The organism is Acidobacteriota bacterium (assembly GCA_018268895.1).
In the GTDB taxonomy this organism is placed as follows: Bacteria; Acidobacteriota; Terriglobia; order Terriglobales; family Acidobacteriaceae; genus Edaphobacter.
Map to the genome: position 1 here is coordinate 461,372 of JAFDVP010000012.1, position 57,671 is coordinate 519,042.

45 protein-coding genes and 1 tRNA gene (2 of these 46 running past the window's edge) are annotated in these 57,671 nt (G+C 55.2%); 9 read left to right on the top strand and 37 right to left on the bottom strand.

All coding sequences use genetic code 11. The features are described 5' to 3' along the window. Positions 1-606, bottom strand: the 5' end (the start) of a protein-coding gene (locus JSS95_15480; protein MBS1801213.1) for an Ig-like domain repeat protein. 6,732 nt of this gene lie to the left of the window's left edge; the window shows 606 of its 7,338 coding nt (coding positions 1-606); its start codon is at positions 604-606; its stop codon lies beyond the left edge, outside the window. Positions 607-913: 307 nt separating this feature from the next. Between JSS95_15480 and JSS95_15485 the strand changes: the two genes are divergently transcribed. Continuing rightward, positions 914-2,077 (top strand): phosphatidylinositol-specific phospholipase C1-like protein, encoded by a 1,164-nt coding sequence (locus JSS95_15485; GenBank protein ID MBS1801214.1) that lies wholly within the window; start codon positions 914-916, stop codon positions 2,075-2,077. A 972-nt stretch (positions 2,078-3,049) separates the two neighbouring features. On the opposite strand, the gene JSS95_15490 is transcribed toward JSS95_15485, so the two are convergent. From JSS95_15490 to JSS95_15535, 10 genes are all read right to left on the bottom strand, one after another. Then, positions 3,050-3,673, bottom strand: a complete 624-nt coding sequence (locus JSS95_15490) for a hypothetical protein (protein MBS1801215.1) — start codon at positions 3,671-3,673, stop codon at positions 3,050-3,052. Between the two features lie 236 nt (positions 3,674-3,909). Further along, on the bottom strand, positions 3,910-4,314 hold the full coding sequence (locus JSS95_15495; GenBank protein ID MBS1801216.1) for a hypothetical protein: 405 nt from the start codon (positions 4,312-4,314) through the stop codon (positions 3,910-3,912). Between the two features lie 17 nt (positions 4,315-4,331). Next, a complete protein-coding gene (locus JSS95_15500) occupies positions 4,332-4,841 on the bottom strand; it encodes an EamA family transporter (GenBank protein ID MBS1801217.1) in 510 nt (169 codons plus the stop codon). Beyond that, a complete protein-coding gene (locus tag JSS95_15505) occupies positions 4,822-5,559 on the bottom strand; it encodes a PIG-L family deacetylase (protein MBS1801218.1) in 738 nt (245 codons plus the stop codon). The genes JSS95_15500 and JSS95_15505 overlap by 20 nt, the downstream gene beginning before the upstream one ends. A gap of 18 nt (positions 5,560-5,577) precedes the next feature. Beyond that, on the bottom strand, positions 5,578-7,047 hold the full coding sequence (locus JSS95_15510) for a hypothetical protein (protein ID MBS1801219.1): 1,470 nt from the start codon (positions 7,045-7,047) through the stop codon (positions 5,578-5,580). Then, entirely contained in the window at positions 7,044-7,442 is a 399-nt protein-coding gene (locus tag JSS95_15515; GenBank protein MBS1801220.1) for a hypothetical protein, read from the bottom strand. Before JSS95_15515 ends, JSS95_15510 begins: the two co-directional genes overlap by 4 nt. 2 nt (positions 7,443-7,444) lie before the next feature. Next, positions 7,445-8,650: an aminopeptidase P family protein gene (locus JSS95_15520; GenBank protein ID MBS1801221.1), complete on the bottom strand. Its 1,206-nt coding sequence runs from the start codon at positions 8,648-8,650 to the stop codon at positions 7,445-7,447. Next, positions 8,616-9,491: a DUF2334 domain-containing protein gene (locus tag JSS95_15525; GenBank protein ID MBS1801222.1), complete on the bottom strand. Its 876-nt coding sequence runs from the start codon at positions 9,489-9,491 to the stop codon at positions 8,616-8,618. Before JSS95_15525 ends, JSS95_15520 begins: the two co-directional genes overlap by 35 nt. Before the next feature lie 89 nt (positions 9,492-9,580). Then, complete coding sequence (locus JSS95_15530) at positions 9,581-12,790, bottom strand: TonB-dependent receptor (GenBank protein ID MBS1801223.1); 3,210 nt, start codon at positions 12,788-12,790, stop codon at positions 9,581-9,583. A gap of 96 nt (positions 12,791-12,886) precedes the next feature. Then, complete coding sequence (locus JSS95_15535; GenBank protein MBS1801224.1) at positions 12,887-14,428, bottom strand: hypothetical protein; 1,542 nt, start codon at positions 14,426-14,428, stop codon at positions 12,887-12,889. A gap of 315 nt (positions 14,429-14,743) precedes the next feature. Between JSS95_15535 and JSS95_15540 the strand changes: the two genes are divergently transcribed. Together JSS95_15540 and JSS95_15545 are read left to right on the top strand one after the other, a co-directional pair. Next, on the top strand, positions 14,744-15,868 hold the full coding sequence (locus JSS95_15540) for a substrate-binding domain-containing protein (protein ID MBS1801225.1): 1,125 nt from the start codon (positions 14,744-14,746) through the stop codon (positions 15,866-15,868). A 613-nt stretch (positions 15,869-16,481) separates the two neighbouring features. After that, the gene (locus tag JSS95_15545) at positions 16,482-17,648 is read left to right on the top strand and encodes a Fic family protein (protein MBS1801226.1); all 1,167 of its coding nucleotides are present in this window, start codon (positions 16,482-16,484) and stop codon (positions 17,646-17,648) included. Positions 17,649-17,666: 18 nt separating this feature from the next. Here the strand turns inward: JSS95_15545 and JSS95_15550 are convergent, their stop codons facing one another. The 4 genes from JSS95_15550 to JSS95_15565 are packed head-to-tail and all read right to left on the bottom strand — an operon-like array spanning position 17,667 to position 22,253. Beyond that, entirely contained in the window at positions 17,667-19,418 is a 1,752-nt protein-coding gene (locus JSS95_15550; protein MBS1801227.1) for a DEAD/DEAH box helicase, read from the bottom strand. Positions 19,419-19,425: 7 nt separating this feature from the next. Further along, entirely contained in the window at positions 19,426-20,637 is a 1,212-nt protein-coding gene (locus tag JSS95_15555) for a hypothetical protein (protein ID MBS1801228.1), read from the bottom strand. 27 nt (positions 20,638-20,664) lie between these two features. Further along, on the bottom strand, positions 20,665-21,486 hold the full coding sequence (locus JSS95_15560) for a sigma-70 family RNA polymerase sigma factor (GenBank protein ID MBS1801229.1): 822 nt from the start codon (positions 21,484-21,486) through the stop codon (positions 20,665-20,667). 8 nt (positions 21,487-21,494) lie between these two features. Further along, positions 21,495-22,253: an endonuclease III gene (locus JSS95_15565; protein ID MBS1801230.1), complete on the bottom strand. Its 759-nt coding sequence runs from the start codon at positions 22,251-22,253 to the stop codon at positions 21,495-21,497. 142 nt (positions 22,254-22,395) lie between these two features. On the opposite strand from JSS95_15565, the gene JSS95_15570 reads away from it, so the two are divergent. Beyond that, positions 22,396-23,769, top strand: a complete 1,374-nt coding sequence (locus tag JSS95_15570) for a DNA cytosine methyltransferase (GenBank protein MBS1801231.1) — start codon at positions 22,396-22,398, stop codon at positions 23,767-23,769. Positions 23,770-24,333: 564 nt separating this feature from the next. Here JSS95_15570 and JSS95_15575 read toward each other — a convergent pair. The 5 genes from JSS95_15575 to JSS95_15595 all read right to left on the bottom strand — a co-directional run bounded on the left by JSS95_15575 (position 24,334) and on the right by JSS95_15595 (position 32,683). Beyond that, positions 24,334-24,681, bottom strand: a complete 348-nt coding sequence (locus JSS95_15575) for a hypothetical protein (GenBank protein MBS1801232.1) — start codon at positions 24,679-24,681, stop codon at positions 24,334-24,336. A 103-nt stretch (positions 24,682-24,784) separates the two neighbouring features. Beyond that, a complete protein-coding gene (locus JSS95_15580) occupies positions 24,785-30,136 on the bottom strand; it encodes an Ig-like domain-containing protein (protein ID MBS1801233.1) in 5,352 nt (1,783 codons plus the stop codon). 87 nt (positions 30,137-30,223) lie between these two features. Then, positions 30,224-31,318: a hypothetical protein gene (locus JSS95_15585; protein MBS1801234.1), complete on the bottom strand. Its 1,095-nt coding sequence runs from the start codon at positions 31,316-31,318 to the stop codon at positions 30,224-30,226. Then, complete coding sequence (locus JSS95_15590) at positions 31,315-32,307, bottom strand: ABC transporter permease (protein MBS1801235.1); 993 nt, start codon at positions 32,305-32,307, stop codon at positions 31,315-31,317. The genes JSS95_15585 and JSS95_15590 overlap by 4 nt, the downstream gene beginning before the upstream one ends. Before the next feature lie 25 nt (positions 32,308-32,332). After that, a complete protein-coding gene (locus tag JSS95_15595; GenBank protein ID MBS1801236.1) occupies positions 32,333-32,683 on the bottom strand; it encodes a PadR family transcriptional regulator in 351 nt (116 codons plus the stop codon). Between the two features lie 280 nt (positions 32,684-32,963). On the opposite strand from JSS95_15595, the gene JSS95_15600 reads away from it, so the two are divergent. After that, positions 32,964-33,467 (top strand): ATP-binding protein, encoded by a 504-nt coding sequence (locus JSS95_15600; GenBank protein ID MBS1801237.1) that lies wholly within the window; start codon positions 32,964-32,966, stop codon positions 33,465-33,467. 116 nt (positions 33,468-33,583) lie between these two features. Here JSS95_15600 and JSS95_15605 read toward each other — a convergent pair whose 3' ends face one another. The 4 genes from JSS95_15605 to JSS95_15620 all read right to left on the bottom strand — a co-directional run bounded on the left by JSS95_15605 (position 33,584) and on the right by JSS95_15620 (position 38,811). After that, positions 33,584-36,223, bottom strand: coding sequence for an ABC transporter permease (locus tag JSS95_15605; GenBank protein MBS1801238.1), 2,640 nt, complete (start codon positions 36,221-36,223; stop codon positions 33,584-33,586). A 1-nt stretch (position 36,224) separates the two neighbouring features. Beyond that, positions 36,225-36,593, bottom strand: a complete 369-nt coding sequence (locus tag JSS95_15610; GenBank protein MBS1801239.1) for a PadR family transcriptional regulator — start codon at positions 36,591-36,593, stop codon at positions 36,225-36,227. Between the two features lie 243 nt (positions 36,594-36,836). Next, positions 36,837-37,598 (bottom strand): DNA methylase, encoded by a 762-nt coding sequence (locus JSS95_15615; GenBank protein ID MBS1801240.1) that lies wholly within the window; start codon positions 37,596-37,598, stop codon positions 36,837-36,839. Positions 37,599-37,908: 310 nt separating this feature from the next. Continuing rightward, positions 37,909-38,811: a LysR family transcriptional regulator gene (locus tag JSS95_15620; protein ID MBS1801241.1), complete on the bottom strand. Its 903-nt coding sequence runs from the start codon at positions 38,809-38,811 to the stop codon at positions 37,909-37,911. 294 nt (positions 38,812-39,105) lie between these two features. On the opposite strand from JSS95_15620, the gene JSS95_15625 reads away from it, so the two are divergent. Then, positions 39,106-39,321 carry a helix-turn-helix domain-containing protein gene (locus JSS95_15625; protein MBS1801242.1) on the top strand — a complete coding sequence of 72 codons (216 nt, stop codon included), beginning with the start codon at positions 39,106-39,108 and terminating at the stop codon, positions 39,319-39,321. Between the two features lie 13 nt (positions 39,322-39,334). After that, positions 39,335-40,354: a tyrosine-type recombinase/integrase gene (locus JSS95_15630; GenBank protein ID MBS1801243.1), complete on the top strand. Its 1,020-nt coding sequence runs from the start codon at positions 39,335-39,337 to the stop codon at positions 40,352-40,354. A gap of 225 nt (positions 40,355-40,579) precedes the next feature. Here the strand turns inward: JSS95_15630 and JSS95_15635 are convergent. The 7 genes from JSS95_15635 to JSS95_15665 all read right to left on the bottom strand — a co-directional run bounded on the left by JSS95_15635 (position 40,580) and on the right by JSS95_15665 (position 49,031). After that, positions 40,580-40,656, bottom strand: a tRNA-Pro gene (locus JSS95_15635). A 71-nt stretch (positions 40,657-40,727) separates the two neighbouring features. Further along, positions 40,728-41,000: an oxidative damage protection protein gene (locus tag JSS95_15640; GenBank protein MBS1801244.1), complete on the bottom strand. Its 273-nt coding sequence runs from the start codon at positions 40,998-41,000 to the stop codon at positions 40,728-40,730. A 95-nt stretch (positions 41,001-41,095) separates the two neighbouring features. After that, positions 41,096-41,233 (bottom strand): hypothetical protein, encoded by a 138-nt coding sequence (locus JSS95_15645; protein MBS1801245.1) that lies wholly within the window; start codon positions 41,231-41,233, stop codon positions 41,096-41,098. A 446-nt stretch (positions 41,234-41,679) separates the two neighbouring features. Next, positions 41,680-42,810 carry a hypothetical protein gene (locus tag JSS95_15650; GenBank protein MBS1801246.1) on the bottom strand — a complete coding sequence of 377 codons (1,131 nt, stop codon included), beginning with the start codon at positions 42,808-42,810 and terminating at the stop codon, positions 41,680-41,682. A 124-nt stretch (positions 42,811-42,934) separates the two neighbouring features. Further along, positions 42,935-45,100: an N-acetylmuramoyl-L-alanine amidase gene (locus JSS95_15655; GenBank protein MBS1801247.1), complete on the bottom strand. Its 2,166-nt coding sequence runs from the start codon at positions 45,098-45,100 to the stop codon at positions 42,935-42,937. A gap of 219 nt (positions 45,101-45,319) precedes the next feature. Beyond that, complete coding sequence (gene alaS / locus JSS95_15660; GenBank protein MBS1801248.1) at positions 45,320-47,998, bottom strand: alanine--tRNA ligase; 2,679 nt, start codon at positions 47,996-47,998, stop codon at positions 45,320-45,322. A gap of 115 nt (positions 47,999-48,113) precedes the next feature. Further along, complete coding sequence (locus tag JSS95_15665; protein MBS1801249.1) at positions 48,114-49,031, bottom strand: hypothetical protein; 918 nt, start codon at positions 49,029-49,031, stop codon at positions 48,114-48,116. A 69-nt stretch (positions 49,032-49,100) separates the two neighbouring features. Here JSS95_15665 and JSS95_15670 point away from each other — a divergent pair, with 69 nt between their 5' ends. Continuing rightward, on the top strand, positions 49,101-49,292 hold the full coding sequence (locus JSS95_15670) for a hypothetical protein (GenBank protein ID MBS1801250.1): 192 nt from the start codon (positions 49,101-49,103) through the stop codon (positions 49,290-49,292). A gap of 8 nt (positions 49,293-49,300) precedes the next feature. On the opposite strand, the gene JSS95_15675 is transcribed toward JSS95_15670, so the two are convergent. From JSS95_15675 to JSS95_15685, 3 genes are all read right to left on the bottom strand, one after another. Then, positions 49,301-49,858 (bottom strand): RecX family transcriptional regulator, encoded by a 558-nt coding sequence (locus JSS95_15675; GenBank protein MBS1801251.1) that lies wholly within the window; start codon positions 49,856-49,858, stop codon positions 49,301-49,303. Then, entirely contained in the window at positions 49,858-52,098 is a 2,241-nt protein-coding gene (locus JSS95_15680) for a S9 family peptidase (GenBank protein ID MBS1801252.1), read from the bottom strand. Before JSS95_15680 ends, JSS95_15675 begins: the two co-directional genes overlap by 1 nt. An 85-nt stretch (positions 52,099-52,183) precedes the next feature. Beyond that, positions 52,184-53,578, bottom strand: coding sequence for a HAMP domain-containing histidine kinase (locus JSS95_15685; GenBank protein MBS1801253.1), 1,395 nt, complete (start codon positions 53,576-53,578; stop codon positions 52,184-52,186). A gap of 110 nt (positions 53,579-53,688) precedes the next feature. On the opposite strand from JSS95_15685, the gene JSS95_15690 reads away from it, so the two are divergent. Further along, positions 53,689-54,606, top strand: a complete 918-nt coding sequence (locus tag JSS95_15690; GenBank protein MBS1801254.1) for a hypothetical protein — start codon at positions 53,689-53,691, stop codon at positions 54,604-54,606. Between the two features lie 68 nt (positions 54,607-54,674). Here JSS95_15690 and JSS95_15695 read toward each other — a convergent pair whose 3' ends face one another. The 3 genes from JSS95_15695 to JSS95_15705 form a co-directional block, all read right to left on the bottom strand. After that, positions 54,675-54,938 carry a hypothetical protein gene (locus JSS95_15695; GenBank protein ID MBS1801255.1) on the bottom strand — a complete coding sequence of 88 codons (264 nt, stop codon included), beginning with the start codon at positions 54,936-54,938 and terminating at the stop codon, positions 54,675-54,677. Between the two features lie 35 nt (positions 54,939-54,973). Next, a complete protein-coding gene (locus tag JSS95_15700) occupies positions 54,974-55,894 on the bottom strand; it encodes a hypothetical protein (GenBank protein ID MBS1801256.1) in 921 nt (306 codons plus the stop codon). 215 nt (positions 55,895-56,109) lie between these two features. Continuing rightward, positions 56,110-57,671, bottom strand: the 3' portion of a protein-coding gene (locus JSS95_15705) for a PD40 domain-containing protein (protein MBS1801257.1). Its footprint extends 1,501 nt past the window's final position; 1,562 of the gene's 3,063 nt are visible here — the last part of the coding sequence; the start codon falls outside the window, past its right edge — the gene reads right to left on this strand; it ends in the stop codon at positions 56,110-56,112.

Genomic DNA, 57,671 nt, shown 5'->3' on the forward strand with positions numbered 1-57,671 from the left:
AGGCGAGCCCAGGTTCTGCGTTCCAAGGATATTGTTGCCAACGCTTGCATCAAGAAACTGCACGGAGCCACTTGGCCCGGGAGAAGTGATTGCGCCCACGCCGGTCACAGTTGACGCCAGCGTGTAGTTGCCCACCGCACCAGACGACGCAAGCGCTGTGCTCGAACCGTAAGTTCCCTGCACGGCATAGCTCACCGTGTTCGACGTGCTGGACGCATACGTTGCATTGGCGCGATAGACAGCCTTGTAACTGTGGGTGCCCAATGCGCCGCTACCGATCTTGACCACCGCCGTCGCGGATGACGCCGTAAGCTGCACCTTTGCAAGTAGCGCTGAATTATTTTCGCAGTACGTAGCACTGGCATCGCAGAACATGACCAGTCCCGCGGTGACTGGAGATCCTCCCGAGGTGACCGTCGCCGTCAAAGTAATCGGCGTCTTGTATGGCACGCTGGTCGACGAGATAGCCAGAGTTGTCGTCGTAGACGCGGCATACGCCGCTACTCCGCTGAATATCGAAAGCAGCGCAAGAATCGCAAAAAAGCGAAGTTTGCAAGAGACAGGCAGAGATACAATTCGGGTCCTGGAACTTGTAGGGGAGGTCATGCGGGTTCCTTGGGGGCACGAGGTAACGAATACTTAGTGACGCGTGTTTAAGCTACTGTTCCCTTAATGGCCACAGGTATTACCCGAAAGTTGCAACGCAAATTGGCGTCAAATAAGGAGTTTGGAAGCAAAGATGAAAACCCGCATCTCCGGTGCGTCCGCAGCATGCTCCTGTAACAAGAACAAATAAGAATGGCAATCCAAATGCATCGCTGGGAAGACTTGCCATTCAACAGGATGACGATCGCAGAGCAATCTGGCTTGACCGTATTGAGGTATCGTTGACTGAACGATATCTTTTTTTGAGGTGAATGGCGTGCGTTGGATTGCGGCAGCCTGTGTCTCGGTAGTTTCCATCTCGGTGTTCGCGCAGAACCAGAAAGCGCAGGACAACATCGTCCACCTGAACCAGGTTCAGGTCATTGGAACCCACAATAGCTACAACATGGGCTTTGCCCCGAGCGAAGCAAAGTATTTTTCGGAGCACTATGCGAAGGCCTATCACGGCCTCGAGTACCATCACCAGACATTGACCGAGCAGTTGAACGCGGGTGCCCGGCAGTTGGAACTCGACATCGTGCAAGACCCACAGGGCGGCCGGTTCGCTCACCCCAGGATCGTTGAACTGACAAAGCAGGAGGGTCTGCCTGCGGACACTGACTTCGATCCGCAACATGCCATGATGAAGCCCGGCTTCAAGACGCTGCATCTTGGCGACCTGAATGAACGCAGCAGTTGTCCTCTGTTTGTAGATTGCCTTCGTGAGATACGCCGATGGTCGAAGGCACACAAGCGCCACGTACCGCTGTTCCTTCTGATCGAAGACAAACAGGGACGTGTGAGCCAGTTGCCCGATGCAGTGACAGCAGAGCCGTGGACCGCCGCTACCTGGGACGCGATGGATACTGAGATACGCTCCGTCTTCAAAGAGAACGAGATGATTACGCCTGACCAGGTGCGTGGAGGCTATCCCTCGCTTGAGGCAGCAGTACTCGCTGGCGCATGGCCGACCCTTTCGAAAGCACGCGGCAAGGTTGTCTTTCTGCTCTATAACCGCAAGTCAGCTCCCGGTTACCTTGCCGGACACGCGATGATGAAAGGCCGTGCGCTCTTCGTGAATGGGCGCCCCGGTGAACCCGAAGCTGCATTTGTCGAACAGGACGCCGGCAAACCAGACGAGATCAGCGCATTGGTGAAGAAAGGCTACCTTGTGCGATCGCGCTCGGATTACAACACCGACCAGGGAAGAAATAACGACACGACGCGACGCGACGAGCTGCTCTCCAGCGGAGCGCAGATGATCAGCACTGACTTTCCTGTCAGCGAGCCCGCTCCATGGACCGGATATACCGTCGGCATCCCAGGCGGCTTGGCGGCAAGGTGCAATCCCGTGAATGCTCCCGCGACCTGCAACAATTCACTGATGGAAGGCACAACCACGAAAGAGCCATCACCCTCTCACAAGCCATAGCCGTCCAGGGGAGACAAGGCTTCCAGGCTGAATGGCAGGCGGCTGCATCGGTAAGAAGGATGGATGTTTGTCGCAAGCGTTGCGCCATGTCATATTCGGAACTCCTGCCATCGGGCGGGTGGCCCATACATCAACCCAGCCGATACCTCGGGTACCCCATTCATGCGGGTTGATCGCATAAGTGGTCTTTCGCGCGGAAGCGCGAACCGATAGAATCCCTTCAACGATGAGGTCGGCCGCCGGCAATATGATGAGCGATGGCCTGACGCACACCTACGTCTACTGACCTGCTCCCCGGCCAGTTCATTTCGAAGAACTGAACCAGTTCATCGCGTCTTTTTGCCAACTCGAAATTGGATATGCTCTTCGGTTTCTCTCTTCTGAACCGGCTTTCGAACTCGCAAATAAGGCCTATTTACTGTACGTTTCGCAGAATTCCACCGAAAAGGCCAAATTGCTCAGAATGCTGTTTTCGAACTGCTTCGTAGACGCCGTAAGTGTAACGCCCGCCTACAGAAAACCGTTCGATATCATCTTCAAAAGGGCAAAATCTGAAGAATGGTCGGGACGACTAGATTCGAACTAGCGACCTCACCCACCCCAATCCTCTAAAATACGCAATTTCAGCAACTTAGGTGCACTAAACAAAGCGCTAAAGAGCGGAGAAGAGCCCGACGAAACGCTTATTGGACCCGCAAATGGACCCACGTTTACGGTTCGCATCAACGCGACACGGACGGCAAAGCGTGGGGAAACTCGGATTCAACACTCCACACGAAAATACAAGGCCCTGAATCACCTTGGGATTTTTGAGCCTCTGGGCTTGCTCATGTTCTGAATCTCAAATACGACTACTGAAGTATACGTCTTGTCCCGTACTTCCTTTTGTAGCGAATATACGCTCTGAAAGGATGGCGCGGGCGGCTGCCGTTGCAAACGGGTCCCAACGTCACCAGGACCTCGATACGGGTATTACTCATAGAGCCGCTGTGTGTCAGCTATTATCTGGCGATAGGGAGCCAGTAGCCCTGGCTTCTTGATCGTTTCCCATAATTTCAAGGCATTTGTCGCGGACTGTCTGGCTTCACTCGTCATCCCAGCTCGGTATTGCGTAAGACCGAGTGTTGACCAGGCTCTGGCAAGGTCCAGCGTCTGCACTTCCGTGTGCGGAGTCTGGTTGGCAAACTGTTCCGCTTCGTTTAGCCCGTGGTTTGCGAGGTCCAACGCTGGTGCCGTGTTGCCACTTGATGCTTCAAGGACCGCTAGACTCTGTTCGCTGGCGAGATACTGACTAAGAATTGACGCATTCCGCGCATCAAGAAAGGGCTGGATCACGATGATTGATCTCTGGTAAGCCGCCGCCGCCCTGTCGCGATGTCCCAGCGCCTCCAGACGATGGCCCTGATATTCGAGAACAAGGGAGGCCTGACCTGCGGTGTCGGAAGATTTTGGATTGGACTTCAAAATGGGGTCGAGCAGACCAAACGATTCCTCCAGCAGAGACAGCGATTCCGTAATTCCATTTGGATCAGGATCAACCGTACCGAGCCGGCTGAGGCTCATCGCCAGGTCATCGATGTCTCCCTGAGTCCACACATTGGATTACGTCTCATACAAGCTGACTATCTCCTCACTTTACTGCCAACAGCGTCAACAGCCGCCAGAACAACTTCAGCGCGAAAACAGGAATCGTCATACACTTCGGTCCGAAGTGATATAGCGAGATCCTGAAAGTGGCATCTCTATCTAGAGAGCTGGTCGATCAAGCTGCCGCAAGGTCACCCACCCAATGCGTCCTATTCCTGCGCTGCGATTCCTAGAACAGTAGATGCTCAACTCGGCAGTGCGAGAAGAATCAGAGATGCAAGACCGCTTGCGATTCCGATACCAAGAAGAAGGCTCAGCCGCTCACGAAACACAAATACACCTACCATTACCACTAAAATCAGGCCACCTCCAACCGCAACAGGAAAAACCACGTAGCCTGGAATTCCCCCCGACATGGCAAGAGCCATACCCGTCTGTCCAAGAACGCTACAAAGTGCCATCAAAATGCCGATGCCAAGTTCCCTTACCGTAGGCTTACCCAAGTGGCGTACAGCAACCGCGAGAGCCAGGATCGAACCAGCCATATACCATATCAATAAATATTTTGTTTCTAGATTCCCAAAGCCCGCACCGGCCAAAACACGAAGCCCATAAGCTCCGAGGCCATTAGTAACAAATGCCACTGCCATGCAACGCTGATACATATTTATGCCTCCGGCATTTGGGCAATGGCAATAACCTCGCCGCTCGCTTCCTCTCGCGCTCTTTCCCGCCAAAGAATAACAAGCGCCGCGACAGCCAACAGCAACCCAACCGCCCGTCGTCTCGTGATTGCTTCGCGGTAGACCACAATCGATAACACAGTGGGGACGGCCATTGAGAGATTAATAACGAGCCAGCTTGTTGATATTTTTCCGTACCGGACTCCACGCTGAAAGCTCAAGATGGCCAGAGAGGCAAGAAGACCGCATGTTGCGGCAGTAACCCATGCGATACGGGGGATATCCAGCACGCCTGCAGCTCCGAAGCGCCAGAAGGAGAGTACGCTCATTACCACAACGCCACCAAGAAAGATAAATAAATTGATGGCCTCTGGCCGGCATCGCCTATGATCCGCCACCTTGTGCAAAACACCGATCATGCCGAGGCTCGCTACGGCCAGAAAAAGAAATCCATAGGGCATTATCATTACCTTTTTAAAGAAGCTCGATGTCATGTACAGCTCGGGGGAGGAAATCGGATCTCTTCAATGCTTCCGCATATCTAACGCCAATTAGACTTCCGTAATACCGAGCTCGCGTTTCAAGTTGCTCAGTTAGCGATCCCATCGTTGAGCCATAGTTTCGACGGGAAGATTTTTCATCCTCTGATTTCGCCTCGACGATATCCGAACTCGATTGGAAGCATCGCCATGCCGCCATCTTCGCCTCAAAAGTTGAGGAAATATCGACGATATCGCTTGGCTCTGAGAGCGATTGGATTACCTCGAAATGGTAAAGAGACCTTGCGAACCATGGCGGTCCTAAATCGGCACTACAACTCCAAGCCGCCTGCCACCATGAGTCGCAGCTCAAGCGCGCCATTGCCCGATGTTGAAAATATTCATTCCAGGAGTGACCAAAGACAATATCCGGTTCGTATTTGCGGATACTTTCAATGCAAAGCCGGTATGTCTCTCGGTTCTCCTGAACTGCGTAATCTGGATAGTGGAAACATTCAAACGACTTCACTCCGAGGATCTTGTGAGCTGCGACAGCTTGAGCCGTGATACGCTCCGCCGCCGTTTCTTTGTCGGCAATATCCGCAAAGTCCTCATCACTATGACCGAAACAAACGACATTTACATCGCATCCCGCATTCGCCATTTTGCGCAATATTCCGCCGAGGGCGATGACACTATCATCGAGATGCGCGCCAAGAACAAGTGCTTTCAATCGAATATCCTCTTTTCGTTACAGAACGAACGATCCAATCTGCAGGACCGATGCTAATTTTTGTAATTCGCGCCGGACGTCGCCGTGAGCGACAACCACATGGTGAGTGACACCACGACGCTGTAGCTCCACTAAGTATTCCTTCACTGGCCGCTCAACCTTGACCAGAGCATGTATCTCTTGGCAAGGAAGGCATGGGTAATCCAGCGCTTCGCCTCCAGAGATTAACATTTGCCATCCTTTCGGCGTATCCAGCATATGGGCCATTGTTACTATTCCCGGACTCATAATGAATTCCATATTGATACCCGCCCCCTGGAAGCCCCATTCTTCCGGGGCGCTGGTTAGCGTTATGCGGTCATCGGAACCCGCGAGCGCAGGTGAGGCCATGCCATGTCCAACAAGCAAGAGCGCGTTGTGAGCAGCATCGTACTGGCCCCATTCGGCCGCCAGCGGTGGATTCCCTGTAAGCCAGTACAGAATGTGCATCATCGTAAGACCAATAATGTCTCCTTCCGACCCAACGAGGTGCTTCCCTTTTTCGAGCATCATACAGGCGCCGAGTCGGGTCGGCGCTCCAGTAGCTTTTTCGATGTGATGCTGCCCTAGCACACACAACGAATCTAGGCGCAAATGTTCAACCAAGCGCTCCATGGCGATCGCCAGCCGTACGGATCTGTACCAATCCTCTTCTTTTGGTCCCTGCTGGCGGAAGCGCCGAACTAGAGTCTTTGCAACCTCCATTGTGTCTTCGTCCTGCACGCCTTCCCACTGCTGAAGAAGATGTGCAAGCTCAACCGTGATGACATTGGGCCCAAGGAAGCCTCGCACTCTGGTCCGGTCATTTTCCAGATCGTACATTCCCCGAAACACATGGCCAACAACACCAATATTTAATTTCTTTAAACGCGCGGCGACGAGATGCACACGAGCTATCCCAGCAATCTCTTCAAACGGACGTTCTTCGGCAAGCGAACCCACCACAATGTCGTATTCTCGCCCCATCTTCGTAAACGTTGCTGAAAGCTGAGCAGTGCCGATCATTGCGCTGTTGCGCATGAGATATTCGTAATTGTCCTGGGGGGTGATGTTCTCTTCCACTTGCGTCGTAAACATCACTACAGGAACATGCGGGATATAGTCGATCGCTTGGAGCGCCATATAGTCGGGCACGTAGGTGCCATCGACAACGATAAGCATCCCGATGTCGGCTTCGGCGAAGGCGCGGCCCGCTCGGTCCGCGCTATCGAGCGTGTCCACTACCCCGGGGTAGATGAGATCCACGTCCTTCCCAAGCCTTTTCGCAATACGTTCCAAGTCATTTTCGACGTCTTGCCTAAATTCCAGAGAGAACATTCGCCAATACTCGAAATAAGCGCATGCCAAAAGCCCCACTTTTAGCTTTTCAGAAATGTTTGGCCTGTTCGACAATATATCTCCGAACTCGGAGCCAATTCCCGCTTCGAACGACACGGTCACATCACTCATTTGTTTGCCTCGTTATTTTCGCTACTAGTGCAAAATCCGGCGCAACTGTAGTACGCCATGTTGATCTGCGTGGTATCCAACCTTCCGAACTGGGCCACAACGTCCACATCCGACCGAAGACGCAGAGAGTATTGCGTTAGGGAAGGAATTTTTAGACCACCAATATCGCCAGGATGATCGAGCCTCAAAGCCCGTACACGCTCCGCGCCGACAATCACCTCGATGCCTTTTACTGGATCTTTGTTTTCAAAATAGAAATCAAGTAAGACCGTCGCCGCAGCAGCATTGGGATTCAAAATCATTAGAGCTTCGTGCGCTTCCATGGGCCCAGAGCCGATTTTCTCGGGGAGATATCCATCAACGAAGTACCAAATCTTTGCGCCGTGCTTTGTCATGGCTAAACTCCAGCAGCGCAGGCGGCGCGAATAGAGGGTGTTAGGGATTCCCAACCAGATTCGGTAATCACAAATCCCTCTTCAATTCGATTAGAGCCCTCCGGGTGTCCGAAGAGACTGATGTCGGAGTTCACGCACATCCCGACGCGTAGCGGATATGTCGCCTTTTCATCCGGATAAGGCGATTCGGCCTCCGCCAAACCAATACCATGCATGGGAGGATACAGATCGTATCGTTCCAGCTTGTGCTTTTGAAATACGCTTTTTACCGCGCGGACCATCTCTCCGGATATCACTCCATTCTTGAGGTAACTCACTTGTATGGTGGAAGCTTCGAATAGTGCACTCAAGAAGCGCTTCTGTGCATCGGTGGCGACACCGGCAACAAAGGGATACTCAACCGTTGCGATGTATCCCTCATACTGAACCGCAAACGCCGCCATCACCATGTCTCCGTCTTGGATGATCTTGCGAGTGGGGCGCCCGATGATTGTGTTTGTCCGCTGGCCGCTACCGAACACGGTAAACGGGATGCTTTCTGCTCCAGCCGCGCGCGCCACGCCTTCTGCCGCACCGGTCGCCTCCAGCTCGCTCTTTCCGGGTACTGCCGATGCCACTAATGCTTCGTATCCGAGGCAGGCGATTCGCCCTGCTTCCCGTAGGCAGGCAATCTCGTTGGCGCTCTTCACCACCCGTAGGTCCCTGAGGATTGAATCTGCTTCGACTATCACGAGTCCTGGAAGCGCATTTTGTACACGATCCAAGATTGGTCCTGGCATATCGAACTTGCCAACGACGCCCAGCCTCTGTCCCCCACGAAGAACGTCGCCAATGATTTGCCGCAAAGAAGAAAACGTGGCTAACGGATACTCAATTTCTTCTGGCACAGAAACGCAGGCAAATTCCTTAATATTTCTGAGGTCGGTCCACGGGCACATCTCTCTGGCGTAGCACTCTCCTTCGGGTGCACCCGCAAAAATGGGCTTCCCCGTCTTGGGAATAAAACAGGCGCCACGCTCAAATATCGGCCAAAAATTGGAAACGTAACGGAGGTTCTCTCTACGGTACTCATCTCCGTAGACCATCAGACCGTCGAGCTTCTGCATGTCGAAAGCTGCTTGTATACGCGAAATGCGGTCTTCGAATTCGGTTTTGGGTATCGTAATCATGTTCTCAGGCGAGCTCCTTTTCATCGAAAAGTACTTCATAGGTTTCATCTAGATTGAGTAACCGAAGTTCGTCGCCTACAGCAGATGTCGCTTCGTGCGCATATGCGATGAGTTGGCGATAGAAGTCGAAGCCACATCCGTCCTCGCACTGGTTTAGCGGAGAAACATGCGCGAGCGTCACAAATGGTATGCCGGCGCGTAGGCACGAATCGAAATCATGTTGCGCCAGTGCCATCGTTGCTTCGAAATCTGTTCGCCGGAGATACCATGTGTATTCGGTAGTCAGCGGGAGCGATCTTATTCCGCTTGAATGCTGAGACCGGTCGAAATCGACACGCGAGATCGGTCGCGGAGCGAGTGGCTTTCCTTGAAGGAGGTCCCACCCCCCTTCCTGTAAATACATCGAACTATCGTAGGAAAACCCTTCTGCGCTCAGCGCAGTAAAGAGATTCTCACACGTCGAAAGGCAAGGAGCTCGAAAACCTCCTATCTTGCGCTCCATCGCATCTTCCAGGATTTGACGTCCTTGGCAAAGCCTTTCCCGAAGCTTGGGAACCGCAAGACCCTCTTCAATCGCTGCTTGTTCTTTCGCCAATCGTTCCCGCGACGCCGATTCGTGAGGCAAGTCCAAAATCATCCGCGGAGGAATACCTGTCTCGAAACGATCATGTTCAAGGCCATGCTGCCCCAGTGCATGTCCCAACGCTACAGCTTGTTTCAAAAGGTCTAGATACCCGGATCTCTCTTGCAGCCGAATCCCTTCTGCACGAGGCACCACAAAGAAAGTTGATCGGATGCCCTCTGATTTAAAGAAACGCAGTAAGGCATGCATGTCCTCTTCAGTGGAGTAGCCTTTGAGGCAAACGTCGTCGACAGTCAAGCAAAATATCATCGTCTCTGTGGTCCGTTCATTTGAATCTGCCATCCGCTGACACGCTAATAAACGCGATAAGGGCGGCCTTTTTATGCTCAGAATAGAAACTTCATCGCAAACTGAATCTGGCGTGCTGTGCCGGCGCTCTGAATTCGCCCGAATGCCGGTGAAACGAGCGTCGGCACTGGATTTGAGAAGTTCGCGTGATTGAATGTATTGAAGAACTCTGTGCGGAATTGAAGGCGTGTGTCTTCCCAGACCCGAATCTCTTTGAAGAGGCCGGAATCCAGATTTACTAAACCTGGTCCCACTAAGACATTCCTGCCAAAATTCCCATATTGACCCGCTGAATTTGCAACAAATGCGCTCGTATTGAAGTACTGAGCAATCATCTGTTCCTGGGATCTTCCAGAAGAAAGAACCGGATTCCCTACAAGATTAGGACGGTCCGAATTGACTGCGGTCAGCGAGTAGTCACGCCCGCTGACTACATTGAATGGCATTCCGCTCTGTGCGCCGAAGATTCCTGACAGGCGCCAGCCCCCGATAATATTGCGCCCAAAGAACCCACCACTGTGCCACGTGGGTAGGTCCCATAAACCAGAGATAGCCAAGACATGTTTTCGTTGAAAATCAGACAGACCACGACTTCCGCGGAAATTGAATGGGTCTTGAATCGTCGATGCCGTATAAGGTTGGCCCGACTGTATATCGATCGAGCGAGCCCAGGTATAGGAAACATCGATCAAATAAGATTTTGAAAGGCGCTTCTTCAGACTCAATGCGAGAGCATTGTAGGAGCTTGTTCCCGCATCTTTGAAATAGGTAACACCCGATATCTTTCCACCCCCAAACAGCCTGCGTTGATTTGCATTGGCCAGCGTAGCTCCGGGTTGGTAGACTGCTGGATTCGCTTGATAGACCAAGGGGAGATGCCGACCCGCGCTACCGATGTAGTTGATTTCCACAGAAAAATCCCTGATCAGCTGCCTTTGCAGTGACACGCTAAATTGCTGGAGGTTGGGATTGGGCATGTATTGATCGGCTCCCCAACCCGTGACGGGAAGCAAGAATTGCGCCTGTCCAGTCACGGGATTATATTGAGCGGCTGGATTACCAGGAACTACAGTGAACCCGAGCCCTCCAGTCCCAAATGGATTTGAGAATGATGGAACAGTCGTCAATGTGAATGATTCAAGGAACGGCTGATTCAAGCTCAGATATTGAGAGTATCCATTGATAAGAACTTCGGTGAAGATACCGTAGCCGAGGCGAAGGCTCGTGTTGCCGTCACCGAAAACATCCCATGCGATACCGAATCGAGGGTTAAAATTCCGATACTGTGGATTGAAGATCCCTTTCGGGATCCCAGGGTCCCCAGCAAAAGCCATTCCAGCTGGCGCATTCGGGAAACGAGTCGATTGAAAACCCGGAATGAACGTGGCAGAATTCCCATCGACTTGCTCCGTTGGTTGCTCATAGTGATAGCGAAGGCCCAAATTGAGCGTGATCCGTTTAGACACCCTGTAGTCGTTCTGAGCGAAAAAACCAACCCAATAGGTGCGGTGATTCTCCTGTTCGTCGTAGAGCAATAACGAGCTCGGCCGCCCCAGCATAAAATCCGCCATGGCATTGCCTGTGAACTGCCCGTTGAATGCGAATCGTCCGTTATCGAAGGAAGCTCGATCAGGTCCGAAGCGGACTCGGTCATAGTTACCTCCAAGCTTCCATGTACTCTTTCCGCTGATCCAAGTGAGCGTATCTGAGAAATCTTCTGTTGCATCCTGCCGTAAAGGATCGCCTGCGGTTCCGGGTGTCAGATTGACTCTGCCAGTAATATTGACGGCCGGAGGGTAGGGATGAGTATAGGTGTCAGGCAGATTTACCCCGGCATCCTTTGGATTATTGAACGGCATATTTGCATTTGTCTGAACCTCAAATTTTCTGTTCCAGGCGAATGACGCCATGTTCAGAAGATTTGGCGTAAATGTGTGGATGTCCCACACGTTGAGATTCTGAAACCGCAATGAATAGTTGGTTTGACCGAACGGAAGATTGCCGTTGGGCGTATTCGATGTGCCGCGGCTATACCAATATCGTCCACTAAGTTGATTATTCCCTGTGAGATTGTGGTCTACCTTAAGCGCGAATTGCTTGCCATTGTTTATGCTGGGGCTCAGGCTGGTGTAGCCGCCCCCGGCAGAATTCGCAGCAGCCATGATGGATAAATATTTGACTGCCGCCGGATCAAAACGCGAACTGGGAATCCTTCCATTGGGAAAGCGCTGACCTGTAGCTGGATCAACTGGCACACCACCGACAGATTGTGAAAAATCACCATTCTTTTCCGCATCCGTTGGCGGGATCGCTGCGTTATTCAAGACGGAGTTATGGATAGCCGTCCCCTGGTAACCGAAGAAGAAAAACGTCTTGCTGCGAATAATAGGGCCGCCTATGGTGCCCCCGAATTGATTCTGGATGAGGAACGGTGTTTTTGGCGCGAAGTAATTCCTCGCCGTTAGTGCATTGTCACGATGGAATTCGAAAAGGCTGCCGTGGAACGAATTGGTACCCGATTTAGTCACAACCTGAACGGTTGCCGCGGCTGCAAGTCCCTTCTCAGCGTCATAGGCATTCGTAATAACCTTCATCTCGTCCAAAAAGTCAGGTGGAGGAAGCGGGTTTCCTTGTCCATACTGGACCGAGTTATAGCGGGTATTGTCATAGATGAAATTGTTCGCGCTCTGTTGTCCGCCTGCCACTTGGACAACTACGTTGTAACTGGTGGGTGACACTCCGGGATCGGTTACGATAACTCCGGGAATCAAGGAAAGCAGCGCTGTAGGGCTTCGGCCACTTAATGGCATCTCCACCATCCGTTCAGAATCGATGGTCTCTCCAATCGAAGCCTGACGCGTATCGACCGCTGGAGCCTGACTGGCAACCGTCACCGTTTCGGAAACATTCCCAACGGAAAGGGGAATATCCACTCGCACGTTAGCCTGTACCGAAACGGCAACGTTCGTACGAATGGCTACCTTGAAACCTGCTGCCTCTGCCCGAATGGAGTAGGAACCAGGGGGCAGAAGTGTAAACAGATATGCTCCTGTTTCATCAGTGGTTGTCGTTCGTGCTTGCCCGGTCGACGTCTCGACAACCTGTACGGAGCAATGGCCAACGACTGCACCACTAGCGTCAGTCACATTCCCAACGATGGAAGCAGTCGTTTGCGCGAAAGTCACGCTAGCGCAACATAGAGCAACCACCGCGACGCTGAGAGACTTTAGGGCTTTCAATGGCAACATAACCATCCTCCTGGGTTATCTGGGTATGAGAGATTACTGGCGCAGAACTGCGTCCGAATGCGGTCTTGTACTTTTAATCGTGAACCTGTGCTGCGATCAGAGGGGGCGCTGTCCCCGCAAAATGACTAAAGATCGCCCCTTCAACTTCCACACTTTGCTTGGTGCACTCGTCGAGTCATACGCCGAAAAATAAGTGTCAGCGGTCTCGATCGTCGCTTCTTCTGTGCCATAATTTGCCAGAACGAGATAGGTCTCGAGGTTTACAAATGTCGAGGCGACTACGTTGGGTTGCAATGGCTTTACAAAGAGATCGGAATCACCAATATCGATATAAGCCCACGTTCCCTCTTGTACGAGAGGAAGGTAACGAGCAAGCCAGTGAGCGTGAGTTGCTCGAGCGTTCGGGTTTGGCGGGAATGCATCCCATGGGCCATATACGAATGGTCCGTTGGGATGTGCGCGATAGTAGTCCCATACTTCGTGATACTCGCGACGTAATTTATCTTTCTCTTCCGGCATGTACTCGACACCGGGGATGAATCCACGTTCGCCCGTCATGGGCCGCCCGGCAAGGAGAAGCGGGAACTGCATATAAGGGATCGTTTGCAGGTACATCTCATCCTGGTTATCCACTTTGCCGTTGCGGAAATCAAAACACGGCACCACGTAGGGCGGGTAGTACTTTGTGTCCTGTCGAGTCTTATCGAGGCTTCCGACTCCTTCGCCAACCCAAAGATAGTCATATAGCTGCGCATCAAACATCGGGCGATTGTTCCGATCAGCATGTAGCTTGTAGATACCGCCGCGACGTTTTACCTCGGAATAGATCAACGACACCATGTCCTCAAGCGCCGCGTCGTGATCCTTACTTTCATGAAACGCTAAGACCTCATCCTTGGTGGGCGGTAAAGGATTGTTGTAGAGCGGAATGTAACCCCAATCGTTAAACAATCCATCTGCACCATAGTCGTCCAGCACCTGCAACGTGCGCGGCAGAATATACGCACGCCAACCGGCGCTAGCTGGCGAACAGCGAATGAGCTTCCAATGATTGCCTTTTACTACTGGTCGCTTCCCTGGCCCGCCCCGAACCCATTCCTCGCGGAGATCCGGATCCCCCTCTTGCATGTAGCCGGTTGAAGCATAGAGAATGACTTTCATTCCCCTCTTATGAGCCATATTGATGAATCGCCGCAGACCGGCGGGGTTCACCGCAGTGAACTTGTCTCCTCCAAATAACCGAAGCAGGTCATTCCAGTCCTCCATCAGCTGGATGAGACGTATACCGCCAGCATGCAGGCGATCGAGCTCTGCTTCGTCATACTCGTCCGGATTGTACGGCGTGCGCGACGGATACTCGCCGATGTTGTAAGAGACCTGCCCGGGTATGTAGTTGGTGATAAGGTGCTTCTTCCCGCACTTCCGAATGCGACTCTCACAAGCGGCAATGTTCTCCAAGCGACGGCGATGATCGTCTGCCGAGAATGAGCGCATGATGGTACCAGCGCCTAGGTCAGCTAAAGTGCTCGGCACCCCTTGTGCCGCCATCTGATTAGCCCCTTGTGCCGTGATCCGGTTAGGCGCGGCGGCGGCAATGCTATATAGGGCTGCGGAACCCAAGAAATCGCGGCGGTTCATCCGTAGACTCTTTTGCATCAAACCTTACCCTCTCGCTTCCGTCTAGAAGACGTTCTCGCGTCTTATAGATCGCTTCTTTCTATGTCTCTGCTAAGTCTTTGAAAGAAACTATCGACGATGTTCTCTAGGGTCAAGCACCGTATGAATCACTAAATAAATTTCATTTGATGAAATATACAGTAAAGATCAAATACTGTGAGATTGTCCCGCTAATTCAATAAGATATTGCTTTTTACAAGCAAATTTACCTCGCCTTATTATGAGGAACTTATTTGAAAGTATTACAATTGCTGAAATTATTTCAGGAGTAACGAAATGGCTGAATCCCAGTCGGGGCGCTACATGGTGAGATCCATCGTTCGGGCCGCAGAAATCCTAACGGCTTTCGAAACACCGGGTGAGGTGTTGCATCTGCGTGATTTTGTCACCAGAACAGGTTTGGATAGAGCTACGGCGTTTCGCCTATTGCATACTCTGAGCGCTTGTGGATTTCTGGAGAAGCAGGGAACGAATCGATATGGGGCGCCAATTCAACTCCGCAAGCGCATGAAATACAGAATCGGATTTGCAAGCGGCGGAGACCAATCTCTTTTTAATAAAGAAATTACGCAAGGGTTAATGAAGGCAGCCGAAGACTACAACGTCGATATTGTTGTCGCCGACAATCGATTTAGTCGCAAACACGCTTTGCGCGCGATCGAAAGCCTCGTGAAAGAACGTGTCGACCTCATTATTGAATATCAGACTGACTATAGCGTCGCTCCGATTGTTGCTCAGAAGTGTGCAGCCGCAAACATTCCTTTGATTGCAGTTGAGGTGCCTCATCCAGGGGCGATGTATTTTGGCGCCAACAATTATGAAGCGGGACTAATTGGAGGCCGTCATCTTGCTGCTTGGGCTAGGGTGCGTTGGAAGGGAAACGTGGACGAAATTATCCTGATGGAACAGCACCGAGCCGGTCCGTTACCACAGGCGCGTCTAGCTGGGTCACTGGCAGGGCTGGCTGAATCGCTACCACAGAGCCAACATTGCCCCGTTGTCCATCTTGATGGCGACGACGATTTAGGACGAAGCTTGTCAGTTGTCCGTCGGCATTTACGGTATACAAAATCAAAACGCATCTTGGTTTTCGCGCTCGGCGATATGGGCGCGCTCGGCGCGCTACAGGCTTTCGAAGAAGCGGGTCGACTGGAGTGCTGCGCGATCATGGGACAGAATGCGGCACCCGAGGCGAGAAGAGAATTGCGTCGGCCAGGAACTCGTCTCATTGGTTCAGTTGCTTACTTTCCCGAGAAGTACGGCCCGGCTTTGCTAAGAATCGCGTTGGATCTGCTGACAGATAAAAAGCTTCCGCCAGCAATCTTCATCAAACATTCTCTTATCACCCCACAGAATGTCGACCGATTCTACCCAAATGATGGGCTTTTGGGTTACGCCTAAACCTCTAGTGCATCTCGTGCCGGCCCACTAGGTACTCTCCAAGTCCTCTGCCTGTCTCACCGTCTCGCGTATTTCAAAAAAATTGCGCAAACACAACAAGAATCCTGGAGCAGGGCCCTATTCGTCCAGTCAAACCTGTGACCCAGGAAGCTCTGAAGGATTCGACTGGGTACAGTTCTAGCATCTCTTGACCGAAGTCGGAACGAATTCTGATGGCGTGTATGCCGTTACGTATACAGCGTAGCGACAGTGAATCAGCAGCAAAGGCCCTGCCTCCCTTGCAAAGAGCGGCAGCGCGGAGTAACAGGCAGAGAAGTGCAACAGCGGTCCAGGGCATTTTCGGCATTCTAGTTCCACAGACACCGTAAGCCTCACATTGGTTCCCGTTTCTTCGGGTTGACCGACCGGAAGGTGAGATTGCCCGCAAACCTAACGAGTTGATAATCACCCCCCGACAACGATTAGTGCCAATTGTCGGCAATGCGGAACTTTGGGGAGGGCGGCGTCAACGAGCGCGTAATCGCCGATACACTCATCGAGCTTCCTTTCATAGCTCGTCTTGCTATGAAAGGAAGATGCTTTATGCTTTAATAGCAGACGAGGCAATTAAAGCATGCCCAAAGACGAAAAACCCGGTAGTCGCAGCCACTATGTGACTTCCACCCTCTCCGGTGAGAGGATCCGGGCCTTCGTCCCGCCACCTCTACCGCCCAGTCCGAAGGCGCTTGATATTGCCTCGCTTCAGACTATCCTCGCTGAAGCGAATCAGGCGATCGGTCGACTCGACGGCATGACCTCTGCTCTCCCCGACCCCAGGCTCTTTCTCTACTCCTATGTTCGTAAAGAGGCTGTGCTCTCCTCTCAGATTGAAGGGACACAATCCTCACTTTCAGACCTTTTACTTTATGAGAACGCAGAGACGCCAGGGGTTCCGCTCGACGATGTGCAGGAAGTCTCGAACTACGTGGCCGCCCTGAATCACGGCCTCAAGCGGCTGCGCGATGGCTTTCCTCTCTCCCTCCGCCTCATACGGGAGATCCACGAAGTCCTGCTGTCGAACGGACGTGGCAGTCATGCTCAGCCGGGACAGTTCAGGAAGAGCCAGAATTGGATCGGAGGCAGTCGGCCCGGTAACGCGGCATATGTACCGCCGCCGCCGGAGTATGTGCTGGACTGTATGGGACAACTTGAAACCTTCGTCCATCAAGAGGGTCCATCCCTTCCCTTGTTGGTAAGAGCCGGCCTTGTCCATGCACAGTTCGAATCAATCCATCCGTTTCTCGACGGTAACGGCAGGGTTGGAAGACTGCTCATCACCTTTATGCTCTGTGCCGAAGAGGTGCTGCGAGAGCCTGTCCTTTACCTCAGCCTTTTCTTTAAAAAGCATCGCCGTTTGTACTACGACCGCCTCAATGGAACGCGAGGAAGCGAAGGGTGGACGGAATGGCTCGACTTCTTTCTGCAGGGCGTGCGGGATACCGCGAATCAGGCGGCACGGATGGCCGACAGCATCGACAGACTCTTCCGCAAGGATAAAGAAAAGATCGAGCTGTTTGGACGGGGTGCTGCTTCTGCTCTATTGATCTATCGATATGCTCAGGCCAACCCGCTCTTCTCGATCAAGAACGCTGCCCGCGAAACGAAGGTGAGTTTCCCGACCGCTTCCTCCGCAGTGGCTCGCATGACAGAAGCTGGCATTCTGCGGGAGTCCAGTGGCAAACGAAGAGACCGTCTGTTTCTTTATGAAGGCTACTTGGACATCCTCAACCGGGATACGTAGTTCAGGCATTAGTGAAGTCTAGTTCACTAATGCCTGCTCGCTAAACTTGGCCAATCCCTCCATCAGCTCGCGTAGAAAGACCTCACGTCTAGGCACTTCAGAAGGAAGGTCGCCAAATAAGTCAGCGGCTTGCTGTTCTTTCTTCAAAAGACGCTCATACTCGTCCTCTTCAATGGTTCCGTCGCTCAGTAGGAGATAGTAGTCAACCTCATTTTGCTGCCCACGACGATGTATCCGGTCAAGGCTCTGCAAGTAGTGAGCGGCCTGGGGCGAGAACGATTCATAGATTGCGACATGAGACCGTGTCAGAGTCAGTCCGGCACCAGCCGCCGCTGGGTTCGCTACGAACAACATTGTTGTATCGTCAGTTTGGAACTGCGTCACAGCCTGCGCACGGGCGTGAGGATCAGCAACAGACCCGTCGATCCTGACGGGGTTGTATTGGGCGTACCGCTTGAAGATCACATCGAGAGACCGCCTGAAGAACGACCAGACAATAACCTTCTCGAGATGCCCCCCAATGAACTTGCGGAGCATCTCGTCCATTGCCAAGAGCTTTGAAGGGGTTTCAATATGGGTCGTATCAACTTGGTCAGGGCAACTGCATATCTGTAGGAGGCGTGTCCGGCGAGCCATGAAGGACGCCGCGCGCGCGTTAAACTCATGCTCCGTCGTTTGCTCTACTTCTGCGACTAAGGAGCTCAGTTTGTCCTTATATAGGCGGGCTTGAGCCTGAGCCAGGGGAACTTGGACACGATGGAAGGACTTCGAGGGCAGGTTAGGCAGGATCTCCACTTTCAGTCTGCGGAGGTACACCCCTTTATTCTCAATCGTCCTTTTCACGACCCGACGTAGTTCAGAAGTGTCTTCGGGGAGAGCCACGCCATCGAACGTAACACCTGCGTCAGCAATATCGAACTGGTGGATGACATCAGAGGCGGCGTTCGGTGCCGGCGTCCCGCAGAGCATCCAGCACCTGTCACAGAGGTTGCGGAGCCGCCGGATAGCGGCAGACCGCTTCGCATCCCGGTTCTTCACGAAGAAACTCTCGTCTACGATCAGTACCACTCTGCCGAGTTTACGGTTGATCAGAGATGTAAGAGTATCTTCAAGTGCTTGTGCCGTCTCATAGTTCGTGACGTAGACGTCGCTCGCTTCGATGAGCCTAGTGTACTTGTCTTCTCTAGACCCGCTGACCACGTTCACACTGTAAGCAGTGCCGGTGAACCGCCGGAAGTCCTTATCCCATTCACCGAGCATGTTCTTTGGAGCAAAGATGAGCAGAGTGCTTGCGGCGTTCATCTTCTTCAGCCTGTCGAATGCATGTATCCCCATCACAGTCTTTCCAGACCCCTGTTCATCAAAGAGACAGATGCCATGCACTACTGGATCGGTCATTGCTGCCACGGCGATCCGCTGGTGGAGATCCAGCTTCTCCCGGAGGTCATACTGTCCAAGCTCTCGGTCGGCTTCGCCAGGTTGCTGGAGACGCAGGACGCGTGCCCGCGCCTTGGGCGCGTCAGCAAAGTTACGCCCTAAAGTATCTGCATACCGCGCAGCTACGTCTGTCCATTCAAAGTCCCTCGACATAGGTCTTGCGCGCAGCGCTAGAGCAGTGGTCTTGCTCAACACCAATGCACCGGCATCCACACGGAAGGAAGCGACGGGGTCTATCGTCCGCAGCGAATCGATAGCTCCCCGGCGTTCTACCGAAGTCTTCGTCCGGCTCACGAAGTTGCCGCAATCGGGGTCAACGTCAATCAGGATCATGTTTGGCCTACTTGCGCACCGCTTGAGCCATCCTGGCTACAATCCCGGCAATTGACTGAAGGTCCTGCACGGCTTCAGGGTCGAGGTCTGCGATCTCCTCGGCGCTAAGGCTATCTAGGAAGCGTTTGAACGCTACGACGCGGTCGTTGTTGGCCATTGCCTTCCGAGCAATACCTGCAACATTAATCCAGTCGATAGAGTCTTTGACCGCCTTGGGACCATCGCCGGTTACGAAGATGTCACGAGCCCGCCGATCCGCAGAGATCGCGGGGATCTTGCGTACTTGGACGAAACTCGCAAAGTCTCCGTCATACAGCCTCTCGAACACCTTGGCTCGCAGCTCAGGGTCGCTGTTCAGAGTGTTGACCACTTGAGTCTTAGTAAGCTCGTCGAAATATTCAAAGTGCCTCTGCGCGCTCCACTTGATGGCGAAGTCGTCCTTCGCGGCCTTGCCGGTCTCTTCATCGACTTCAGAGTGGTGGTCATGGAACTCCTGGATGAAGTCCATCATCTTCAGGAAGCGTTCAACCTGTCCCTTCGATATCCCGAACTCGTCAACGAGTCGAGCGATTGCCTGCTGCTTGGAAAGGCGCTCACTCTTCAGCTCCTGGTACTTCCCGTAGACTCGCGTGGCTTTGATGTAGTTCGGCCAGGGCAAGCGACAGTCGTCGACAAAATTCTCTTCAACAAGGACGGCATCGAGGTCGTCCTTGCCGCAGAGAGGGCTGAGCACATAGGACGGCAGCGACTTGACCATATCGAGAGTCGCACGGTCGTTGGACTTCTCTGCTTCCCTGAGCTTCATCAGAGAGGCAAAGTAGCGACGGTTACCGTCCAGGAGGATGCCCTCAGCCGTGATCACGATCTTCTGGCGGACACCGTTCTTGACTATGCTCTCCCCAAGAGGCTTCAAGTCGAACTCGGAGTTAGGGTCATGCATCATCCACTGGAGGATGTCTTCGTTCGTGGGCAGCGTCTCCCCGTGGTCACGCTTCCATTTCTCGACGAAGAGGTCAATGCGCACATTACCTACCCAGCCGACAACGTCCTTGGTCTGTACGTACCCGTTCCACACTTCCACCTTGCGGCGGTGGAAGTACCGCACTTCGTAGCGCGGTGCCTGCCAAGGTTCTTGACCCTCCCAGACCAGGATTGGGGGTGGTGAGGCCTTGAACTCGGTTGCGGTACTTGTAGTCGTTGCTGCTGTCCCGTTCTGCATCTCTCTCCGCCTTTCGTATCCTTGCTTCTACTTCTTAGGAGCAGGTAACCCCACAGGTCTCCACCTGGGAGCATCAGACACATTGAACCCAGTTTCTTTCAGTAACTTACACACCGTCTTCCCGGCCCGTGCGAGTGTCATCTGGAAGTTCTTTTCGGTCATGCCGATCTCTTCCGCAAGCTCTCTTTGGGTACAGGAACGTCCTCGATCGGCATAGAGCAGCAGGACTTGGCGCTGACGCGCTGGTAGCCGGTCGACCGCCGCGGTCAGTCCAAGGTTCTGCGCTGAGGAGGAGATGGGATCGGATGATACCTTATCCTCATCGAGCTCAGCGTGGAGCACTATGCCGATGACCGCTTCATCGCTCTCCTCGGTAGACTTCTTTCTGTTACGGTCTTCAGTTTCCGTTGTCGCGCTACCGTCTTCGACCACTCCTATTAAGAGAGGTCGGGAGTTCTCAAGGGGGTCTACCTCGCGCCTTCCCCAATCACGCGAGGCGAGGTTCTGCACGGTGGTTACGAGGTAACCGACTAGGTCGTCTGGGATAGAACGTGTCCTGCGGATCGTCTGCATCGCGGCTACGACGGCGCCGTGCGCTAGCTCGACTTCGGTGGAGTGCTTCCTGTGCCAGTCAGCTGCGCTGATGCTCCTCACTCGATCCAAGAGTTCAGGATAGGCAAGATTTAAAGCGAGTTCGAGTTCGGCATGGAACGGGTCGAGGCCGTCCTCTCCGTCGCGCTCCACGGACGCGGCTGAGGTCTCGTCTTCATACAGAGGAGCTGACCCATATGCGGCCTCGCACGAGTTATCGTCTCCTAATGCACCGTGCTCCTCGCCGTATCCGCCCACGTCCACTCCTACCTTGCAGGAGCATCGCACCCCACAAGGCGCCTTTCCTGATAGAAGTTGCAAACTTGGGTCAAGGGACAGGCACCACACTTGGGAGCCAGAGCGCGGCACAGTTCGCGCCCATGTGAGATAGCGTTGACGTGGAACCCATATCGGAGCCTCGGAGCTATTACGGTCTCAAGTTGCTCATGGGCCATGTCTCGGCGCGTCTCCGCAGGGATGAGACCTAACCTCATCGCCACTCGCCAGACGTGGGTGTCGACTGGTAGCACAGGCCGTTTCAACGAATACATCAAAACGCATTTGGCAGTCTTCGTCTGCACGCCGGGGAGAGAAGTGAGATAGGTCTCGGCTCGACGGGTTGACCACCTCGTAATGGGTTCGAGCGTGACCTCGTGGAAGTCTTCATACACCCTATCCAGTATCGCTTTGATACGGGGGGCCTTCTGATTACTTAACCCTGCATCCTTAATCAGCGACCGCAACCTGCGTAGCTGCATCCTCCGCACGTCTTCCCATTCGGGAGCGCGCTCCTTGAGGCGGTCATAAACGCGTTCAAAACTCGGTGATGTCGTCATCTGGGACAGCAAGATGAAGACCAGTTCGTCGAGCGGGTCAGACTTGTTGTTGTGGTGGGGCGAACCATACGTTTCATGGAGGATCGCTGCAATACGGGCCGCTTTGAGACGCAGGAGCTTCAGTTCGGGAAGGTCGCTTCCGCCCTTTGCGCTGAACCTCACTTGATCCTGTAAGCCGCTCTGCTCCATCACTCTTAAAGTGTAGCGATGGCACCATATCGCCACAACATTTCTAGCAACGGTAACGAGCGCGAGTCGTGCTCCGAGAGCTCTGGCTCCATGCTTTACCGTCAGACTGGACCTCTCTTAAGACTCTAGCTAGAATGAATCTATGAAGAGGGTAAGGAAAGTTAAGAGCACAGAGAACCCAGGAAAGAACGCCATTTCCCTCTTCTCGGGAGCAATGGGCCTCGACCTGGGTTTAAGATCTGCCGGCTTCAGTATCAGGTCGGTGCTCGAAGTAAATAAGGCGGCCATCGATACGATCCATCTGAATGCACCTCGCCTTCCAGAACTGTCCGATGATGCCATCCTTCACAAGTCAGTGTCCGATATAACTGCTGGGGAGATACTAGAAGCCGCGGGCCTACGGCGTGAAGAAGTAACTCTAATGTCGGCAGGCCCTTGCTGTCAGTCCTTCAGCACTGCAGGCAAACGCGGTTCCATGTCCGACCCGCGCGGTGGACTCTTCTATGAGTTCTGCCGACTACTCCAGGAGATCCGGCCTCGGTTCTTCGTAATGGAGAACGTGCGGGGTGTCCTTTCAGCAGCGGTCAAACACCGTACTCTGAACGAGCGCGGGCCTGGGCATAAACCCCTAACGCAGGAAGAGACGTTTGGGTCAGCGCTTAAGCTGATTTTGCAGGAGCTAAAGTCTCTCGACTACTACGTCACATTCGGGATTCTGAACTCGGCAGATTTCGGAGTGCCTCAAAAGCGCTGGCGCGTTTTTTTTATTGGTAGCCGAGACGGAGAAAATATCTCCCTTCCCAAACCAACGCACACTGCACCAGAAGTAGCTGCGGAATTGGGCCTTGAGCCTTGGGTGACACTCCGACAGACGATCGAGCATGTGGAGTCGTATCGCTGGAACCCTTTTGCAGAAAGCAGGCTGAAGCTACTTAAGAAGCTGAAGGCAGGTGAGAACTGGCGAGACCTCCCGGAACGCCTACACAGGGAAGCCCTTGGCGCCGCCCTAGATTCTTGGGGAGGGCGGAGTGGCTTCTGCCGCCGCCTTGCCTGGGATGAGCCAGCTCCAACATTGACAACAGCGCCAGATGGGAGAGCGACCACTCTCTGTCACCCAACCGAAGACCGACCACTATCTCTTGAAGAGTACGCAGTCTTGCAGCAATTCCCCTCTTGGTGGAAGTTTTCTGGCAGCACTTCGCAGCAATATACCCAGATCGGTAATGCTGTCCCACTAGGTTTTGGAGAAGCCATAGGTAGCAGCCTCTTAGCAACGATGGAACGAACAAGGATCAAGGGGCTTCCCGCAGATCACAATGAACGAGCAGGGAAAATTATTTGCGCAGATAAAATAGTCGAGCGGGCCGTTCTAAACAAGAAGAAGACGCAACTTCATCCGCCACACCTTCGCAAGAACTCCGATCTCGACGCTGCGAAAAAGTGGCTATCAAGGGCTGGGACAGAACAGGGAGAGATCAGAACCACTCGCAAGAGGCTGCCTACGAACTCTCGGTAGCAACTTTTCGTGCGGTGCATCCAGCTTGCGTTCCATGCGGTGGAAGGCCGCCCGAGTTCCCAAATCGCCAAAGCACTTACTGAGAAATCGGATCGACTCTCAGAAGATCAACTTCTTCCCTAAGAACGAAACGAGAGCGGTTATTTACATTTGGAGCCTTCGGTTAACAGGCGGCCAAGAGTCACTGGAGTAGCTGTGTTTTCTTGGAGTTACTTGGAGCCGAATGCGCCCTTTGGAGCGCGTTCGGCTCCAACTGTGTCCTATTCTGTGTCTAACTTTCTCGACTCATACCGTGCGATTCTAATCGCTACTTTCAGTTGATCCAGATTCACCGGGCGGGTCATTAGCTCATTAGCCGTCCAAATCGTCTTCGCAAATGGACGAATCGGTGGGGCCAGGTCAAGGTCACTTCCGCTCCTCCATGGATCTGAAATCATGTTCGCTGACGTACTGATACAGGGGAGCAGGTCACTCCCAATTGGAGCTCATGTCCTATCCGCGCTCCCCAAAGCTGCCATTTGTCAGGTGATGCTCGGAACTGCCCATCCAAACAGATATCCCAGACTAGTGTAAAGAACCTATGATCAGCCACCCTGCACTCAGAATGCCACTAGAGATAAACACAGCGCGGTAGAGGGGACGCCGATTCTTTAAACCGGATAACACGGTGATGCAAATGGAAAGACATACCATCGGCACACTCATTCTCCATACGGAAAGCTGGGTAAGTCTTTCTGAGGAAAGTATGGTGGCAACAAAAAGCAAAGCGCTGGCAGAGTTGAGATACAGCACAACTCGGGCCAGACGGCCTGAGTTATGCGACGGATCATGATGCAAAATCCACCACGCTCTTGCGGTAAAGATAATAGGGGCCATCGCTACCAAAGCCGAACCCGCCACAAACGAATCCATCGTGTCGCCTCAGGGTGTTATTCTGCGATCATAAAATCACTTCCTATAAATATGGATACTTGTGCAAAGCCTTTGTGAGCGAAGAATGGCTCCTTAGCATTTGTTAGAACCAGAATGGCGTCGGCCTACGCCCGTAATAAGGTTTAGGAGGCATGTTGGGGTTCACAGCATCGGCACCGGCTCCTGAGAGATAGTCTCTGGTTGCATCTATGGCGTCCTGATGCCAATAAGCGTCGGGACCTTGGTGAGCCATATTACGTGAATTACCGTACCAAGGGCGATAATCATGAGAGCCGGAGTATGAATCTTGAACGGCATGTAATCCGCGCGCAAAATCCCACAGGCCGTTCTTTCTGCCTGCCATAGATCTTACAAAGTCGGCAGTACCGTCATGAGCCTCCTTTGGCGTCTGAACTGGACCGTCAGGGAGATATCCGCTCATTCCATGCTGATTTGCATCAACAGCTGAAGTATCTTGAGTTCCATTGAAATCGACGGCAGCAACCATGAGTCCGAGCGTTGCGGAATCTAACATTCCTAGTTCCGCCGATCTCGCGCCTTGGTACGTTTCGTATACATGGACTATGGAGTTTGACGTACCTAGAGGATCTGTGTAGTTCAATGGATTGTTGCTCGTGTAAGCATACAGATTGATGCCGCCAGCAATTCCGATGGGATCTTCTGAGAGAAATCTACCCGTCGCGGGACTATAATATCTGGAGCGGTAATAGTAGAGACCGGCAGTGTCGATCTCACGCCCGGTGTAAGCAAAACTGTTCGTAGTGGATGCGCCCGATACCGTCGTGTTGCCAAACGGTTCATAGCTGTACTGAGTCTGGACAGTTCCGTTTGTATCGGTCAGCGCCACGGTACTACCTAGCGCATCAGTTAATAAAGTTGACGTCCCAGACGAATCGGTTCGAGTGAAGATTTCGTCAACCCCTCCAGTTAACAGATTCGCAGTAGGTGAGCCGGCACTAAGTTCCTGTACCGGATTCGCTCCGTCGTACAGGATATTTGTGCTCGCCACTCCAGATATGGTTTTGGTGATTCGCCGGCCGAAGGGATCGTAAGCGTATGTAGCTGCGCCTCCAGAATCGATCGAAACAAGGTGATTGCGAGCATCCCACGAATACGTGTGCAATCCGTCGTTGGTCAGATTTCCATTCACGTCGTATGTAAGAGGCATCGACCTTGATTGTGTTAGCTGGTTGGCGGCATTGTAGACGTTCCCAGTCATGGCCTGCGGCAAGACGGTTCGTGCAAAGCTGCCGGTGACTGAACTCTCGCGGCCGGCACCATCGTAGCTATACTGCAAATCACCTATAGGCAGAGACGCTTTGCTATACGTAAGACTGGTGAGCTGCGATGCAGCGTCGTATGCATAGGTAGCGAGAACCCCATTGGGCTGCAGCATGCTTGTCCTTCGGCCAACGGAATCATAGCCTAGCTGAACGTTCACTGTACCCTGAGTGATCTGAGTCAACCGATTGCCAGTGTCGTAAGAGTAAGAGATCTGGGGTTGTCCGGTGACTGTCATAGTCAGGCGTCTTCCTATGGCGTCGGTGGTGTAGCTTATGGAACCTTGCGGTGAGGTAACGGACGCTACGTGATCGAGATTATCGTAGCCGACCGTCATCGTGCCTGCTATTGAGTCGGATGCTTGCGTCAGCCGATTGCCTGCATCCCACGTATATGTGATTGTGCTCTCAAAGGCAGGCCCGGCTTGTGTGCCGAAGCCAACAAAGGTTAAACGGTCGAGGCCGTCGTATTGGTAAGATGTTATCTTTCCGCGCCGATCCGTATAACGAATTAGATTCCCATTTGGATCGTAGATTGAAGAATCTGGATTCCCCAACGGATCGGTCTTCGTCTGAAGACGGTCCATGTTGTCGAAGATAAACGTTGTGGGATTGGCCGTGTTTCGCGCGTCGGTTACGCTTGTCGTATTTCCGTTCGGATCGTATCCAAAGGCTGTCGAGCCAGCAGATGGATCGACGATTTGCATAATTTGGTTAAGGGAATCAAAAGTCGTTTGGACACTTTGGCCAAGAGGATTAGTAATAGAAGCAACTCTGCCCGCTTCATCCACAAAGTAAGACATGGCTCGTTGAAGAGGATCGGTGATTCCACTCAGATCGCCGCCCAAATACGCCATTTGTGTAGTGTTCCCAGCAGCGTCCGTTGCAGATACCAGTTGGCCAGCGGGGTTGTACGATAGCGAACTGCTCGAACCATCTGCATTCGTAATCCCAATGAGATTACCGGTGGCGTCGTGCTGGAATGCGACGGTACGCCCAACAGCATCTGTTACAGAGGCTAACTGATTGAATTGCGACTCATATACGAACGAGGTTGTCGTTGCATTCGGGGTTCCACTCAAGTGCGTAACACTTGTTGTGTTGCCCATCGAGTCGTACGTGTAGCTCGTCGTCCGGTTGAGACCATCTGTGATTCCCAATAAAAGCCCTGTTCCTGCCTGAACGTTGTAGGTGACAGCCTGCTGCTCCGGCTTCCCGGATGCACGAATTTCCGAGCTCATGAATCCATCCGCATTAAAGAAGACCTTGCGAACATTGCCTCGTGGATCGGTTACATCGGTCTCGCTGGCAGTTAATCCTTGTTTGACATAGGTAGTATCGATTCCCCCGCTGTTCAACACATACTTGAATAAGTAGGTAGAGCCATCGACCATGACTTGTTTCGACACCATATTATGAGTGTCATAGTAGTTCGTTATATAGGTGATATTCCTGGGGTCCTTGATGGTTGTCATGTTATTGTTGGTGTCGTAGCCAAAGGTAGTCGTCCCACTGTTAGCATCTTTTACTGTGCTGAGCCGACCATTCGTGTCGTATGTGTAGAACACGGTACGGCCGGCGTTATCGGACGCCTGTGTGACCCGGTTCGAGGGATCGTAGGTGTACTGAATCCATCTTCCGTTCGGCGATGTAATACGGGTCAGATTGTTGTTCGGGTCCCGAGTGAATGTCAGGGCGTTTCCATTCCGGTCAGTTGTACCGATCAACGCCGCCTGCAAAAAGTTTGTTGCCCCGCTGCTCTCGGGGAAAAACATTTTTGATCCATTCTTCATGCTGAGTGTCCAGCCGGTTCCATTCCAAACGATCTGGGAGCCGTAGTATGGCGTCGAAGCAACGAGGCATTTGAGTACTGCGTCGGTCCAACTGGTCCCGGGCGAAACGCGGTCGTAGTGAATGCGCCCTCCGTCCGGTTGAATAAGATCCATATACGTATAGGCGCTACCATCACCGATAAGATAGATGTCATAGTTTGACATCGTTCCGATACCAAATGCATGTGAAACAGGGTCCATCTGGCGATATGTACGCGTCAGCTGGATTGGAATAATATCGGGCAAGGCGAGGTCCGTCTTGCTGTACACGAACAGTCCCGTTTCCAAATTGACTGGATCGCCTGCGACGCAAGTAGCTGGCGGCCCAGTACACCCAGGAGGCGGACCTAACGGAGGGCCGGGGGGTCCACCAACCATAGCCCCTGTGAATTCATAAATGACGACACCCGGGTTGGGAACGACCTGCTTCGCGTCGGCCGTCACGAATCCTTGGCCGTATACATACCAGCCTTTTGAGTCCGCATCGTAATTCCAAAAATTGAATGATGACTGCGGTGGCTGGTTGTATGTGTTTGGGTAAAATAAGCGCGCACCTTGCGTTCCACCTGGTTCGTCATATCCCTCTAGGTAAGCGCCTCCCGGCTGGATTGTGAAGTAGATAGGCACTCTGACACCCTTTGGTAACGGGAATGGTGGCTGATTGACTGGGATTGGAGTGATTCCAATTTTCGTAACAAGTTTGTCGTTTCGATCATGAATGACCGCTCCCGCCGGTAAATGGAGTTCGAGCCCTGGCAGAAGTGCGTTGGTAACGATCATCTCTCGATCGGTTGGAGAGGGGAGAGTCACCTCGTCCGTGGTATCCAGCGCCGTCATCCAAATGGTGTAATCGAGGACATTCGTCTTCTTTGCCACGATGTCGACGCCGTCCTCATATATCCCGTAGGTCAAATCCCTGTTTTGCGCTGTCGAACCATCAATCCACATCACATGGTGACCGCTCGGAACGTCGGTTAGCAAGAAGCGTCCGGTCCGGTCCGTGCGTGTAACACGGTCTCCGATTTGTAGTGTTGTGTTGAGCAGCGGCTCGCCGTTGAGCTGTAACACTTGGCCGGAAACAGCAGTTACTCCTTTGTGCGCCTGCAATGGAGGCAACTTTCGTGCAGGAGAGTTGAACGGATCAGCCGGAGCTGGCGGTGCACCGCTGGGGGCTGCGGGGGATTGTGCGCCACCCTCTGTCGTGAAGCGAATAGTCGTATCTGAAAGCTGCGTTCCAGAAGTATCCGTCGCGCCTTGAATAGCCAAGACGTATTCGCTCCCGGCAAGCAACTCCTGTGATGGAGTAACAAAGGCGAGCATTCCAGCCTCGGCAGGAATAACCGATACAGGGACATTTCCCTTCGGTCCGCGGAGCGTAACGGTTTTATCCGTGATACTTGTGACTGCTAGTTGTCTTGAGAACCTCAAATCGACGACAACGGATAGAGGGACATCTTGTGCTCCATCCAAGGGAATGGATTCTGAGATGGATGGGATTGCCGTATCACTATCAACGGGTTTGTTCTGCAGAATCTGAGTCAGTTGAAGCGTTGGATAGATGATCTCCCCCGTCGTCAGCTGCTTACCTTCAGCATCAATTCCTCCCCACAAAAGAACTGAACCGTCGGACCGTAACGATCCAGTGTGCGCCTGCCTCGCAATCCGCAACTTAAAAGAGGCGGGCTGACCAAGAGAGATCCGATAATCCCAAACCTCCAATGTATCCGTCGATTTGCCAGATTTTGAAATGCCTCCAGCGATCAGTACCCGGCCATCCGTGATCAGAGTTGCGGTATGAAACGCGCGAGGGGTAAGACCGGCTGTGTTGACGGCCTGAAAAGTGAGGGTCGCTGGGTCGAATATTTCACCGTCCTGCAGCACTTGCCCATCTGATCCGATACCACCGAAGATGAGAACAGCACCGTTGGGTAAAACCGTCGCGGTGTGGCCGTACCGCGCCTCTACGAGACCATTTGAGAGCTGCCTGGATGTGTCGGCTGCGAGGTCCCTGATAAAGACTGCCGTGGTTGGATGATTCCCAACCTGACCGCCAATAGAAAGTAGATTGCCATTAGGCAGCAGAGTGAATGTATTGCCCGCTATCTTTTCGTCTTTCGCGTTGGTTGCAGAAACTGCCGTGCCAACAGATGAGTATGAAGCATTTTTAAAATAAGCCCGTTCCAGCACCCTCGTAGAGGGCCGATCAAACCCACGAGTTGTACGTTGAGCAGCCACGCGGGGAACACTGCACTGGCCAAGAAGGATAGTGGCAACAGCGATACGCCAACCAGTCGATATTAGTTTCTCAACACTTACGCTCATAGGTCGCTCTCAATCGTTGGAACATTGGCTTCGTTTAGTCTGTGATACTGATACTCTCCGACTACCTTTGCTGTCGGGCTCAATAAGCTAGTGATACGTTGCTGTCACTCCACCAACTCCATTGCCGGGATCAATCAGCACCGAGTACGTTCCCGTACTGGGCAGCGTCATATTGCCAGTGTCGAGATTGCCTGCACCACAACTTAGTGGGTTAGACAACGTACTGCCGTCCGGGTTCAGGATCGTGTATCGCACGCACGTGTTGTACGACCCACTGGTAAAGGCGAGATCGATGACTTGGCTAGCTGTCCCACTGAATGTGAGATCGAAGATTTGCCCAGCCAACGTACTGCTCACCGTGAGAGGTGTGTTGTATTGAAGGGCCTGATTGATCCTTTGCGTAAGCGTTGCCGTTACTCCACCGACTCCGTTGCCGGGATCGAGCAAGACTGAGTAGGTTCCAGTACTTGGTAGTGTCAAATTACCTGTCGATAAATTACCTGAGCCGCAACTTAGCGGGTTAGATAATGTACTGCCGTCCGGGTTCAGGATCGTATATCGCACGCACGTGTTGTACGTGCCATTGGTAAAGGCGAGATCGATGACCTGACTTGCTGTTCCGCTGAAAGTGAGATTGAAGATTTGCCCAGCCAACGTACTGTTCACCGAAACAGGAGTATTCAGCTGTAGTGTTTGGTTACTACGTTGGGTCAGCATTGCTGTTGCCCCGCCCACCCCGTTGCCCGGATCAATCAGCACGGAGTACGTCCCCGTACTCGGCAGTGTCAGATTGCCTGTCGATAAATTACCTGAGCCGCAACTTAGCGGGTTAGATAATGTACTTCCATCCGGGTTCAGGATCGTATATCGCACGCACGTGTTGTACGAACCATTGGTGAAGGCAAGGTCGATAACCTGGCTTGCTGTTCCGCTGAACGTGAGATCGAAGATTTGTCCAGCCAACGTACTGCTCACCGAAAGCGGCGTATTGAATTGCAGCGTCTGGTTTATCTCCTGCGTTAGGGTTGCTGTTACTCCACCAACTCCGTTGCCAGGGTCGAGCCACACCGAGTATGTCCCGGTGCCAGGCAGCGTCAGATTGCCTGTCGATAAATTGCCTGAGCCGCAACTTAGCGGGTTAGACAATGTGCTGCCGTTAGGGTTCAGGATCGTGTATCTCACGCAGGTGTTGTACGTGCCATTAGTGAAGGCAAGATCGACGATCTGGCCAGCAGTTCCACTGAAGGAGAGATTGAAGATTTGCCCAGTCGCAGTACTGCTGACCGAAAGCGGTGTCCAATGACCCACCGCCCCTGACTTCCGCGCTTGTCCAGGTTGCTCGATCCTTCAATCTGTTGCTGATTCACGAGAGGTGCCCAAAACGCTGGCGTATAAAACGCTTCGGTGCCGCGAAACCCCGGCGGCGCGACCCCAAGAATCGTGTAGGCAAACTTGTTCAGTCGAACAGTACGGCCCACCACACCTGTGTCTCCCTGGAAATGGCTCTGCCAAAAGGCATAACTGAACACAATGTAAGGAGCGCTGTTCGGCCCATTCTCATCTGTACCGTGGAAGAAGCGACCTAAATAAGGATGAACTCCCAATACATCAAAGTAATTGCCGCTTGCCGTGTACAACCAGACCGGAGATGGGTTTCCATCCGTATCCAGACCAGCCGTTGATATTTCGTAAGCTATGAGACCGTCGAAGCTCCGATTGCGGTCACGCAAATCGACGTAATCGGGATACGACATCCCGGGAGAATGGCCCTTGCCAACCTCAATCTGGTAGAGGTTTTGCCCGTCCGAAACGTTCAGCGGACGCAGCACTAGCCCATTCAGCAGGCTAAAGACAACTGCATTCGCACCTATACACAATGTCAATGTCAGTATGGCCGTCAGCGTAAATCCGGGGGATTTACCCAAATGCCGTAGTGCAAATCGCACATCAGCAACAATGCTCTCCACGGTTGGCCACTGCCACACTTCGCGGCTGCGCTCTTCCAGTACTGTCCGGTTACCGAAAGCTCGACGGGCTTTTTTCTCGGCTTCCTCGCGGCTCATGCCTTCGCCCATCAACTGCTCCGCGTGCTCTTCCACGTGAAGACGAATTTCCTCGGAGAGTTCCTCGTAAAGCTTGCCGCGACGAAATATATCTGGTATCCAGCTCATTTGGGAACTCCTCTTGATTGGTCCGTCAGTTCGCTGTGCCCTTGCTCGTATCAAGGACCAGTGCAATGCCTGCGAACATGCGTTCGAAACTGGAGATCTGTTGTTCCAGATGGCGCAGACCTGAAGCCGTGATCTGGTAGGTTCGCACTCGGCGATTGTTTGAGGAGATGCCCCACTCCGCCTTTACCAGCTTTGCCTTGAGCAGCCTCTGCAGCGCCGGATAGAGCGAACCTTCTTCCACCTGAAGCAGATTCTTGGATCGTTGCTGAATGTGTTGGACCAGCGCATATCCGTGGGCTGGCTGGCGGCGAAGCGACTCGAGAATCATCATTTCGAGTGCACCAGGAAATAGATCGCGAGAAGTCGTTTCTGTCATAGGCTTGTTTGCTACAGGCATAGAGTGAACAAGTATAGTCTTTTTCTCAACAAGAAATTCGGTCGAACCCTTTCCGGGGGTGAGGTTTTGAGGTCAACTGGCGAGAACAGCCGCCACAGTCATCGAAATCGGCAGAGGCCGATTCGTCATCAATGAGTGCATTGGCGATTTGGCACTCGTTGACGGAACGCGTTTCACAGGACTTAGAGGGCGAGTTCTGCCGATAGCTCCTGTAAACTTTCATTGGTACGTGCCTGTTTTCGCACAAAGGAGTAGTCGAGTGGCAACGATTTATTGCGTGTGCGGCCCAGTTGCATCCGGTAAGAGCACTTATTCGACAACTCTCGCCAAACAGAACGGTGCAATTGTTTTCTCCATAGACAAGTGGATGAACACGCTCTTCGGTAAGGATATCCCCGTAGGTTCAGGTCCAAGCGACTTTGCATGGTTTTCAGAACGCGTTGACGGTTGTGAGGAACAATCCTGGCAGATTGTCGAGCAACTGTTGCGGCGTGACGTGAACGTGGTACTTGACTGGGGCTTTATCCGCCGGGAGCGTCGTAATAAGGTCAATCAGAGAGCCGCCGCTAGTGACTACAAGGTCGAGTGGCACGTTCTTGAGAGCGACAAAGAGGTCAGGCGAGAACGCTTGGAAGGACGGAACGAAAACGGTGGCGCAACTTTCGCCTTTCAAGTGACACCAGCTATGTTCGATTTCGCGGAACGCCTCTACGAACCACCGCAGAAGGATGAGCTTCCCTCCGCGATCCGTTCCCAATCGTGAGCTGAGCACGGCCTGCGGTTCAGTACCGATATCTCGGCTTCTGTTTACTAATCCCATCGCGATGAGTGACTCGGCGATTTACCAACAACTGGCAAGAGAATGGATGGATTTGCCCATTATTCAGTTCGCAAGGCCTGCATTGGGTCGACGCGCGTGGCGCGTAGCGCGGGAAACCAGGCGGCGGCCAGCGACACGGCTGCCAGGAGGAATGCGGAGACTGCGAAGACGAACATGTTGAGTCCGCGCAGAGGAAGCGGAGACCCGGACTGAAATCGCGCTAGTGCCAACATCGCGGGTTCTGCGAGTGCAGTTCCACAGAGAAGTCCGAAGAGGGTGTTGCGAAGGGCTTGCCTGGTGACAGAACGGAAGATGGTGCCGCGATCTGCGCCGAGCACCATCTTGATTCCAAACTCGCGGGTGCGTTGATTGACGGCGAAGGAAAGAACTCCGTAGACGCCGACAACAGCCATAAGCAATCCGATGGAGGCCATGATGAGGATGATCCCGGCCAGCGAACGCATCTGCTCGGCATCGGCTTCGAGGGATTCCCATATGCTCTCCGGGGCAATCAGTTGTGTGCGGTCGAGAGACCTCACCGTGTCTCTGATCGCGTTCTCAACGGGTTTTGGATCGCCGGAGAAACGTACGAAAAGCCCACCGTCCAGTGTGGATGGATCGCGGAGTGTATAGAGGCGCGGACCATCGGTGACGCCGAAGCTTTCAGACTGTGTGTCCGCTGCAAGGCCAACGATGGTGAGGCGGCGGGTATCAGGCGTGATGATCGACTTGCCGAGGGGATCCTCTGCCTGCCAGAATTCTCTTGCGAATGCCTGGGAGACAATTGCGACGGAGTCCGCATTGGGTGAGGTGGGATCGGCGGAGTTAAAGGCGCGGCCTTTGATCAGCGGGATGTCGAAGGTTGAAAAAAAGCCGCTCGAGACGTTATTGACCGAGGTAGGTTTGCCCTGTCCCGCGGTCTGGTCAGGCAGGCGAATCTCGGTTGGGGGAACCCGGCGAAAGGGCCCAAGGCTGGCGTAGGCAAGCGACAGGACGCCGGGGATCGCGAGGATGCGCGATTCGAGGGTGCGGTTGAAGGTGAGTGCGTTGGCGCGGTTCGCAGCCGACGAGTCCACTCTGACCGGCACGCCTATCGTGTGGCGCATATCGAAGCCTGGGTTCATGCCGGTGATCAGGCTGGGCAGGCGGCCAAACATCACGGCCGCGCATACGAGCACGAAGCCAAGGGCGATCTGCACGATGATCAGTCCGCTGGTGGATCGGGAACGCATAGTGGCAGCAGCCTCTCGCCCCTTCAACGCAGTAAGCAGGTCGAGTTTCCACGCGGCACGAATAGGCATGAGCGAAGAGATAATGGTCGCCAGCACAACGAGAACGGCGAGATAGCAGAACACTAGCCAATTGGGGTGAATCATCAAGACACTTCTGGCCCGGCTGGCGTTGATGACATTCATGATCATCAGTGGGACGCGGTAGACAAGCAGGATGCTGAGTGCCCCGCCGACGGCAGCTGTCATCAGGCTCTCGGCCAGAAGCATGCGGGCGAGCTGTCCGCGTCCAGCACCAAGCGCCAGACGAACGGCGATCTCACCGCGTCGCGTAACGGTGCGCGAGAGAAAGAGCATCGTCACGTTACAGCATGCCAGCAGCAGAATGAGCGTGAGCGGCCCCAAGATGAAGATCATCATCGCGACCACGCGATCGCGAATGGCAGGATTTTCGATGAACGATCCGTTGGTAAGGACGAGAACCGTTTTGCGATTGAAGGCAGAGACCTGACGCTTGACGTAGGCGCGGTCCTGCTGGCTCATGATGGTTGATAGCTCGGACTGCGCATCGGATCGAGAGAAACCGGGGCGCAAACGACCTGCTACCGCGAGCCATGGTGTAGACGGGCTGTTGAGCGAGTCTCTGCCCTGTTCGAGCATCGGCTCTGTCGTGTAGGGGATGAAGACGCCGCCAGGCAGGAAGTTTGCTGCGTCTGAGGAGACGATGCCGACGACTTGGAAGAGCGAGCCGTTCAGGCGAATCGTCTTTCCGATGATGCTAGAGTCGCCGCCTAGCTCGGTTTTCCATGTGGATTCGCTGATTACAGCTATCTGTGTGGCGGAACCTCGGCTACAGTCGCCTGACGCGAAGAAGCGTCCCATAAGCGGGCGATCGATGCCGAAGACATGGAAGTAGTTGCAGGTGGCCAGCACTGTTGCGTTCGGCTTTCCCTCGTCGAGCGTTGGGGACGAGACCTGCCATGCGGCGATGTCTTCAAGGGCCTTTGAGCGGCTGCGCATGGAGTCATAGTCTTCTGTGGTGAACGAGGAGTACTGATCCTCGCGCATGAACCAACCCGTGTAGCGTGGATAGACCTGCACGAAGCTGTGCGCGTCTTTGAGGGTTGGCGGCAGAAGAAAGAGTGAGTTCAACAGTGTGAAAACACCTGCGTTGAGGCCGATGCCAAAGGCCAGTGCGAGGATGGCCACGGCGGAGAGCAGAGGTGCCCGACGTGCCGAGCGTAGGGCGTGGAGAATGTCGTGCCAGAAGCGCTCGACCGGGGCCCAGCCCCAGGCTTCATGCGTCTGCTCGCGGATGAGAGCGATGTTGCCGAAGGCGCGGCGGGCGGCGTGGACCGCCTCATCCGGCGGCATGCCACGTTCGCATTGTTCCTCTTCTTCGAGCTCGAGATCCGCACGCAGCTCGCGCTCAAGATCCGCATTCCGTTTGTTAATCTGCCACCATCGCATCTCAGCCCTCCTTGGAGGAGGCAGGCCACATCACGCGGGCAACCGCTTCCATCATCTGCTTCCACTGCGACTCTTCAACCAGGAGCTGCTTTTTGCCCTTTTCCGTCAGCTGGTAATACTTGAACTCCCGATTGCGATCAGGAGCTGTCTCCCATTTGGACGCGACCCAGCCTCGTCCCTCCAGGCGGTGCAGCGCCGGATAGAGCGAGCCATGCTGCATCTGCAGGAAGTCGTTTGTTGTTTGCTGGATGTGCTTTCCGATCTGGTGTCCGTGGGCAGGCCCATAGAGCAGCGTCCTGAGTATCAGCATATCCAGCGTTCCCTGCAGAATCGCGGCTCGCTGCTTTCCCTGTTCTTTGACAGAAGTCATTCGATCCTCGATGACCGAGGGTAGTTATCCGACCATCACCTGTCAAGAAGCAATCAGTCGACGGATCATCGAATGATGACTTCAGCCCGAGTCACTCATTGATAATGATTCCTGTGATGGAAGCAGGATAGGTAACGAAAAGCTCTCTCTTGTTAATCAATGACTCTAAGCAGACAATTGGCATTCTAGCAATGACAGGTAAATGGATCGTCGCAGAGCAGGAGTCAAGGTTGCGAAACTGGTCTAGTTAATTACCGAAAGTTGCAGCGCACCGCCAACTGGCGGCACGGGCCTTGACGCCTGCCTTCTCTGCGGCGAGTAAAATCCTCCATTCGGACGAATGCCATCAGGATGCAGCCGCTTGGTAGCGGCTGCATGGTATTGTCCGTCGAGTTCGATGCCGAGATATCTGCGATTGAGGATCTTCGCTGCCAGCAGAGTCGAACCTGAACCGCAGAATGGATCTAGAACTAAATCCTGCTTCTGCGTAAAGGCCTCGATCAGCGGCTTCAGGGCTGTTACCGGTTTCTGGGTGGGATGAAGCTTGTTGCCGGAGTAAGGCATATCGATCATGTCCGGGGTCGGATTCTCCGGGAGTGCTGGATTCCCTTTTGCCAGCAGATAGGCCTGTTCGTGCTGGTACTTCAGAAAGCGTGACTTCGATGCGTACTGCTTGCGGAAGACGAGATGGCCGACGATGTGAAAACCTGCGCTACGCCATGCGTGGAAGAACTTATCGACCTGTGTCCAGCCGTAGAACGAGACCATAAACCGGTCCTGTTTGAGAACTCGATATGTTTCGCTGAATGCCGGTATGAGCCAGTCAGAGTTGCTGTCGTTCTGGATAGAGCGTCCATCCCGGTCTTGATACCGAACCAGGTAAGGTGGATCGGTCAGGATGAAGTCGGTGCTGTTGGCCGGCAGGCTACGCATAATCGAGATGCAATCTCCATGAAGAACTGTATTGGTTGGAACTGAGGTTTGGTTGATTCGATTCGTCTGCATGATGTCGCTCCGTAGGTGGTCTCCCGATGACTCGGGGCACACAGAGCGGAGCTAAGCGAGTGGGTCCGGCTTCCAAGGCCAAGGACCGCTTTTTCGGAGGGACCCGAAAGAAAGTTGCCGCGTTGTTTGCGGAAAGTTTGTTATGGGAGGAACCGGAAAAGCAGAGGTCTGCCGTGCCGCAGGACGCCGGGATTACCCCGAGCGCGTGCCCGAGTCAGCGGAGAACACATACTGCTGGAGGGAACATCGACGAACGAGCAATCCAACTCTGAACCATCAGATCCTCATAGAGAAATTGCACTCATGTCAGCTAGCCATTTGCCGACCGTTGTCCGAACGCAATCATGGCATCCCGGAAAGACAATATCTGCGAACTGCGATTCTCGGTTCTCCATGCAATCGCGGTCTCAAGCTGGATGGAATCGGCGAGAGGCTTGTACAGCACATCGTCTCGCTTCATGCGGCCTGCAGAGCTTCGCATCAGCCCGATACTGCGATGAGCAGGTACGTGATCCAGCAACTCGATCAGACTGGCGACCGGCAAAATGGATGAGGCTTCGATCCCTGTCTTCAAGAGCATCGCCTCTGTGCTGACTGCACCCGGATCGATCTGTCGCGAAACCATTACGATCTGCTCCTTCTTTAGCTCGAAGAGTCTGACCATGGGTCTTTGCACCAGTGGATGGCTCTTGGGAAGGACCGCGATCAATGCTTCAGAGAGAATTGGATGGAAAGCTATGCCACGGCTCCTGAGCGGAAGGTCCACGACGGCTAGATCCAGCCTGCCGCGATGCAGAGCCAGCAATAGTTCTGGCGTATAGATGGTGACACACTCCACTGCCACTGGCTCTGATGCCTTTTGTGCCGCTTCAACAAGGGTCCTTATACGAGGAAGATTGCAAAGAGTCGAAAGACCGATTCGTAGCTTCTGCTCTTTCTCGCGATTCAGTGCATGAACCAGCGATACCGCGCGGCGGCTGTGCTCCAACGTTTTGTTCGCCTCTTTCTCGAAGATCCTTCCCGCCTGGGTCAGCCGAACCTCTCGCGGAAGACGCTCGAAGAGCTGTGCCTCAAGACTGACCTCCACAGCGCGAACCTGTCGCCACAGAGATGACTGCGCTACATGGCACCGTTTGGCAGCTCTTGTAAAACTGCGTTCCTCGGCCACGGCAAGGAAGTACCGCATCTGCCGTAGCTCGATCTCCGTCTGCACTCGCTCAACGTAAGCGAGAAAGAAAGGAACGATTATTGCTTTTTCGAGCAGATCATTGCACCTAGGGCAATAATTCTGACCCAGCTGCATTGAGATTTACATGTAAGTGGATTCACTCGGATCTCCCCAAGCTTGGAGCTGGCGCTCGCTGATCCTGCCGTTGGCGAACATCGAGATTCGGAATCATTGCCGCAAACGAATTGATCTATCCGAATAAGCATCGGTCCGTCGAGTGATTTATCAGTAGTTTCTGATCTGTTGGTGCTCGACAAACTCCAAATCCGGTGAATAGAAATGCTGGCAGATACCTTTACATTTGAGCCGCTGATTTCGGCGGTCGAAGCCGGGGAACTCCTCGGAATTCATCCTGTGACTGTCCTCAGGTGGGCCAGGGAAGGAAAAATTCCGCATCGAAAATTGGGCAGAAAAGTAAAATTCCGCAAATCAGAACTTGATTACTGGCAAACAAACCTCCACACTGACAGTGCCGTTCGTGTCGCCCAACCCTAAAAGGAGAAGGCACATGAACTTACAACGAGCACGCTATCAGCAAGGTTATTTGACAACTGAACGCAGAAGTAAGGGTTCTCCGGTTTGGATTTATCGCTGGCGCGAGAAAGATCATCGCGGCCACTTTTCCCGACGGAAGCAGATCGTGGGATCGAAATCCGATCTTCCTACTAAAGCCGACGCCCTCAAAGCAGTTGAGGGGCTGCGGCTGGAGATCAATGTAGAAACGGGATGTGGAAGTTTGGGCTCTATGAAAGTGAATGAGCTCATTGAGCATTTTCGGAGAACCGAACTCGCCGACAGCAACAAGAAGAGCACTCGAACCAAGCAGGTTTATGCCCATCAGTTGGTGGACATCATTTCCCCAAAATGGGGAGAGCAGCGACTGAAGGATATAAAGCCCATCGCAGTTGAGGACTGGCTGAATCGGCAACCTGGAGCTCCCGGTTCCCGGGCTAAGACGAAGGGTGTCATGGGAGTGCTCTTTCAGCACGCGATGCGTTACGAATGGATGGCACGAAATCCTATTCGACTCGTCCGGCAAAGCTCCCTCCCTCAGCAGGAGCAGATCGTCCTTGAACCTTTTGAGTTGGCCGCTCTTTTGAAGGAATTGCACGACCCTTTCGCCTCTTTGATTCTCCTTGCGGCTGTCACGGGTCTTCGTCGAGGCGAGTTGTTTGGGTTGAAGTGGGAAGACATCGATTTTGCCGAAGCAGAGATGCATGTTGTGCGGTCGTTGGTTGATCAGGTCGAAGGGCCACCAAAGACACTGGCGTCCCGACGTCCATTGCCTCTGTCCAAGGAGTTAGCAACTGCTCTTAAAGGATGGCGACAAAAAGCTGAGTATTCCAAACCGACGGACTGGATATTCGCGAGTCCGCTGGCACTTGGCAAAAAGCCATACTGGCCCGATGCGGTTCTCAAACGACATGTACGACCTGCAGCAGCGCGCGCCGGGATTACCAAAACAATCGGATGGCACAGCTTTCGACGAACTCTGGCACCTTGCTCCACTCTTCCGGTGCATCGGTGAAGACAACGCAGGATCTGTTACGTCACTCTTCACCGATGATGACCTTAGGCATCTACGCAAAAGCTGTCACTGCAGACAAACGGGCCGCTCAGGACACCATCGTGTCCTTGATAACTGGCAAGGAGAAGCAGTACAGACCAAAGAGGCAGAAACCGCTTGGACCCAGATTGGACCCACAGTTGGCCCCAAACTCAGGTTCCGATGAGGCTAAGTTGTTGAGGTAAATGGTCGGGACGACTAGATTCGAACTAGCGACCTCACCCACCCCAAGGGTGCGCTCTACCAGGCTGAGCCACGTCCCGACTTTTTTGCGCGCAGCCCAAGCAGACTGCGGCGGGGTTTTGTTGCAGTACTTAGTGTACACCGAGCAGACTTACTGCGCAGGCGGTACGTATTCCTTGGGCAACGCACCACCCTCACCAAAGAAGAACTCGTTCATCTGTTCGACCAGGAACTCCTGCGCTTCGCGGGTCCAGGGCTGAAGGCGGTACTCGTTCAGCAGCATCTTCTGGCGCTCGACCCACTCACCCCATGCCTTCTTCGATACGTTCTTGTAGATCTTCTGGCCGAAATCGGAGTCGAAGGGCGGCTCGTCGAGCCCCTCCATCTCCGCCTTGTACTTCGTGCAAAACACCATATGCGCCATTCGCTCGTCGAACTCCTTCCAACCTCTCCATTCTACGACGAGCTATCGATCGCCGCTCCACAGGCAAGGCACACATCCAACGGAGGCGATACGGTTCACTCCGGATAGTTGTTTTCTTCCTCTTCAAGGTCAACGGTGGCGGCTACAAGGCAAGGAGAGACAAACAGCGCCACGAACAACAAAAGCACGATCAACGTGTGAACCATCGCGAGTCTCTTTTCGCGGAGAGTCATCTCTCCCGACACTCACTTGATCGGCGTCATACGCGGAACAAATCATGCAGTCACGCGCTCGTCGGTTCTCTTTCGTAACATGCCCTCTGGTTCTTCGGCATTTCACTCCTGAACGTGAAAAGGCCGCCCGGCAACAGGGCAGCCTTTTCTTTAGGGAGAATAGTTCCAACGGAGGCAAAGCCATCAGAACTTTCTGGCGAAATACTATGTTTGGCAAAATGGTGTGTCAAGGCTTAAAGGTCATCCCCGTAAACCACAGCATTATCTATACTTAAGATGTTAACCATATCAATAACATAGTAATCAAATTTCTCTTTTTATTCGCTTTTCAGTACCCGCGTAATCGTTAAACCATCATTGAATCATGTGGTTAGCTTTTCATTTGCACCATGCGGAGTGCAGGTTTCCCCGCCAACCGAGGCAGCAGGATGATTTGTAGCACCTAATTATCGTTGTCCGGATCCGTCGGTATGAATGGCAGCCGGACTACCGCTCAGATCGATACGAAGGAATTCCGGCTCGGCGGCCGCCGGCTTACCTTGCATAACCCGGATCGCCGCACGTCCTGCCCCTAGAGAGATGCCAAGCACAATCGCGCCCAGTGCCCCGAAACCGCAGAAGATCGCGATGCTGGAGAGCAGGCTGTACGTCTTTCTGACCTCGGCGTGAAATTCGAGAGGCATCTGCTTGTTCCAGGTGACTTCCGTCCTCGGATGAATGCCTTCCAGCAAAGCTTTTGCCTCAGTGAGTTGCCAGGCCCCTGAGGTCATCAGGACCAGGGGTCCTTCGCGGCGCAGCACGACCGTTCCATCGGATGAGCCGTGCTTGTGCACCTCATCTTCAATGGCGCGTAGCCGGTCGCCGGCGATCTGCGGTGTAGGGTACAGCAGCATCGTCAGCAATCCCTTGCCGACATATTTCGCGGTAATCGCCTCAGCCGCCTTATCGAAGCCGAGAATCGCGCCCGGCAGTACACCGCCCATCGTCTCGTAGCTCACTGGCCCCAACGCATACTTTACCGACTCGCGTTCCAGCCCTTTTTCAGGGAGGTAGGTGGGGAGCTGAGGAGGAAGCCCCTTAGGGCCAGCAACCTTTGGCAGCCGGGCTTCAATCGCCGACAGCAGAGACTCGGTTTTAGCCCCACGCATTCCACGGGCTTCAACTAAGCTGGTGCCGCTGCGGAAGAGATAGCCTTCCGCACCTGCGCTCGTCTCGTTACCCAGCCCTACGCCGCGATAGCTCGAACCCGGCCGCTGATAGAAGCTGTAGGCTGCATGAGCTCCGGTTGCGTCGACAAACTGCCTTGCCGTCACGGTGACTGAGGGGCCTGTGCTGCCTGCACGATAGACTCCATGCTCTTCGCGCTTCAGGCCATCTTCGGTAAGAACGATATCGGTCTTTGGGTCTGCCTTGGCGTCTGTCACCGCAGGCGAGGGACTATCAGGCTGCCGCGCCCATTCGCCAACCTGTTGCGGAAGCAGAGGCGCGGGAGGTTCCACCAGCGTTGTCTTCGTATCCTGCCCGTAACCTGTAACCGCTATGCCCGCAACCAGTGTCAATACCAGTTGGCGCGTCAATAGAAGAGACCTTCGCTGCACCATAAAGCACCTGCCCTGCTAAAGGCCAGATTACACCAGCACGATCGAACTCCGCGAGTTCGCCGGTCACAGCATCACTGACAGGTTTTGACGAGAGACGAGCCTACTTTGTGCTGGCCCTTTCAACCGGAACCTTTGTCGCACTCAGGCCACCCTGATATTTCGCAACTCCTTTGTACAGGCTCTCGGCTACCCTCTGCCTGTACTCGGACTGGCGCAGCTGTTCGGCGTCTTTGGGGTTGGTGATAAAGGAGATCTCAGCAAGAATGGACGGCATATTCGCGCCGATCAGCACGACGAATGGGGCCTTCTTCACTCCACGGTTCTTCAAGCCTGCGTTACCGTGCTGCAAACCTGCATATAGGCTCGATTCGACATCGGAGGCAAACTCACGCGATTCGTCGATCTTTTCCTTGAGGGCGATCTTCTTCACCAGATCGCTCAGTTGGTGGATCGACTGGTCGCTCACGGCATTTTCGCGCGCGGCCACCTCAAGGGCATCCGGCTGCGAGGTGAAGTTCAGGTAATACGTCTCGACTCCCCTGGCCGAGGGATCGCTTGATGAGTTCGCGTGAATCGAAAGGAACAGGTCGGCCTGTGCCTTATTGGCGATCGCCGTTCTTGTCTCAAGCGGGATAAACGTGTCGTCCGAACGGGTGTAGATGATCTCCGCACCAAGCCGGTCGTGCAGCAGCCTTCCCAGACGTAGAGCGACGTCGAGCACAACCTCTTTCTCCTCCAAGCCATTGACGCCGATCGTTCCGGAGTCATGCCCGCCGTGACCGGCATCGATGACGATGCGCCCGATCTTCAATCCGAGAGCGCGCACCAGCGATGTCTGCCCATCGGCTGTCGGGACTGCCGCGCGAGCCGGCGTTGCCGGACTGGCATCGGATTTGCGATGCGAGGAAGCCGCCGAAGCGGCGCTGCTCCTCGTCGCCTGCGGCCGTCCGCCGGGAACAACCGCGATGGGCCGCGATGTGGGGACGCTGGTTGCGTCTTCGCGTCCAGGTTGAGCGCTGACCTCGGCAACCTCAGTTGCAGTTCCGGCGTTGCTGGTCGCTACAGCGTTGGGAACCGGACTCCGGGAGGTCGTCGTCTGCTGCGGGGCCGTGCGTGGAGCCGGAGCCTTGGAAGTGGCGTTCTGCGTGCGCGCATCGGAAGGTGTATCCGCGCTCTGATTTGCGGCGACCTGCGCCGCCGGGTTGCTGCCATGGATGTCGATGATAAGCCGGTAAGGATTGGGCAGCAGGAACGCCGAGTACTCGGTGACGTCGCTTACATCCAGCACGACGCGCGTCATGTCGTTGGAAAACTGTGCGGCGCGAATTCTCTTCAGGAAGCCGTCGTCGGTGACGGAAAAATTCTTGCCCACCAGGGCCTGTGCCAGACGGGTTCCGTGCAGGTCGAAGTAGATGCGATCGGGGTTAGGCACACGTGCAGCTTCATAGGTCACATCGTCGCCGAGATCAATGGCGACACGAGTGTAGTTCGGGGTTGACCAGTGACGTATCCCCGTAACCTGCGCCAGACCGCTGCGCTTCCCGCTTGCCGCCTTTGCAACATGCGCGACCGGCTGCTGCGATAAAGAAGTCTGCGGCGTATCTTCGGCCGGTGCGGCTACTGCTGTCGAAACACTCGCGCCGGAACTCTTTCGAGCATCAGCCTCAGACGCTGAGCGTGGAGTGATGGTCATCTGTGGCTGGACTCGCCGCTCCTTGGGGTCTGCCGGCCGGGTTCGCGATACAACCTTTTCACTCGCGCCGCGATCAAGCGATGCAAGACCTGCCTTCGCTTCTTCTGCCTGGGTGCTGCGCGGGTGCTGCTTCAGCAGAAGCGAGTAACGCTCCTTCGCGGCTGCCGCATCGTGCAGGTCGTTCTCATAGATCTGCCCCTGCGCCAGCAGAGCGCTTACGCGCAGCGAGCTTCCGGGATACTGCATCCGCAGAAACTCGTACTGCCCGATCGCAGCTTTTAGACTCTTTGCATCGCTCAGATCGCGGCCTTGCTCGGCAAGCAGCTCGGCCACAGCATTGACGGCCGCGGCCGCGTATTTGCTCTGTGGCGTGTCATGATAGATAGCGCGGTAGCCATCCAGTGCGCGATCGTAATCCGCACGCGTACGTTTACCTGGTGCGATGGCTTCCAGCTTTTCACGGCCTTCAGTCGCTGCCTGCCACGGCGAAACTTGCACAACTCTCTTTTGTGCTGCGGAACTTCTCGGCTTCGACGGAGTTGCTGCGGCTGCGCTCGCACAGCTCAGGCCCATGGCGCAGATGGCGCACCACACCCCAAGACTCCGCACTTTGTTGCATACAGCCATCAGTGCCAGTTTAAGAGTTCCACACACGCGTGGTGGCTGTGAAAACGTTGCAGGTACTCCCCGCGATACTCCCCGCAAACATACTGCAACTTGCTCGACCACAATCAATAAGACGGAGAGTCATGCTCTCCGCCTTACTGATTCACAGACATGTTGAAGTGTTTGCTATAGAAGACTCTCGACCACCGAGGCCGATTTGCCCAACGCGCCGTCAAGTGCGCCCGGTTCGCTTCCTCCAGCTTCAGCCAGATCAGGCCGTCCGCCACCCTTGCCACCAACCATGGCGGCAATCTGCCCGACGATCTTGCCGGCCTGCACCTTGCCCGTGAGGTCTTTTGTAACGCCAACGATCAGCGAGACCTTGCCATCGTTTGCAGCGCCGAGAACAACAACGCCCGAGCCCAGCTTGCCGCGAAGCTCATCGACAAGGTTGCGCATCTGGCTCTTGTCGAGAGCGTCCACGCGCTGAGCAAGCACCTTCACGCCCTTCACCTCGACCGCAGCAGACGCTGCATCGGAGACAGCAGCCGAGGCGGACTTCATCCGCATCTGCTCCAACTCGCGGCGCAGCTTCTTCATCTCTTCTTCCTGCGCGGCGATCCTATGTTTTAGCGCGTCCGCTGGAGACTCATTCACGCCACCCACCAGCGATCCAACAACACGAGCGACATCGAAGCCACGACGGAACTCCGAGAGAGCTCCGGTGCCGCTAACTGCCTCGACGCGGCGGACGCCGGAAGACACCGAGCTCTCGCCCACCAGCTTCAACAGGCCAATTTCGCCGGTTGCGCCAGTATGCGTACCGCCGCAGAGCTCGGTCGAAAAGCCGCCGATCTTCACCACGCGAACGCGGTCGCCGTATTTTTCGCCGAAGAGCGCCATCGCTCCAAGCTCGTTGACCGCAACGTCGATCGGAACATCGACCATCGTCTCGACCTTCGTGTTCGCCAGCACCTGGCTGTTCACGATGTCCTCGACTTGCTGCATCTCCTCGTCAGCGACGCCGGTAAAGTGCGAGAAGTCGAACCGCAGCCGCGTCGCGTCATTCAGCGATCCTGCCTGCTTCACGTGCTTGCCCAGCACCTCGCGCAGTGCTGCATGAAGAAGGTGTGTTCCCGTGTGGTTGCGCTCGGTCGCGCGGCGATTGTCAGCGTTGACCACTGTGTCGACCGTATCGCCCACGGCCAGCGTCTCACGCGCCTTCACCTTGTGCGCAAACACTCCCTGCACCGGCTTGCTCGCGCCAAGCACGTCGGCGACGACCGTGTTGTGATCGTCCGAGTAGAGCCAGCCGATGTCGCCCACCTGTCCGCCGGAGTCCGCGTAGAAGCTCGTCGCGTCGAGAACCACCTCGCCTCGCTCGCCAGGCTTTAGCGCGGGAACACCTTCGCCATCCTTCACCAGCGCCAGCACCTTCGCGCCCTCGACCTTTAGCGACGAGTAGCCCTCAAACTCCGTCTTCGCCAACTCGCGATAGACAGGCGCCGCAGTCTTCTGCGAACCGCCCTTCCAGGAGGCACGCGCCCGCGCCTGCTCCTCCGCACGCGCCTGCTCGAAACCCTCCATGTCGAAGGCAATCCCCGCGTCGCGCGCAGCATCAACCATGAAGTCCAGCGGCATACCGAAGGTCTCGTACAGGTGGAACGCCGCCGCGCCCGAGCGCAGCGTCGCTTCATTCATCTGCCGCAGGCCTAGCTCCAGCGTGCGAGCAAACTGCTGCTCCTCCGCCAACACGACCTTCGCCACGCGATCGGCGGACTCCTTCAGCTCCGGGTACGCCGCGCTCATCTCGTCGCGCACGGCGTAGACCATCTCGTGCATGAAGGGCTTCTCCTGCCCAAGGAGACGTCCGTGACGGATGCCGCGGCGCATGATCTTGCGCAGTACGTAGCCACGGCCTTCGTTCGCAGGGAGCACACCGTCCGAGATCAGGAACGTCGCCGCGCGCGAGTGGTCGGCGATGATACGCAGCGATGCCTGCGAACGCGCATCGATCTCGTGGTCGGACTCGACCTTGTGCCCGGTAAGCTGCTCCGCCCTCTTAATTAAAGGAGTGAACAAATCTGTCTCGAAGTTCGACAACACTCCCTGCAGAACGCAGGCAATACGTTCAAGCCCCATGCCGGTATCGATGGAGGGCTTCGGCAGCGGCGTCAGCAGCGGCCCGCTCGGCGTCACCGTGCGATCAAACTGCATGAAGACCAGGTTCCATATCTCGACGTAACGCTGCTCGTCTTCGCCAAAGGGCAGGTCCTTGCCAAACTCCGAAGCCTCAACGCCGAGGTCGTAGTAGATCTCGCTACAGGGGCCGCACGGGCCGGTATCGCCCATCGCCCAGAAATTGTCCTTCGCGCCAAGCTCGAAGATGCGGCCGGCCGGGACTCCCACATCGAGCCAGTATTGATACGCCTCGGAGTCGCGCGGAACAGCGTCGTCGCCCTCGAAGATGGTCACGTAGAGCCTTGCCGGGTCGATGCCGAACCACTCCTTCGAGGTCAGCAGTTCCCACGCATAGGCGATGGCGTCCTTCTTGAAGTAATCGCCGAAGCTGAAGTTACCCAGCATCTCGAAGAAGGTGTGGTGACGGCGCGTGAAACCGACGTTCTCAAGGTCGTTGTGCTTGCCGCCGGCGCGGACGCACTTCTGCGACGTCGTCGCGCGCGTGTAGTCGCGCTTCTCCAGGCCGAGGAACACGTCCTTGAACTGGTTCATGCCTGCATTGGTAAACAGCAGCGTAGGATCGTTCGCCGGGACAAGCGACGACGAGTGCACTCTCCGGTGCCCCTTGCCTTCAAAAAACCGCAGAAAATCTTCGCGAATCTGGCTTCCAGACCTGTAGTTCATAGTGTTTAAGTCTATCAGCCGGAGACGCCGCTGCCGTCTCCGTAAAGCTGTGCTTACGCGGGGCGGCGCAGATAGGGAAACCTTGCCGGCGACTAACGCTCAGTAAGGCTCGCTGCTACATTCCAGGGCGCCACGTAACCCCTTCGAGCCGAAGCATCTCATCTTTCGTCGCCTTCAGGCTAGAAAACTGGCTTCGGTGCCGCACCATCTCCAGACAGCTCACCAGAGCATCGAAGGCGTCCTCGCTTGCGAGTGCCTTTGCAATCACAGCACGGGAAAGGTTCGCATACGCTGCATCCGTCTTCTTCCGTGTCGCGAGATAAATCTTTCGCGCCTCGGCGTTGCTCTTCTTCACGGCTCCCGTCATCAGTCTCGTGTACATCTCCACGAGCAGCGGCTGCGGCTTCGCGCCTGCGATGCGCGACGACTCGAATGGCCACACGCGAAATCCTGCTTCATGCAGCTTCAGCAGAAACGGCATCGCCCGCAGGCTTCCGGTCCCGACACTGCCAGAACCGCCAATCTGAAATGGCGACTTAGGTGTGATACCACGCACCTTCGCTGCCCGTTCAGGGTCGCCTGCCAACATCTTCGGCGTGATCTTGTTGTCCATGTCGGTCAGCCGCATCGACCGATGGAGGTTTTTTCCGCAGAATTCCTCCGGGCGCTTGTGCGGTGCTCCCCAGAACCGCGCGTCGCGGGCCACCTCCTCGCACTGCCGCGACAACCAGCGCTCGCCTTGTCCATCGGCGACCTTCTTCCAGAATTCGAAGACCGTCGTACACCCATGCTCGCGCAGAAACCACGCAGGAAAGCTGAAGCAGCAGTCGAGGCTCACGATCATGCGCGGAGTCTCACGTGCTAGCTCGATCAGCCAGTCCGCCAGCTTGGCGCGCGTGCGGCCTGCCTCAAGCGTGATGCTTCCCGCAGTCCAGATTCCGGCCCATATATGGCGCTTTTGCCCGGCCGCATCCACGCGCCCCGACCAGTCCACAGCAACGATCCGTTCTAAGTCACCTGCAGGCAACGTCATCTCACCATCATCCCACCGGCGGAACTTTTCGCTGCCGCCAAGCGTATTCTCGAACGGAGAGAACACCCGATGCTCAAGCTGATCCTCTTCTGTCTGCTGCTCGTCACCTGCTGGCCGCTAGCTATTGCAGCCGTCATACTCTATCCGCTGATCTGGCTTATTCTGCTGCCATTCAGGCTGGTCGGCATTGTCGTGGGAGGAACCTTCGACTTGATTGCCACGCTCTTTTCCCTGCCAGGGCGCGTCCTGCGCTCCGTCTAGCGCATAGCCTACTCGCCGGATGCGATATCGCCGTCATCGTCCAGCGCCTCTTCTTCCACCTCGACATCCCACGCCTTGAGCACTTTGAAGATCGCCGCCGCCGAAAACCCCGCGCGCATCAGCCTGCCCATCACCCGCGCTGCCTGCTTCTTCGCGTCGTCCCCTTCGGGCTGCTTCATGCGCTTGCGGGCGATGTATTCACGAGCGAGCGCTACCTCATCGACATCGTCGTAGGTCTTCGCCAGCGTCGATGCAACCAGATCTTTGTGGATGCCCTTCTGCACCAGCCCCTGCTGCACACGCCTGCGTCCGAACTTCTCGTTCTCTTTACGCAGCCGCGCATAGTCGGCGGCAAAACGCGTATCGCTCAGATACTTCAGTTCTTTTAGCCGGACGACGATGCGGTCCATCGCCCGCTCGCCCGCCTCGCCTTCTTCCGCGCGAGCGCGCATCAGCCGCTTGAGATCGCGAACCGTGCGCATCTTCCGCGCCAATGCGCCAACCGCATAGTCGAACAGGGCCTCTTCTCCCAGCGGCTCTTTCTTCTTCGGTCGGGAGAACGCCATTATGGAGTCATTCCAGCGTACTTATTGGTGTGTGTCCACCTGTCGCACCAGTCTCCAACCTCGTTATACCAGCGCTCGGAGTTCTGTGGCTTCAATACCCAGTGCCCCTCATCGGGGAAGTAGAGCATTCGCGAAGCCACGCCGATACGTTGCAGCGACGTGAACAGTTGAAAGCCTTCACTCACGTCGAGCCTGTAGTCGCGCTGACCGTGGATGACAAGGGTTGGCGTCCGGGCATTTGTAATCGACAGCATCGGCGACCACTTGCGAAATGGGTCCGCTGCGATGGGCCGATCAGCGTATCTCCACGGCTGGCCTGGTTCCTTGTCGCCCGGCGCGCGGAACTCCCACTCGTTGAACCACAGCTCTTCCGTCGTTCCATAGGCCGATTGCGGGTTGAACATGCCATCGTGCGTCACGATGCAGGCAAAGCGGTCCGTGTGCGTCAGAATCCAGTTGGCCATGTAGCCGCCGTAGCTGGCGCCGAGCGCGCACTCGCGCGTCTTGTCGATGAAGCTGTAATGTTGCTCGACGTAGTCCATCCCCTTCATCAGGTCGATGTAGGGCTTCCCTCCCCAGTCGCCATTCACGCCATCGACAAATGCCTGTCCGTAGCCGGTCGAACCGCGAGGATTCACCATCACGACGACATATCCCGACGCAGCCATCAGTTCCGGGTTCCACCTGTAGCTCCAGGAGTTGCCCCATGCCCCCTGCGGGCCGCCATGAATCAGGAATTTCACCGGATATTTTTTCTTTGCGTCGAACCCCGGAGGCCTGATCAGAAATCCTTCTACGGTCGCATTCTCCGCCCCCGGAAACATGAAGCTCTCCATCTTCGGAAGGTTAAGCTGGTCGAGCAACGCATCGTTCATATGCGTCAGCCGCACCACCTGGGCACCGCCATGTCCCATAGCATCCAGAGGAATGACCGAGATCGCCACCGGACTGCGCACCGTCATCATCGATGTGACAATCATGCGTCCATCGCGGGAGACCTGCAACTCTCCATAATCCGCCATGTTCGCAATCGCCGTTGCCTCGGGCAGATCGACGCCGACTGACAGAACGTTGGCATCGCCCATCTCGCCGCTGACGAAGTAGATCGTTTTGGAGTTCGGGGCCCAGGCAAACTCATCGACCCAGTTATCGAATCGCGGCAACAGCTCTCGCGGCTCTTCCGCCTTCTTCTGGCGATCGACCACAACGAGCCGGAACCTGTCGCTCTCATACCCAGCACGGCGCTGTGAACGAAACGCCAGCCAACGCCCGTCGGGAGAGTACGCCGGCGCATCATCGCTGCCAGGGCTCGTCGATACGCGTATCGGCTTCGCGCTCTTTTCATCCAGACGCAGTGTGAAGACGTCGTTCCCCGTGCTCACGGCCGGAACCGTATCAAGGTTGGTCACATAAGCAATCTCTTTTGAGTCCGGCGACCACGCATAACCGATGGGACCGCCTAGCGAGAAGACCGGGGCCTCCGCATCTGCAATGTTCCTGCGCGGTGTCAGATCCCTCACGGCATAGCCATCCATCGCATTGACGACCAGGATATGGCTGCGCTTTGGGCCCACATAGTTGTTCCAGTGACGGAATAGCAGGTGGTCGAACACCATCGCCTTCACCTGACTCTTCGCCGCGGCAGCGTCCTTGCGTTGATTGCAGCCATCCTCCTCGGCCCACGCCGTCTCATCACTGCACTCCGGGTAGACCCGCGAAACAAACATGATTTGCTTCGAATCTGGAGACCAGACCGCGCCATCGGCCTCTGTGCTCACACGCGTTAGCTGACGGGGAGCGCTTAACTTTCCCTCAACATCGTTCCAGTCCGCCAGATAAATCTGCGACGAACTACCGCCGTCGGAAGATACAAACAGCACTTGCCTGCCGTCCGGAGAAAACCTGCCGTTCGTCTCTCCTTCCTTCCCCAAGGTGAGCTGTCTCTCAGGTCCTCCCTTGGCGGAAACAACCCAGAGATGCGTGGTCTTTGTGTTGGCCTTCAGGTCCACATCCACGGTAGAGAACATCACCCACCTGCCGCTTGGCGAGATCTGCGGATCGCCCAGGCGCTTGATCTTCTGCAGGTCCGCGAAGGTCATCGGGCGATGCCCCGCCCCGCTCACTCCTTGCAGACCAACTGCTGAGGTTGCACCCGAAAGATCAACGGAATGCGCTTCGCTCTGTCGTTGACACCCCCAGAGCAGAAGCCCCGCGGCAACTGCGGCCGTGTATATCTTCATCGCACCGACTCTCCCGCGCCAGTCTACCCCACTGAAGACCGTCTATTCCTCCTGGATACGCAGGCGGGAACCTTCGCAGTTCCTCTCAGGCGACCTCGCCGATCACGACTGCCTGCCCCGTCATCACCTCCGCGAATGGAAGCTCGATAACAATCGCCGCACCCGCGGGATGCAGATTGAACGCACTGACCTCGCCACCATGCTCGCGCACAATTCCATAGCAGATACTGAGCCCTAGCCCGCTGCCCTGCACCGGCCCCTGTGTCGTATAGAACGGATCGAAGACTCGCCCGGGTTCACGAAAACCTGTCCCCGTATCGCTCACGACGATCTGAACTGTTCGCCCATCGAAGCCCGCCGTCAGGCGAATGGCGTCTTCCTCCCGCGCAGCTGAGGTCTCCCGTGCCTTCGCAATCGCCTGAACTGCGTTGTTCAACAGATGCTCCATCACAAGCCGCAGACGGTCGCGATTCCCTCGCACCGCGGGAGTCTCTGCGCCAAGCTGCATGGTCAGCTTGATGCCAAGCTCAGCCAGTTTCGGCCGGCACTCCTCTCCAAGCCCTTGAACCAGCGCAGGAATGTCTACCGACTCGTCGCGCAGGACCGAAGGCCGCCAGAAGTTCAGCAGGCCCTCGACTGTCTCCTGCATCTTCCTGGCTTCATGCAGGATAGTTTCAGCATGGTGGCATGTCCGCTTCTCGCCCGACGTCTCCCCAATCAGCTCTGCGGAGCCCATCACCGTCATCAACGGGTTATTCAGCGAATGAGCAATCCCCCCAGCGAGCAACCCCAGACCCGCCAGCTTCTCTGCGCGAAGCAGACGGTTTATCAGCTCGACATCTTCCAACGCCCTTGAAAGCTTTACCCCTAACGCCTCGAGAGCGACGACGGCCTCCTCGGCTGCCCTCCGCTGGACGTTCAACACGCTCGCGGCACATACCACCAGCGCACCTGACATCGTCCCGCTCACAGCGGAAAATGGAACCACCACCGCCAGGTCCCCGCAGTCGCTCAGCCGGACCGCCATGCTCTTCGCTCCCAGCCTTACACCATCGACCGGACCTTCTTCGCCGCGCTGTTCCGCTTCCACAACACGGGAGGCCCATTGCTCAACTGCAGCTGTCGTCGCTGCATTCATTCCCATACTGGCTGAGAGATATAGCCGCCCATCGGCATCGCGGGCCAGCATGGCGACCCGCTTAAAAGGGCTCCGGGACGACACAACGCCGCACACCCTCTCCGCCAGGGCGCGCAGGTCGGTATCGCGCCCCAGGCGTACATCCATGCGTGTATAAGACTCCATCTCTTCGCGGCCGCGGCGTTCGCGCCGATAAGCGGTTCTCCATCTCGCCAGGTTCCGGAACAGGATCCAGATCACCCCCAGCAACGCCAACACGACTGCGGCATAAATTCCGTGTATCCGTATCGCGCTGCCCATCATCTTCGTCTCCGTTACCCGCGTACCCGTGACTTTCCCCAAGATCAACCAAACCTGCCCTGAAAGCGTCTATCTTGTAGAAGGGCCGGGAGCTTTGCAACCTCTTTGAACGGGACAAGCCGGAGACCCCTCGTATGGAGCGCGCATACATCATGAAACACTCCTCGAAACTGATCCGCGGTCTTGTGGCTGCCTCGTTGATAACGCTATCGGCGGCGCCGGTGTTTGCCTTCTCTGGTGTCCTGAATCTGTACGCAGCCGACAACGATCCGGCCGGATTCGGGAGGCTGGATCCCTCGCCCCCCACCGGCATCACCGTCGACGAGATCATCAAAAAGTTCGGTGAGCGCGAAAGCGCCTTCAACCAAGCGCGGCAGAACTACATCTTTCGCCAGAGCGTGAAGATCCAAACCATCTCCGAGGAGAACAACCGCCCCGACGGCGAATATCAGCAGGTCACCGATATCACCTTCGACAAACAGGGAAGGCGCGAGGAGCACGTTGTCTTCGCTCCTCAGAACACGCTCGAGCGCGTCATCATGACCCCTGCCGATATGGAGGAGATCCAGCACCGGCTGCCCTTCGTCCTCACCGCCGAGGAGATGCCGCAGTACGACATCACGTACCTGGGCCGCCAGAAGGTCGACGACCTCGACACCTACGTCTTCTCCGCAGGCCCAAAAACTTTAGAGAAGGGCAAGCGCTATTTTGAAGGCAAGGTCTGGGTCGATCAGCAGGACTATCAGATCGTCCTTATTAATGGAAAGACAGTTCCGCAGGACATGAGGCGCGGCCACGAAGACCTGCAACCGCCCTTCACCACCTATTACGAACAGGTCGACGGCAAATACTGGTTCCCCACCTACACCAAAGCTGAGGGCACGCTACACTTTCCCGCTGCGAACGGCTCGCTGAGCCAGGACATTCACATGCGCAACATCGTGCGCTACACCGACTACAAGCAGTTCCACGCCACCAGCCGCATCATCTACAACGGCGAGGACATTACCAACAACAAGGCGCCGCAGGACAACAAGCAGCCCCCTTCCACCCCGCCTAAAAAACCTTAGCCCCATGAAAATGAACCAGGACAGCGATGCCGCCTCAATCGAGGCGGCATCGCTGTCCTGAAAGCTATTTACTTTGTCTCGCAGTGAGCGTCCGGGTCAGCATGCTGGCCCATCATCCAGCGGTCCATCAACGTACCCGCACACCTTGCACCGCACAGGTGCTTGACCCCATCGGAGTGCGCGTGAAATGTCTGCCACCGTGTGAGCTTGATCAGCGGTTGATCTTCCTCGGGGCGCTGTCCGGGAAAGCAGTCCACCCAGGCTAGCCACCAGCCTTCCGTCTCCTTCTTTGCGCCGCATACATCACACGTATAGCTTTCGCTGTAAGCCATTTCCTTCTCCTGCCGCTCAAAATATCACACGCCCGTTAGCGCAAGGCCATTGGATCGACGCGTCCGGAATCGGCGTGCATCTGCCAGTCCGATTCGTCCACCGCCTCGAAGTCTTCGCCCTTCACGGCCCTCAGCTTGTTCAGGTCGCTATCGCTCCAACGCTTGTCCGGCTCGCCGATGATAAACCACGGCCCGCCGTTATCCGTCAGAAACATCCCGTACTTCTTCAGGCCTTTGAGAATGATCTGGTTCTCTTTGGAGAACTTCGAGATATCGAAATCGGCCCTTAGTCGGAATCGCTGCCCCATGGGAGGATAGCTCGGATCGTTCAGCCTCGATGCGAAGTGCCGCGCAGGCCAGACATACGCTCGCTGCGTCTTCGGCGTTGTGAACCGGATTGCGTGCTTTACCTCTCCCGCCGCAACCTCATCGTAGCGAAGAAGTCCGGGGAGAACCGCCATGCCAGCGGCGTCCGTCGAGGTCTTGCCGTCCCCTCGCAGCGCATTGCTGGTCAGGTCCATCTTGATGCCGGCGCCGGCTGCCCAGCTACCGTTCTTCTGCTTCACTACGCCGCCAAGTTCGGTCAACATGCAGCGCCCTTCGTCGATCATGATCACATGCCTGTCGGAGTCTTCCGGCGAATTCCATCCCCCTTCCATCAGGGCGCCTTCAGGTGTTGGATAGTGGCCGGGGTCGCTCTCATCTCCATACAGAAACGTGATCGGAAGGCGCGGGCGGTTCGGCTTGACGATGGTGATCGGGATGCCGTTTGCCGGGTCTGACCCGAAGTTTGGCCGCAGCGGAAGTGCTGGCCCCATCCGCTGAATATAGTCGTCGGAGTGCTTGTCCTTCTTGAGGGTATCGATCGGCGTGTTCCACACGTTGTCCGCGGGAAAAATGGGGCAGCCGGCGATATGCGGCCCCGAACTGGAGACCGGTCCAGCGGCCCCGCTCATGCCGGAGCTAACGGCCGCAGCCTTCGACGCTGCCATCACCGCATCGGTTTCAGAGGGTGCCTTCGGATGCCACACCAGAACAACAACGGCGGACGCGAACAGGACAGCGCCCATCAGTTTCCCTTTGCCTGCCCTCATGAAACCTCCGTCTCGCCACAAGCTCCTGAACCGGGCGATGGCTTCATCATAGTCTCATGAAGGCATCCGAAAAACACCTACCTGGCCGGGCAGATGCTCTCTCCTATATCGGACTTTGCGAATGGCGCCATAATCGACGCTACGGATTCGAGCTTTCCATTCTTCGCCACGCACTGGATCCGCGCCGCATCTTCGATGTTCTTTAAAGGATCGCCCGAGACGATGATCAGATCGGCGAGCTTTCCTGGCTCCAGCGTACCCAGGTCCCTGGTCAAGCCATACGCCTTTGCAGAAAGACTGGTGGCAGTCTCCAGCGCCTGCCAGGGTTCGAGATGTCCATACTTCACCTGGGCACGAAGATTCAGATGAAGACTGGTGGCAGGAATATCGAGCGGCGAGTCCGTACCGGCAAGAATCAGCCCGGCCTTGCGGTATGTGTTCGCTACAACAGACTCTTCATTTTGAAGGCGGGCCGTCATCGCGCTCATGTCGGTGTGCGTGGCCGTCTCCACTGCGGCACGTAGACGCTTGTTCTCCCACGGCGGCGCTATCGCCTGGCGCGGATCGGTCGCCATGCCCGGATCGTCCGCGTATGGAACCTGCGAGAACGTTGTCGAGATCGTCCACATCCCGGAGTCGACCAGCAGCTTCTGCACATCGCTGTAAGAGTGCCCGGTCAGCGAGCGCGAGTAGGCCCAGCCTGTGCGAGCCGTGGCAGAGAGATGGCTCATCCCGTCTTCACCCAAAGCAACCGCCGGCAGCAGATAGTGCGATGCCGTCTCCACGCCCATCTGCGAATGCGCATAGTCGACACCTTCTTTCGCCCACGCATAAGGGAGCCGAACGTAGAGCTTCACAAAGTCGAAGTCCAGCGCCTTCAGCCGATCAAACTCACGATGAAGCTGCTCCTCCGACGTTGTCGCAATCATCATCGGGTAGTAGACGCGCTCGCCATCCACCGCTTCGCCGGTATTGAAGACGCGCGGCCCGGTAGCCGCTCCGGAGATATATGACTCCTTATGCTCCAAGGCGCGGTATGCGTTGTCTGCGATCCCCCTCAGTTCGGTGACGCCGTAGATCAGCCAGAGACGCCCCATCCGGTCGCCGTAATAGATACCGTTGTCGGAGTCGGCGTGAACATGGTTTTCAAACAGCCCCGGCAGAACCGTCGAATCCGGGGCCTCGATCGTCTGCGTCACGCCTGCCGGAGGAGTTGCCGCGTGTGGCCCGACGCTGGTGATGCGATTGTCTGTGACTAAAACATCCACATCCTTTAATTCTTCGGGGCCGCTTCCCTTCCAGAACCTTCCGGCATGGATCAGCAGCTTCTGCTTTGGCTTTGCCTGCGTATAAGTCAGGTCGACAGGAACAGGGGTGATCTTCCCCGTCGCACGATCGATCATCCGAAGCCTGCCGTTCGAGAGATAAAGGATGTGCGCGGAGTCTCCGGACCACGTCGGCGCATCGGTCGTCTCGTCATTCAGCTTCACTGCCGGGCCCGAGGGATATCCATCAGCGTCGACCGGCATCGTGTAAAGCTGGTCGCGGAGCACGAAGGCCAGCTCCTTGCCATTTGGCGCGTAGATCGGGCCATCTTCTGTGCGCGTCGTCACCGACTCATATGGCGCCGGCGAATAGA

Bases quoted from the DNA above. Each gene is read 5' to 3' on its own strand.
- JSS95_15580 (MBS1801233.1), bottom strand. From the start codon at position 30,136: ATGAGCGTAAGTGTTGAGAAACTAATATCGACTGGTTGGCGTATCGCT.
- JSS95_15515 (MBS1801220.1), bottom strand. From the start codon at position 7,442: ATGACAAAGCACGGCGCAAAGATTTGGTACTTCGTTGATGGATATCTC.
- JSS95_15610 (MBS1801239.1), bottom strand. From the start codon at position 36,593: ATGACTTCTGTCAAAGAACAGGGAAAGCAGCGAGCCGCGATTCTGCAG.
- JSS95_15640 (MBS1801244.1), bottom strand. From the start codon at position 41,000: ATGGCGCATATGGTGTTTTGCACGAAGTACAAGGCGGAGATGGAGGGG.
- JSS95_15670 (MBS1801250.1), top strand. From the start codon at position 49,101: ATGCTCAAGCTGATCCTCTTCTGTCTGCTGCTCGTCACCTGCTGGCCG.
- JSS95_15690 (MBS1801254.1), top strand. From the start codon at position 53,689: ATGAAACACTCCTCGAAACTGATCCGCGGTCTTGTGGCTGCCTCGTTG.
- JSS95_15575 (MBS1801232.1), bottom strand. From the start codon at position 24,681: ATGGATTCGTTTGTGGCGGGTTCGGCTTTGGTAGCGATGGCCCCTATT.
- JSS95_15535 (MBS1801224.1), bottom strand. From the start codon at position 14,428: ATGAACCGCCGCGATTTCTTGGGTTCCGCAGCCCTATATAGCATTGCC.
- JSS95_15555 (MBS1801228.1), bottom strand. From the start codon at position 20,637: ATGCAGAACGGGACAGCAGCAACGACTACAAGTACCGCAACCGAGTTC.
- JSS95_15695 (MBS1801255.1), bottom strand. From the start codon at position 54,938: ATGGCTTACAGCGAAAGCTATACGTGTGATGTATGCGGCGCAAAGAAG.
- JSS95_15495 (MBS1801216.1), bottom strand. From the start codon at position 4,314: ATGGCAGTGGCATTTGTTACTAATGGCCTCGGAGCTTATGGGCTTCGT.
- alaS (MBS1801248.1), bottom strand. From the start codon at position 47,998: ATGAACTACAGGTCTGGAAGCCAGATTCGCGAAGATTTTCTGCGGTTT.
- JSS95_15655 (MBS1801247.1), bottom strand. From the start codon at position 45,100: ATGGGCCTGAGCTGTGCGAGCGCAGCCGCAGCAACTCCGTCGAAGCCG.
- JSS95_15680 (MBS1801252.1), bottom strand. From the start codon at position 52,098: ATGAAGATATACACGGCCGCAGTTGCCGCGGGGCTTCTGCTCTGGGGG.
- JSS95_15540 (MBS1801225.1), top strand. From the start codon at position 14,744: ATGGCTGAATCCCAGTCGGGGCGCTACATGGTGAGATCCATCGTTCGG.
- JSS95_15700 (MBS1801256.1), bottom strand. From the start codon at position 55,894: ATGAGCGGGGCCGCTGGACCGGTCTCCAGTTCGGGGCCGCATATCGCC.
- JSS95_15615 (MBS1801240.1), bottom strand. From the start codon at position 37,598: ATGCAGACGAATCGAATCAACCAAACCTCAGTTCCAACCAATACAGTT.
- JSS95_15645 (MBS1801245.1), bottom strand. From the start codon at position 41,233: ATGACTCTCCGCGAAAAGAGACTCGCGATGGTTCACACGTTGATCGTG.
- JSS95_15630 (MBS1801243.1), top strand. From the start codon at position 39,335: ATGAACTTACAACGAGCACGCTATCAGCAAGGTTATTTGACAACTGAA.
- JSS95_15590 (MBS1801235.1), bottom strand. From the start codon at position 32,307: ATGAGCTGGATACCAGATATATTTCGTCGCGGCAAGCTTTACGAGGAA.
- JSS95_15595 (MBS1801236.1), bottom strand. From the start codon at position 32,683: ATGACAGAAACGACTTCTCGCGATCTATTTCCTGGTGCACTCGAAATG.
- JSS95_15500 (MBS1801217.1), bottom strand. From the start codon at position 4,841: ATGACATCGAGCTTCTTTAAAAAGGTAATGATAATGCCCTATGGATTT.
- JSS95_15565 (MBS1801230.1), bottom strand. From the start codon at position 22,253: ATGGAGCAGAGCGGCTTACAGGATCAAGTGAGGTTCAGCGCAAAGGGC.
- JSS95_15550 (MBS1801227.1), bottom strand. From the start codon at position 19,418: ATGATCCTGATTGACGTTGACCCCGATTGCGGCAACTTCGTGAGCCGG.
- JSS95_15665 (MBS1801249.1), bottom strand. From the start codon at position 49,031: ATGACGTTGCCTGCAGGTGACTTAGAACGGATCGTTGCTGTGGACTGG.
- JSS95_15570 (MBS1801231.1), top strand. From the start codon at position 22,396: ATGAAGAGGGTAAGGAAAGTTAAGAGCACAGAGAACCCAGGAAAGAAC.
- JSS95_15530 (MBS1801223.1), bottom strand. From the start codon at position 12,790: ATGTTGCCATTGAAAGCCCTAAAGTCTCTCAGCGTCGCGGTGGTTGCT.
- JSS95_15545 (MBS1801226.1), top strand. From the start codon at position 16,482: ATGCCCAAAGACGAAAAACCCGGTAGTCGCAGCCACTATGTGACTTCC.
- JSS95_15675 (MBS1801251.1), bottom strand. From the start codon at position 49,858: ATGGCGTTCTCCCGACCGAAGAAGAAAGAGCCGCTGGGAGAAGAGGCC.
- JSS95_15625 (MBS1801242.1), top strand. From the start codon at position 39,106: ATGCTGGCAGATACCTTTACATTTGAGCCGCTGATTTCGGCGGTCGAA.
- JSS95_15510 (MBS1801219.1), bottom strand. From the start codon at position 7,047: ATGAGTGATGTGACCGTGTCGTTCGAAGCGGGAATTGGCTCCGAGTTC.
- JSS95_15520 (MBS1801221.1), bottom strand. From the start codon at position 8,650: ATGAAGTACTTTTCGATGAAAAGGAGCTCGCCTGAGAACATGATTACG.
- JSS95_15605 (MBS1801238.1), bottom strand. From the start codon at position 36,223: ATGCGATGGTGGCAGATTAACAAACGGAATGCGGATCTTGAGCGCGAG.